At 35.8% G+C, this 57,671-nt stretch carries 52 protein-coding genes (2 of these 52 only partly in view); 30 read left to right on the plus strand and 22 right to left on the minus strand.

What is annotated here, in order from left to right:
* Nucleotides 1-73: the start of an alpha/beta fold hydrolase gene (locus IV494_RS11930; RefSeq protein WP_196080362.1), read on the minus strand. It extends 692 nt beyond the left edge of the window; 73 of the gene's 765 nt are visible here — the first part of the coding sequence; the start codon lies at nt 71-73; its stop codon lies off the left edge, out of view.
* 253 nt (nt 74-326) lie between these two features.
* Between IV494_RS11930 and mraZ the strand changes: the two genes are divergently transcribed.
* The 17 genes from mraZ (at nt 327) to IV494_RS12015 (ending at nt 19,871) form a co-directional block, all read left to right on the plus strand.
* Nucleotides 327-797: a division/cell wall cluster transcriptional repressor MraZ gene (gene mraZ, locus IV494_RS11935; RefSeq protein WP_196080363.1), complete on the plus strand. Its 471-nt coding sequence runs from the start codon at nt 327-329 to the stop codon at nt 795-797.
* Nucleotides 798-816: 19 nt separating this feature from the next.
* On the plus strand, nt 817-1,710 hold the full coding sequence (gene rsmH / locus IV494_RS11940) for a 16S rRNA (cytosine(1402)-N(4))-methyltransferase RsmH (RefSeq protein WP_196080364.1): 894 nt from the start codon (nt 817-819) through the stop codon (nt 1,708-1,710).
* Nucleotides 1,711-1,785: 75 nt separating this feature from the next.
* Nucleotides 1,786-2,151, plus strand: a complete 366-nt coding sequence (locus IV494_RS11945; protein ID WP_196080365.1) for an FtsL-like putative cell division protein — start codon at nt 1,786-1,788, stop codon at nt 2,149-2,151.
* Nucleotides 2,135-4,126, plus strand: coding sequence for a penicillin-binding transpeptidase domain-containing protein (locus tag IV494_RS11950; RefSeq protein ID WP_196080366.1), 1,992 nt, complete (start codon nt 2,135-2,137; stop codon nt 4,124-4,126). The genes IV494_RS11945 and IV494_RS11950 overlap by 17 nt, the downstream gene beginning before the upstream one ends.
* A 110-nt stretch (nt 4,127-4,236) precedes the next feature.
* Nucleotides 4,237-5,697 (plus strand): UDP-N-acetylmuramoyl-L-alanyl-D-glutamate--2,6-diaminopimelate ligase, encoded by a 1,461-nt coding sequence (locus IV494_RS11955; RefSeq protein WP_196080367.1) that lies wholly within the window; start codon nt 4,237-4,239, stop codon nt 5,695-5,697.
* Nucleotides 5,698-5,707: 10 nt separating this feature from the next.
* Nucleotides 5,708-6,949: a phospho-N-acetylmuramoyl-pentapeptide-transferase gene (gene mraY, locus IV494_RS11960; RefSeq protein ID WP_196080368.1), complete on the plus strand. Its 1,242-nt coding sequence runs from the start codon at nt 5,708-5,710 to the stop codon at nt 6,947-6,949.
* Nucleotides 6,950-6,956: 7 nt separating this feature from the next.
* Nucleotides 6,957-8,282 (plus strand): UDP-N-acetylmuramoyl-L-alanine--D-glutamate ligase, encoded by a 1,326-nt coding sequence (gene murD / locus IV494_RS11965; RefSeq protein ID WP_196080369.1) that lies wholly within the window; start codon nt 6,957-6,959, stop codon nt 8,280-8,282.
* Nucleotides 8,283-8,304: 22 nt separating this feature from the next.
* The gene (locus IV494_RS11970) at nt 8,305-9,534 is read left to right on the plus strand and encodes an FtsW/RodA/SpoVE family cell cycle protein (protein WP_196080370.1); all 1,230 of its coding nucleotides are present in this window, start codon (nt 8,305-8,307) and stop codon (nt 9,532-9,534) included.
* Between the two features lie 38 nt (nt 9,535-9,572).
* Nucleotides 9,573-10,679, plus strand: coding sequence for an undecaprenyldiphospho-muramoylpentapeptide beta-N-acetylglucosaminyltransferase (murG, locus tag IV494_RS11975; RefSeq protein ID WP_196080371.1), 1,107 nt, complete (start codon nt 9,573-9,575; stop codon nt 10,677-10,679).
* Nucleotides 10,680-10,852: 173 nt separating this feature from the next.
* On the plus strand, nt 10,853-12,208 hold the full coding sequence (gene murC, locus IV494_RS11980) for a UDP-N-acetylmuramate--L-alanine ligase (protein ID WP_196080372.1): 1,356 nt from the start codon (nt 10,853-10,855) through the stop codon (nt 12,206-12,208).
* A complete protein-coding gene (locus IV494_RS11985) occupies nt 12,205-12,729 on the plus strand; it encodes a hypothetical protein (protein ID WP_196080373.1) in 525 nt (174 codons plus the stop codon). Before murC ends, IV494_RS11985 begins: the two co-directional genes overlap by 4 nt.
* Nucleotides 12,730-13,785 (plus strand): cell division protein FtsQ, encoded by a 1,056-nt coding sequence (locus IV494_RS14780; protein ID WP_230380125.1) that lies wholly within the window; start codon nt 12,730-12,732, stop codon nt 13,783-13,785.
* 88 nt (nt 13,786-13,873) lie between these two features.
* On the plus strand, nt 13,874-15,241 hold the full coding sequence (ftsA, locus tag IV494_RS11995; protein ID WP_196080374.1) for a cell division protein FtsA: 1,368 nt from the start codon (nt 13,874-13,876) through the stop codon (nt 15,239-15,241).
* A 17-nt stretch (nt 15,242-15,258) separates the two neighbouring features.
* On the plus strand, nt 15,259-17,106 hold the full coding sequence (gene ftsZ, locus IV494_RS12000) for a cell division protein FtsZ (RefSeq protein WP_196080375.1): 1,848 nt from the start codon (nt 15,259-15,261) through the stop codon (nt 17,104-17,106).
* An 89-nt stretch (nt 17,107-17,195) separates the two neighbouring features.
* Nucleotides 17,196-17,642, plus strand: a complete 447-nt coding sequence (locus IV494_RS12005; RefSeq protein WP_196080376.1) for a GatB/YqeY domain-containing protein — start codon at nt 17,196-17,198, stop codon at nt 17,640-17,642.
* A 198-nt stretch (nt 17,643-17,840) separates the two neighbouring features.
* Nucleotides 17,841-18,251 (plus strand): BrxA/BrxB family bacilliredoxin, encoded by a 411-nt coding sequence (locus IV494_RS12010; RefSeq protein ID WP_196080377.1) that lies wholly within the window; start codon nt 17,841-17,843, stop codon nt 18,249-18,251.
* Nucleotides 18,252-18,356: 105 nt separating this feature from the next.
* A complete protein-coding gene (locus IV494_RS12015; protein ID WP_196080378.1) occupies nt 18,357-19,871 on the plus strand; it encodes a GH3 auxin-responsive promoter family protein in 1,515 nt (504 codons plus the stop codon).
* A 31-nt stretch (nt 19,872-19,902) separates the two neighbouring features.
* Here the strand turns inward: IV494_RS12015 and IV494_RS12020 are convergent, their stop codons facing one another.
* The 6 genes from IV494_RS12020 to IV494_RS12045 form a co-directional block, all read right to left on the minus strand.
* Nucleotides 19,903-20,247, minus strand: a complete 345-nt coding sequence (locus IV494_RS12020; RefSeq protein WP_196080379.1) for a hypothetical protein — start codon at nt 20,245-20,247, stop codon at nt 19,903-19,905.
* 35 nt (nt 20,248-20,282) lie between these two features.
* Entirely contained in the window at nt 20,283-20,666 is a 384-nt protein-coding gene (locus tag IV494_RS12025) for a hypothetical protein (RefSeq protein ID WP_196080380.1), read from the minus strand.
* Between the two features lie 2 nt (nt 20,667-20,668).
* Complete coding sequence (locus IV494_RS12030; protein WP_196080381.1) at nt 20,669-21,646, minus strand: endonuclease/exonuclease/phosphatase family protein; 978 nt, start codon at nt 21,644-21,646, stop codon at nt 20,669-20,671.
* Nucleotides 21,647-21,654: 8 nt separating this feature from the next.
* Complete coding sequence (locus tag IV494_RS12035) at nt 21,655-22,299, minus strand: rhomboid family intramembrane serine protease (RefSeq protein ID WP_196080382.1); 645 nt, start codon at nt 22,297-22,299, stop codon at nt 21,655-21,657.
* 5 nt (nt 22,300-22,304) lie between these two features.
* Complete coding sequence (mutL, locus tag IV494_RS12040; protein ID WP_196080383.1) at nt 22,305-24,065, minus strand: DNA mismatch repair endonuclease MutL; 1,761 nt, start codon at nt 24,063-24,065, stop codon at nt 22,305-22,307.
* Nucleotides 24,066-24,349: 284 nt separating this feature from the next.
* Complete coding sequence (locus IV494_RS12045; RefSeq protein ID WP_196080384.1) at nt 24,350-25,069, minus strand: class I SAM-dependent methyltransferase; 720 nt, start codon at nt 25,067-25,069, stop codon at nt 24,350-24,352.
* A gap of 144 nt (nt 25,070-25,213) precedes the next feature.
* Between IV494_RS12045 and IV494_RS12050 the strand changes: the two genes are divergently transcribed.
* Nucleotides 25,214-26,287 (plus strand): topoisomerase II, encoded by a 1,074-nt coding sequence (locus IV494_RS12050; RefSeq protein ID WP_196080385.1) that lies wholly within the window; start codon nt 25,214-25,216, stop codon nt 26,285-26,287.
* A gap of 394 nt (nt 26,288-26,681) precedes the next feature.
* Here IV494_RS12050 and IV494_RS12055 read toward each other — a convergent pair whose 3' ends face one another.
* Nucleotides 26,682-28,730: a prolyl oligopeptidase family serine peptidase gene (locus IV494_RS12055; RefSeq protein WP_394368407.1), complete on the minus strand. Its 2,049-nt coding sequence runs from the start codon at nt 28,728-28,730 to the stop codon at nt 26,682-26,684.
* A 252-nt stretch (nt 28,731-28,982) separates the two neighbouring features.
* On the opposite strand from IV494_RS12055, the gene IV494_RS12060 reads away from it, so the two are divergent.
* The 7 genes from IV494_RS12060 (at nt 28,983) to IV494_RS12090 (ending at nt 36,133) form a co-directional block, all read left to right on the plus strand.
* Nucleotides 28,983-29,177 carry a hypothetical protein gene (locus tag IV494_RS12060; protein ID WP_196080387.1) on the plus strand — a complete coding sequence of 65 codons (195 nt, stop codon included), beginning with the start codon at nt 28,983-28,985 and terminating at the stop codon, nt 29,175-29,177.
* Nucleotides 29,178-29,370: 193 nt separating this feature from the next.
* Entirely contained in the window at nt 29,371-30,774 is a 1,404-nt protein-coding gene (locus tag IV494_RS12065; RefSeq protein WP_196080388.1) for a nucleoside recognition domain-containing protein, read from the plus strand.
* Nucleotides 30,775-30,829: 55 nt separating this feature from the next.
* Nucleotides 30,830-31,216: a hypothetical protein gene (locus tag IV494_RS12070; protein ID WP_196080389.1), complete on the plus strand. Its 387-nt coding sequence runs from the start codon at nt 30,830-30,832 to the stop codon at nt 31,214-31,216.
* Between the two features lie 5 nt (nt 31,217-31,221).
* Complete coding sequence (locus tag IV494_RS12075; RefSeq protein ID WP_196080390.1) at nt 31,222-33,012, plus strand: MutS-related protein; 1,791 nt, start codon at nt 31,222-31,224, stop codon at nt 33,010-33,012.
* A gap of 66 nt (nt 33,013-33,078) precedes the next feature.
* Nucleotides 33,079-34,416 carry a TolC family protein gene (locus IV494_RS12080; RefSeq protein ID WP_196080391.1) on the plus strand — a complete coding sequence of 446 codons (1,338 nt, stop codon included), beginning with the start codon at nt 33,079-33,081 and terminating at the stop codon, nt 34,414-34,416.
* A gap of 41 nt (nt 34,417-34,457) precedes the next feature.
* On the plus strand, nt 34,458-35,048 hold the full coding sequence (locus IV494_RS12085; RefSeq protein WP_196080392.1) for a SprT-like domain-containing protein: 591 nt from the start codon (nt 34,458-34,460) through the stop codon (nt 35,046-35,048).
* A 2-nt stretch (nt 35,049-35,050) separates the two neighbouring features.
* The gene (locus IV494_RS12090) at nt 35,051-36,133 is read left to right on the plus strand and encodes a mannose-1-phosphate guanylyltransferase (protein ID WP_230380126.1); all 1,083 of its coding nucleotides are present in this window, start codon (nt 35,051-35,053) and stop codon (nt 36,131-36,133) included.
* 60 nt (nt 36,134-36,193) lie between these two features.
* Here IV494_RS12090 and IV494_RS12095 read toward each other — a convergent pair whose 3' ends face one another.
* From IV494_RS12095 to IV494_RS12105, 3 genes are read right to left on the minus strand one after another with little or no spacing between them, the layout of a single operon-like run.
* On the minus strand, nt 36,194-37,159 hold the full coding sequence (locus IV494_RS12095) for a glycosyltransferase family 9 protein (protein ID WP_196080393.1): 966 nt from the start codon (nt 37,157-37,159) through the stop codon (nt 36,194-36,196).
* The gene (locus IV494_RS12100; protein WP_196080394.1) at nt 37,156-37,575 is read right to left on the minus strand and encodes a SufE family protein; all 420 of its coding nucleotides are present in this window, start codon (nt 37,573-37,575) and stop codon (nt 37,156-37,158) included. Before IV494_RS12100 ends, IV494_RS12095 begins: the two co-directional genes overlap by 4 nt.
* 44 nt (nt 37,576-37,619) lie before the next feature.
* Nucleotides 37,620-38,708: a glycosyltransferase family 4 protein gene (locus IV494_RS12105; RefSeq protein WP_196080395.1), complete on the minus strand. Its 1,089-nt coding sequence runs from the start codon at nt 38,706-38,708 to the stop codon at nt 37,620-37,622.
* A 386-nt stretch (nt 38,709-39,094) separates the two neighbouring features.
* Between IV494_RS12105 and IV494_RS12110 the strand changes: the two genes are divergently transcribed.
* The gene (locus tag IV494_RS12110) at nt 39,095-41,614 is read left to right on the plus strand and encodes an ATP-dependent Clp protease ATP-binding subunit (protein ID WP_196080396.1); all 2,520 of its coding nucleotides are present in this window, start codon (nt 39,095-39,097) and stop codon (nt 41,612-41,614) included.
* Between the two features lie 148 nt (nt 41,615-41,762).
* On the opposite strand, the gene IV494_RS12115 is transcribed toward IV494_RS12110, so the two are convergent.
* The 7 genes from IV494_RS12115 to IV494_RS12145 form a co-directional block, all read right to left on the minus strand.
* Nucleotides 41,763-43,133, minus strand: coding sequence for a tetratricopeptide repeat protein (locus IV494_RS12115; RefSeq protein WP_196080397.1), 1,371 nt, complete (start codon nt 43,131-43,133; stop codon nt 41,763-41,765).
* A 91-nt stretch (nt 43,134-43,224) separates the two neighbouring features.
* A complete protein-coding gene (locus tag IV494_RS12120) occupies nt 43,225-43,572 on the minus strand; it encodes a hypothetical protein (RefSeq protein ID WP_196080398.1) in 348 nt (115 codons plus the stop codon).
* A 53-nt stretch (nt 43,573-43,625) separates the two neighbouring features.
* Nucleotides 43,626-45,008 (minus strand): phosphoglucosamine mutase, encoded by a 1,383-nt coding sequence (glmM, locus tag IV494_RS12125; RefSeq protein WP_196080399.1) that lies wholly within the window; start codon nt 45,006-45,008, stop codon nt 43,626-43,628.
* 183 nt (nt 45,009-45,191) lie between these two features.
* Nucleotides 45,192-45,344, minus strand: a complete 153-nt coding sequence (locus IV494_RS12130) for a hypothetical protein (protein WP_196080400.1) — start codon at nt 45,342-45,344, stop codon at nt 45,192-45,194.
* Entirely contained in the window at nt 45,344-47,380 is a 2,037-nt protein-coding gene (gene feoB, locus IV494_RS12135) for a ferrous iron transport protein B (protein WP_196080401.1), read from the minus strand. The genes IV494_RS12130 and feoB overlap by 1 nt, the downstream gene beginning before the upstream one ends.
* Before the next feature lie 53 nt (nt 47,381-47,433).
* Entirely contained in the window at nt 47,434-47,688 is a 255-nt protein-coding gene (locus IV494_RS12140) for a FeoA family protein (RefSeq protein WP_196080402.1), read from the minus strand.
* Between the two features lie 143 nt (nt 47,689-47,831).
* Entirely contained in the window at nt 47,832-48,728 is an 897-nt protein-coding gene (locus IV494_RS12145; RefSeq protein WP_196080403.1) for a GLPGLI family protein, read from the minus strand.
* Between the two features lie 131 nt (nt 48,729-48,859).
* Between IV494_RS12145 and IV494_RS12150 the strand changes: the two genes are divergently transcribed.
* Nucleotides 48,860-49,357, plus strand: a complete 498-nt coding sequence (locus IV494_RS12150; RefSeq protein ID WP_196080404.1) for a DinB family protein — start codon at nt 48,860-48,862, stop codon at nt 49,355-49,357.
* A gap of 48 nt (nt 49,358-49,405) precedes the next feature.
* Here the strand turns inward: IV494_RS12150 and IV494_RS12155 are convergent, their stop codons facing one another.
* Nucleotides 49,406-50,275, minus strand: a complete 870-nt coding sequence (locus tag IV494_RS12155; RefSeq protein WP_196080405.1) for a GLPGLI family protein — start codon at nt 50,273-50,275, stop codon at nt 49,406-49,408.
* Nucleotides 50,276-50,357: 82 nt separating this feature from the next.
* Nucleotides 50,358-53,063, minus strand: coding sequence for a Plug and carboxypeptidase regulatory-like domain-containing protein (locus IV494_RS12160; protein WP_196080406.1), 2,706 nt, complete (start codon nt 53,061-53,063; stop codon nt 50,358-50,360).
* Between the two features lie 167 nt (nt 53,064-53,230).
* Between IV494_RS12160 and IV494_RS12165 the strand changes: the two genes are divergently transcribed.
* Entirely contained in the window at nt 53,231-54,112 is an 882-nt protein-coding gene (locus tag IV494_RS12165) for a cupin-like domain-containing protein (protein ID WP_196080407.1), read from the plus strand.
* A 57-nt stretch (nt 54,113-54,169) separates the two neighbouring features.
* Here the strand turns inward: IV494_RS12165 and IV494_RS12170 are convergent, their stop codons facing one another.
* Both IV494_RS12170 and IV494_RS12175 read right to left on the minus strand, forming a co-directional pair.
* Nucleotides 54,170-54,565: a DoxX family protein gene (locus IV494_RS12170; RefSeq protein WP_196080408.1), complete on the minus strand. Its 396-nt coding sequence runs from the start codon at nt 54,563-54,565 to the stop codon at nt 54,170-54,172.
* Nucleotides 54,566-54,605: 40 nt separating this feature from the next.
* On the minus strand, nt 54,606-56,303 hold the full coding sequence (locus IV494_RS12175) for a M14 family zinc carboxypeptidase (protein WP_196080409.1): 1,698 nt from the start codon (nt 56,301-56,303) through the stop codon (nt 54,606-54,608).
* 145 nt (nt 56,304-56,448) lie between these two features.
* Between IV494_RS12175 and IV494_RS12180 the strand changes: the two genes are divergently transcribed.
* Both IV494_RS12180 and IV494_RS12185 read left to right on the plus strand, forming a co-directional pair.
* Nucleotides 56,449-56,985 carry a hypothetical protein gene (locus IV494_RS12180; RefSeq protein ID WP_196080410.1) on the plus strand — a complete coding sequence of 179 codons (537 nt, stop codon included), beginning with the start codon at nt 56,449-56,451 and terminating at the stop codon, nt 56,983-56,985.
* Between the two features lie 7 nt (nt 56,986-56,992).
* Nucleotides 56,993-57,671, plus strand: the 5' portion of a protein-coding gene (locus tag IV494_RS12185) for a hypothetical protein (RefSeq protein WP_196080411.1). 104 nt of this gene lie beyond the right edge of the window; only the first 679 of its 783 coding nucleotides appear in the window; its start codon is at nt 56,993-56,995; its stop codon lies beyond the right edge, outside the window.

Below are 57,671 nucleotides of genomic sequence, written 5' to 3' on the forward strand. Positions count from 1 at the left end.
ATAAAATCAACGGATGCCCTTCTCCAGCTTCAATGAAAGAGAATTTTTTTTCTTTTTTCGTAATAAATCTCATAAAAATGCTTTGTCAGCGCTGCAAAAATACAAATTTAACACCAACTTTAATTTAGGTCCTTAAATTTTTAATAAAAGTAATATTTTTCACAATACAGAAAATGTTTTTTTTCCAAAAATTTAAAAAAAGAATTCTCTACCATAACTCGTTTTTAATCAATTATTTAATACTTAAAATCAAAACTTATTAACATTAAGTCAAAAAGTGGGAAAAAGTGGGAGGTTTTAGAAATTTTTATATAAATTTGTCCCAAATGAAGAATTTCATCGGTACATACGAATGCAAAATGGACGACAAAGGTCGCATCAAACTACCTTCATCTCTGGTAAAACAGATGGAGAATTATGGTGGTGATTCCTATGTGGTAAAGCGTTCTGTGTTTCAATCCTGTCTGGAAGTTTATCCAATGAACGGGTGGGAAAAGCTGATGGAAAAAATAAATAAGCTCAATCGCTTTCAAAAGAAAAACGCCGATTTCATTCGCCAGTTTACGGCTGGTTTAAAAACAGTAGAGCCTGATAATGCAGGAAGACTTCAGATTTCTAAAGATCTAACGCTTTTTGCAGATCTAAAAAAAGAAATTGTGATCACAAGTGCAGGTGAACTTTTTGAAATTTGGGATAAAGATGCTTACGAAGAAGTTATCGCAACTTCCGCAGAAGATTTCGCACGACTTGCTGAAGAAGTAATGGGTGAAATTAGTTTTGAAGACGACGAAAATTAATAAGGATAACAATTAGAATATGTATCATAATCCCGTTTTGCTGAAAAAAAGTGTAGATGATTTGGTGACAGATCCCGACGGAATTTATGTGGACGTAACTTTCGGTGGCGGTGGTCATTCCCGCGAAATTTTAAAAAAACTTTCGCCTAAAGGTAAATTATACAGTTTTGACCAGGATTTAGATGCGCTGAAAAACACGATTGAAGACGAAAGATTCACGCTCATCAATCAGAATTTCAGGTTTTTAGAAAATATGTTGATGGCTTTCGGGATTTCAAAGGTTGATGGAATTTTGGCCGATCTTGGAGTTTCTTCTCATCAATTCGATGAAGCGGAGCGCGGATTTTCTACGAGAATGAACGCTCCTTTGGATATGAGGATGAATGTGATGCAGGTTTTGGACGCTAAAAAAATTATTAATGAATATGAAGAGGAACAGTTAGCATCAATCTTTTATTATTACGGTGAATTACGGGAATCAAGAAGATTAGCGAGAGAAATTGTAAAACATCGCCAAACAAAGAAGATCGAAACGACAGAAGATTTAAAAAAACTCTTCAGTTACATTCCTCAGTTCAAGCAAAATAAATTTTTTGCACAGGTTTTTCAGGCCGTAAGAATTGAAGTGAATCAGGAATTAGAAGTTTTAAAAGAAATGCTCGTTCAGTCCTATAAAATTTTAAAACCTCAGGGAAGATTAGTCGTAATTTCCTATCATTCATTAGAAGATCGGCTGGTGAAAAGATTTTTAAAAAATGGAATGTTCGAAGGCGAACCAGCAAGAGATATTTACGGAAACTTCTCGAAAACATTTGACCTTCTTCAGACCAAAGCAATCATTCCTGATGAGGCAGAAATAGCAGAAAACTCCCGGGCAAGAAGCGCAAAAATGCGTGTCGGAATAAAATTATAAGAAATGAGAAATGGGTAATAAGCAATCGTAAAAAATATTACTCATCGCTAATTACTTATTACTCATAAAAAATAGATGGCAAAAAGACCTACAAATCGCCCCCAGAAAAAACTCACTTTTATAGATATTGTAAAAGGGAATTTCCTGAATCGCGATGAAGTAAAAATTCATTACAAATATTTTATGTTGGTGTTTGTCTTAATGATGATCATGATCTACAGCAATCACTTAGTAAGTCAGAAGATAGAAATGGTCAATGATCTGAAAGAGCAAACCGAGGAATATAAGTCCCGAAATGCGTATGCTCAAAGCAGATTGATCAAAGTAAAATTAGAATCAGAATTAGGAAAAGAAATGGTGCAGGATTCACTTCTATCATTAGAAAATCATCCTCACAAATTATTGATAAAATTAGACAGTACAGATGGCGGTTCAAAATGAATTCGAAAATAAACGCAAACAAACACTACGATGGGGTTACTTCTTCGCAGGTTTCGCCTTTGTATTATTTATGGTCTTTCTTGCCAGAATTATTATTTTACAGAACACTAATGTTCAGGAGATTAAAGATGATTACATCAACAAAAATTATCGGGAAGCAACCTTAAAAGCTGCCCGTGGAAATTTATACGCCGCAGATGGTTCTATTTTAGCCACAACGGTGATGCGTTATGATGTTTATCTTGATTTTAAAACCATAAAAGATTCTGTTTACTCCAATAATATTGCAGCATTATCTGATTCATTGTCACAAATGTTTGGTAAACCGAAAAGCTATTTCAGAGATCGGCTGGATCAACAGAAAAAAGCAAAAAATCAATATTACGCGCTCGCAAAAGGGTTAGATTTCGATGGTTACGATCGTATCAGAAAGTTTCCAATTTTCATTAAAGGAAAAAACAAAGGCGGTTTTATCATCGACCGTAATTTCAAAAGAGAACTCGCTACAACTCAGATCGGCGCAGGAACAATCGGAATGGATAATGGTGCTGCACAATCAGGTTTAGAAGGAGCCTTTTCAAAATATTTGACCGGCAAAGATGGTACCCGTTTAGAGCAAAGAGTTAATTCCAGCCAATGGAAACCCATCGATTACTGGAAAGTAAACGAACCAGTTGATGGACAGGATGTTTACACGACAATTGATTTAAGAATTCAGGATATTGCAAGTTCAGCTTTAGAAAAACAACTCATCAAATTCGATGCTGATCACGGATGTGTTTTGGTCATGGAAGTTGCGACAGGAAAAGTAAAAGCCATGGTCAATCTTCGCAGAACTGAACCTGGAATTTATGTAGATGCTTATAACTACGCCATGAAAGATGCTTCTGAACCGGGATCTACTTTCAAAACAGTTTCTCTTTTAGCCGCAATGGATGATGGTTTTATCGATGAAAATACAACAGTAAATGTTGGAAACGGAGTTTGGGTTTATGCAAAACAAAAAATTTCAGATGGTCACGGTGGTGGAACTTATGATATTTCAGATGTTTTAGCGAAATCGAGCAATGTGGGTTCCGCAAAATTAATTACCAAATTTTATGCAGACAAACCTCAGGTATTTTTAGATCATCTGAGAAGATGGAAAATGTTTGACAAAATGGATATTGAACTTCCCGGCGTTACGAGACCTTATATTGTTACGCCTGAAAGTAAAAGATGGAATGCCGCAACTTTAGCTTCATTAGCTTATGGATATTCTTCCCGATTCAACCTTTTACAACTCACCACATTTTACAATGGAGTTGCGAACAAAGGTGTGATGCTTAAACCTCTTTTCATCGATAAGATCATGAAAGACGGTCAAGTTTTATTCACTGCTAAACCAGAAATAATGGTCAAAAAGATGGCTTCTGAAAAAGCGATCAAAATGATGACCAGTGCATTAACTAAAGCCGTAGAAAAAGGAACCGCGAAAAGTATTTTTACGCCCAATTTAAAAATGGCCGGAAAAACAGGTACGGCAAGATTTGAATACTGGAAACCTGGACCCGCGAAATATCAGGCGAGTTTCGCAGGATTTTATCCGGCAGATAATCCGAAATATACGTGTATCGTGATGGTAAATCAACCGGATAATTCGAAAGGTTTTTATGGCGCGACCGTTTCGGCTCCCGTATTTAAAGAGATTGCAGGAAAAACGTTCCTTAAAACTCCACAGAATATTGAACAGGAATTATTGGTTGACCGAAAAGTAGATCTAAGCAAAATGATCGAACCTACCGTAAAAATCGCGGTAACCGGAAATCAAATGCCGAACGTTACCGGACTTATTGGAAAAAATATTATCCCACAACTGGAAAATCAAGGTTACAGAGTTGATTACAAAGGTGTTGGTCGAATTAAAGAACAGTTTCCATTAGAAGGAACGATCATCAATAAAACCCAAAGAATATATCTGCAATTGCAGAATTAAAAAAAATGTAGAGACAAGTCACCATTTGTCACGTTTAAAAATTAAAAGAATCCGAAGGATTTAATATGAATAGCCGTCGGTGAAACCTACGGAATTTATAAAAACAAGAAATGAAATTAGAAGAATTATTAAAAAGAATCCCAGTTTTAGAAATGATCGGAAATCAAAATGCCGACGTTTCAGAAATTGTTTTCGACAGCCGAATAGTTGTTCCGGATTCTCTGTATGTTGCCATCAAAGGAACCGTTTCCGACGGTCATTCATTCATCGATCCTTCTATTGAGAAAGGCGCAAAAGTTATTATTTGTGAAGTTTTACCTGAAGACTTAAAGGATAATGTGACTTACATTAAAGTGAAAGATGCATCGAAAACTTTAGGTCAACTCGCATCTAATTTTTACGGCAATCCTTCAGAAAAATTAAATTTAATCGGCGTTACAGGAACGAACGGAAAAACTTCTGTCGCTACTCTTTTGTTTGATATTTTCAAAATTCTAGGATTTCAATCGCTTTTAATTTCGACCGTAGAATATAGAATTGGAGATGAAATAATTCCTTCAACTCATACAACTCCGGATGTTATTCGAATCAATCAAATGTTAGCGAAAGCAGTTGAATTAGGTTATGAATATACTTTCATGGAAGTTTCTTCCCACGGAATTCATCAAAACAGAACGGAAGGTTTACATTTCAAAATCGCCGGATTTACAAATATTACGCACGATCATTTAGATTACCATAAAACTTTTGAGGAATATTTAAAAACCAAAAAAAGATTTTTTGACGAGTTGAATTCAGAATCGATTGCCATCACCAATATTGATGACAAAAACGGAAACGTAATGCTTCAAAATACCAAAGCAAAGAAGAAAACCTACGCTTTGAAAACGATGGCAGATTTCCACGGTAAAATGTTAGAAACTGATTTCAACGGAATGCTTCTCAACTTTAACGGTAAAGAATTCTGGACGACTTTGTCAGGGAAATTCAATGTTTATAATTTACTTCTAGCATACGCAATTACTGTAGAAGCGGGATTTCATGAAGAAGATATATTAAAAGCAATGTCTCAATTGAAAACCGTAAAAGGTAGATTTGAAACCTTAAAATCTGAAGGCGGAATTTTCTTCGTCATCGATTATGCACACACTCCGGATGCTTTGGAAAATATTTTAGATTCCATCAACGAGATCCGTACAAAAAACGAAAGATTAATTACTGTATTTGGTTGTGGCGGCGACAGAGATCACGCGAAACGTCCTGAAATGGGAAAAATCGCGTCTCGAAAATCGACTTTAGCAATTATCACTTCCGATAATCCACGAACAGAAAATCCTGCGACGATCATTCAAGAAATCGAAGCGGGCGTTGAACCTCAATATTTCAGCAAATACACTTCAATTCCGGACAGAAGAGAAGCGATTAAAATGGCGATTAAATTTGCCGAACCGAAAGATATTATCCTCATTGCAGGAAAAGGCCACGAAAATTATCAGGAGATCGATGGCATAAAACACCATTTCGATGACAAAGAAACAGTTATCGAATTAGCAAAATTAATGAGCAAATAAACGATCAATTATGTTATACTACCTCTACGAATATTGTATCGCCCACGGAATTCATCTTCCGGGAATTGGTATGTTTAAATTCATCTCTTTCCGAGCAGGAATGGCGGTTTTATTGTCATTAATAATCGCTTTGATTTTCGGTAAGAAGATCATCAATTATTTGCGCCAGAAACAAATGGGCGAATTGGTTCGTGATTTGGGTTTAGATGGTCAGAAACAAAAAGAAGGAACGCCTACAATGGGAGGTTTGATCATTATTTTGGCAACCTTAATTCCAGTTTTACTCTTCACCAGAATATTTAATGTTTACATCGTTTTATTGATCACTTCTGTCGTCTGGATGGGAGCAATAGGATTTATCGACGATTATTTAAAGAAAGTAAAGAAAAACAAAGACGGTCTCAGCGGAAAATTCAAAGTCATCGGTCAGGTTGGTTTAGGTTTAATTGTGGGGATCACCATGTATTTTCACCCGGATATTACGGTAAAAAGAAAATATGCAGATGCGAAAGAAATCAATAGAAATAATGTTGAAACGAACTTTATGCCGACGGAAAAAGCAACTGTTTCCACCGTTCCTTTCGTTAAAAATAATGAGTTCGATTACAGCGGAATTTTATTTTGGATGACGCCTGAAAAAGCACACGAGTGGGCATGGATCGTTTTTATCCCTTTCGTCATTTTTATTGTGACCGCCGTATCCAATGGAGCCAATATTTCTGATGGAATCGATGGTCTCGCCGCAGGAACCAGTGTCGTCATATTGTTGACGCTCTCCTTTTTCGCCTACGTTTCGGGGAATATCATTTTTGCAGATTATCTCAATATTATGTTCCTGCCCAATATGGGGGAAACAACCATTTTTGCCCTCGCTTTAGTTGGTGCAGTCATCGGATTTTTCTGGTATAATACGTATCCGGCGCAAGTTTTCATGGGCGATACGGGAAGTTTAATGTTGGGCGGCGTCATCGCAGTTCTGGCGATTATTTTAAGAAAAGAATTAATGATTCCTGTTTTGTGTGGAATTTTCTTGATAGAAAACATTTCAGTCATGCTGCAGGTTGGAGTCTTTAAATACAGAAAGAGAAAATTTGGGTTAGAATATGCTCAAAATAACAGACTTTTTAAAATGTCTCCTCTTCATCATCATTACCAAAAAGAAGGTTATCATGAAAGTAAAATTGTGAACCGAATGGTGATCATGGGCGTGCTGTTTGCGATTATTTGTTTAATTACTTTAAAAGTCAGATAAAAATTATATGAAAATAGTTGTTTTAGGAGGCGGAGAAAGCGGATTTGGCGCAGCTTATTTGGCGAAGAAAAAAGGCATGGAGGTATTCTTGTCCGATAAAGGCTTGATCAAAGAGGACTTCAAAAAGCTTTTGATCGATGCTGATATTGAGTTTGAAGAAGGACAACATTCGGAAGAAAGAATTCTTGCCGCAGACTGGATCATCAAATCACCCGGAATTCCGAAAAAAGCGGATATTATTTTTAAAATTAATCAGAAAGGAATTCGATTATCTTCTGAGATTGAGTTCGCTTCACAGTTCACCGATGCTAAAATAATTGCGATCACCGGAAGCAATGGCAAAACGACCACAACTTCTCTCATTTATCATATTTTGAAAAATGATGATCTGAAAGTTGGTTTGGGTGGAAACATTGGAAAAAGTTTCGCGAAACAAGTCGCAGACGAAAATTTCGACTATTATGTTTTAGAAGTAAGTTCTTTTCAATTAGATGATATTCAAAACTTTAGACCTTATATTTCTCTGTTATTGAATTTGAGTCAGGATCATTTAGATCAGTACAATTACAACTACGAAGAATATGCTTTAGCGAAGTTCAGAATTACAGAAAATCAGGAGAATGACAACTTTTTCATCTATAATAAAGATGATGTGATGAGTCAAAACCTTTTAGAAAAATTAGAGATCAAGGCGAAAATGATCCCTTTTTCTACTAAAGATAAATTAAAAGAAGGCGGTTATCTCAATGATAATAAGATGATCGTGAAACTGGCAGATGAATTTTCAATGAAGATCGATGAACTTTCACTGGTTGGAAATCACAATATTGCGAACAGTTTAGCAGCTTCGATTGCGGGGAAAATACTTCAGATCAACAATGAAAGTATCCGAAATTCTTTGATGACATTCCAGGCAGTTGAACACCGTTTGGAACAGGTTGCAGAAATCGATGGCGTGAAATTCATCAATGATAGTAAAGCAACTAATGTGAACGCAACTTACTACGCTTTAGAAAGCATGAAACAACCCGCAATCTGGATTGTTGGTGGCGTTGACAAAGGAAATGACTATACCGAAATTGAAGAACTCGTAAAGAAAAAAGTAAAAGCAATTGTTTGCTTAGGATTGGACAATCAGAAAATCATCGATTTCTTTCAGGATAAAACGGAATTGATTTACAGCACATCAAGTATGGCAGAAGCCGTGAAAGTTTCAAAATCATTGACTGAAAAAGGAAATACAGTTTTACTTTCACCATGTTGCGCTAGTTTCGATTTGTTCAATAATTATGAAGACCGAGGAAATCAGTTTAAAAAAGAAGTTTTAAAATAAAATCGGAAACGATTCAAACAAAATGCAGGAAACAGAAAACAAATTCGAACTGTTAAAAGGCGACAAAGTACTTTGGAGCGTGATCTTGCTGATCTCGTTCTTCTCTGTCTTTCCGGTGTATTCCGCCAGTTCAAATTTGGAATTTATCGTGAACAACGGTACTACGACGACTCACTTGATGAAGCACATGTTTTTCGTGATCCTTGGTTTGGCGATCATGCGATCTGTAGGGTTTTTCAAGTACGAACATATCGGTAAACTGAGCAGTATTCTGCTCGGAATCATGGTTTTACTTTTAATTTTAACCATGTTTACAGGACAGCAGATCGACGGAGCTTCGGCTTCCCGTTGGTTAAAAATCCCCGGAACACCAATTTCCTTCCAGCCATCGTCGTTTGCCTACTTATTACTCGTAGTTTATCTCTGCAGATATTTAACAAAAAGAATTAAAAGAGACCGACTTGCCATCGAAAATGTGCTCTATATTTTCGGACCAGTTTTGTTGGTTTTTGCGCTTGTTGCAAAAGATAATGGTTCTACAGCTTTAATGATCTTATTGGTTTCTTTAGCCGTAATGGTGGTGGGACAACTTAATAAAAAATACATTTTAGGTTTCATGGGAGTCGCCGTTGTAGCAATCGGAATGTTCATGTTTTTAGCATTAAAGACCGATTTAATTGGCAGCAACCGTGTTCATACTTGGATGAGTCGTGTTGAAACGTTCAGCAATACAAAAAAAACAACTGATGTTGAAGATGAAACTTTAAAAGCAAAAAATTATCAGGTCATGCAGGCAAAAGCTGCGATCGTTCACGGTGGAATTACCGGAATGGGACCGGGGAAAAGTGCTTTAAAACAAATGCTTCCACAATCTGCCTCCGACTTTATTTTTGCCATAATCGTTGAAGAGTATGGATTTTTTGGAGCCGTATTTTTGATAGTTCTCTACCTCATCATGATTATCCGAATTGTAATGATAGCCAGTAAAATGCCTGCGTTTTTCGGGAGTTTACTCGTGCTCAGTTTGGGAATAATGATATTCATGCAGCTTTCCGTCAATATTGCCGTCGCCATTAATTTGATTCCGGTTACAGGACAGCCTTTGCCTTTAATAAGTTATGGTGGAACCTCGATGCTGGTCACCTATATTCAGCTCGGAATTATATTAAATGTGAGTTCCAGAATTCAGGTTTATGACGAAGAAGGAATGGGTAAAACGCAGAATATTGAAGAAATAAATGACATCGCATAAATCGCAGAGACGCGATTGATCGCGTGTCCAAAAAAAATATGAACAAAAATTTAAAAATAGTACTCAGCGGAGGCGGAACAGGTGGACACATCTTTCCAGCAATTGCTATTGCCGACGAGATCAAAAAAAGATTTCCGACGGCCGAATTTTTATTCATTGGTGCAAATGGAAAAATGGAGATGGAAAAAGTTCCACAAGCAGGTTACAAAATTATAGGATTAAACATCGCCGGATTTGACAGAGGAAATTTATTGAAAAATATAAACCTTCCTTTTAAGGTAATTTCAAGTTTGATGAAAGCGAAGAAAGCCATCAAAGAATTTAACCCGGATTTCGCAGTCGGAACTGGAGGATTTGCGAGCGGACCAGCTTTATATACCGCTTCAAGATTAGATGTTCCAATTTTTGTACAGGAGCAAAATTCTTTACCCGGAAAAACGAACATTTTTTTATCAAAGAAAGCAAAAGCAGTTTTCACAGCTTATCCAAATATGGAGAAATTTTTCCACGGAACGAAAACCTTTTTTCTGGGAAATCCGATTCGCAAAAATATTATTACAGATCTAATAGAAACTAAATCTGCGAAAGAAAAATTAGGTTTAAATGGAGATAAACTGACCATTCTTTCTGTCGGCGGTTCTTTAGGATCACGAACATTAAATAATGGTTGGAAAGAAAATTTAGAGGAAATCAATGCTAAAGATTATCAACTCATCTGGCAAACCGGGAAAACAGATTTTAAAGAATTGTCATCAAATATTGAAAATTCCGCTTCCATCCAAATTAGGGAATTTATTTCAGATATGGCTTTAGCTTATTCTGCGGCAGATGTGATTGTATCCAGAGCTGGAGCAATTGCGATTTCGGAACTAGCGATGGCAAAAAAGCCTGTGCTTTTGGTTCCTTTTCCTTTTGCTTCAGAAGATCATCAAACCAAAAATGCGATGACATTGGTAGAAAAGAATGCGGCAAAAATGGTAAAAGACACCGAAATGAAAGAAAAATTTCTGCCGACTTTATTAGAGATCTGCGAGAATGAAAATGTACGAAAAGAAATGTCTGCAAATCTGGAATTTTTTGCAAAACCAAAAGCCACCGAGGAAATTGTAAGTGAGATTTTAAAAATATTAAAAATCAGTTCTTAAAACTAAAACCAGCCAAAAAGTGACAAATCAGCAAAAAAGATAAAGAACCTTATAAACAATTAACAAAAAGCCACGAAGTGGCGCAATCAACAGCAAAGGGTGAAGCCCTTTGAATTTGAAAAAACAAAAACAATAATAGAAAGCCCTGCAAGGGCGCAATCAATAACACGAAAATGAAACCTTTAACAAGCTATCAAAACTTCTACTTCGTAGGAATCGGCGGCATCGGAATGAGTGCTTTGGCGCGCTATTTCCGGGCGTCGAACAACAATGTTTTGGGATACGATAAAACCGTAACCAAGCTTACCAATATCTTAGTTTCCGAAGGAATTGACATTGTTTTTGAAGATGTTATAACTGATAAAATTCAAAATTTAGTCAAAGAAAATACACTCGTCATTTATACGCCCGCAATTAAAAAACTAGACCTACTCAATTATTTTAATGAAAATGGTTTCACAGTTTTAAAAAGAGCGAAAGTTCTTGGAATGATCACCGAAAACACCAATTGTATTGCGATTGCAGGAACGCACGGTAAAACGACAACTTCCTCTTTGGTGGCGCATTTGTGTAAAGAAGCGAATCTTCCTTTTTCTTGTTTTTTGGGTGGAATTGCTGAGAATTTTAAATCAAATTTCCTGTTTAATGGAAATGAAATTTCTGTAGTTGAAGCAGATGAATACGATAGGAGTTTTCTGAACCTTTCTCCAAATTGGGCGGCAATAACTTCGATTGATGCAGATCATTTGGATATTTACGGCGATAAGGAAACGATTGAACAAGGATTCAGAGATTTTGCGGATCTGGTTCCGGAAAGTGATCAACTTTTTGTACGAAAAGGAATTCACATTGGAAGAGAAGCGAAAACTTACGCCGTTAATGAAGAAGCTGATTTTTATTCCGATAATATTCGGGAAATAGGCGACAAAATTTATTTTGATTTCCATACGCCGAATGAAGAAATTGATGATTTTGTTTGGGAAATTCCGGGCATTCATAATGTTGAGAATGCGACGGTCGCAATTGCAATCCTGAATAATTTAGGCGTTGATTTTGAAACTTTGAAAAATGGAATCGCCAATTTCAAAGGAATTAAAAGAAGATACACGAAACATAATTTCGACAGCGGAAAAATTTATATCGATGATTACGCGCACCATCCAACAGAATTGAATGCAGTCATCGGGTCGATAAAAACGTTTTATCCGCATCAAAAATTACTGGTGGTTTTCCAGCCACATTTATTTAGCAGAACACGAGATTTTGCAGATGGTTTTGCAGAAAGTTTGGATAAAGCAGATGAATTGCTATTACTTGATATTTATCCAGCTCGGGAATTACAGGAAAATTTTGAAGGAATAACTTCAAAATGGCTTTTAGAGAAAATTAAATTAGAGAAAAAAGAGGTTTCACCTTTAGACGAGGCCTTTAATAAAATAAAAGAAAAAGACTTTGATGTTCTATTGACTGTTGGTGCCGGAAATATCGATACTTTGTCTGATGGGATTGTAGAATGGTTGAAGCTATGAAACTAAAATTTTCATTTTTGCTACTGCTGTTAATTTTTGGAATTTCATTTTCTCAATCTAAAACAGATTTGGCAGCAGCAGACAAAATCAATAAATACGCTGACCGAATCGACAAGGATTCGAGCAGAGCGAAATATACTTTTGAAATTCCTGTTAAAGGAAAATTGATCAGGTATGAATATGAAAAAGAAGGGAATGAAATTATAAAAATGACCAGAAAATGGGACGAAAATAACGGAAAATACACAGATACGTATTCCGATTATTTCTTATTAAAAAATGAAGCGAAAGTTTTAGCATTGCAAAGCATCACTTATAAAAATAAATCAGACGCTACAGATATTGGCGGATGGAACTGCAAATTTTGGATCAAAAATGATCGCGTAATAAATATGACTTCTCTGGGTCACGGAAAAACAGAACGTGACGATTGGGATTATGAACTGGAGCTCAAAGAAAACTTCAGCTATATGTTAAAAACAGTAAAAAACTTTGATCAGAAATTAAGTCAAAAAAAGTAAATGAAAAACAAATTCAGAATATTAAAAATTTTAATTACAGTGATCATCTTTGGATTTCTGCTGAGTTTTTCGTTGAAAAGATTCAATAATAAACCCATGGAAAAAGTTTCGGTGAACATGACCAAAACTAAAAGTCCGGTTTATTTTATTGATGAGAAAGATGTAAAAGATTTGGTGAAAAGTTCAAATCCGACAAAGAGAGTTGGCGACATTAATATTCCAGCCTTAGAAAAAAAATTAAATCAACTTCCCGGAGTTGACAGCGCAAATGTTTATTTGAATTTAAATGGAAATTTGAATTTAGACATTAAACAGAGAGTTCCAGCTTTTAGATTGAACAAAGATGGTAACGATTTTTATGTAGACGAAAAAGGCACAGAGTTTCCAATTTCGAAAAATTATTCGTTCCCATGCATGCTTGTTACGGGAAATGTTAAAAGTTCGGAGTATCCAAAACTTGCTGAGTTGGTTAATAAAATTGATAAAGATGAATTCAGTAAAAAATATTTCATCGGTATTTCAAAAGAGAAAGACAATTATAATCTGTTAACAAGCGAAGGAAATTATAAAGTTGAAATTGGCGATTTAGATAACATTAATCTCAAAGTAAAAGGCTTTAAAACCTTTGTCGAAAAGTATTTAATTTTCCAACAACCGGAAAAGTACAGCAAGATCTCAGTAAAATACAACAATCAAATTGTGACTACACTGAATCCGAACTTTAAAGAAAATGACAGTATCATTAGTGTAGGATATAAAGAACTGGCGAAATTACCGGTTATCGCGCAGAAAAAAGCAGAAGCCTTAAATCACGCTTCTTCAAACACGACAAAGTTAGAAGTAGTAAAACCAGCGGTTAAAAAAACGGTATCGAAACCGGCAGAAAAACCAAAGACTACTCCGGCAAAAGCGGTTACGACAAAAGTAAAATCTAAGCCTGCTGTAAAAAAGGAAACGCAAACCGTAAAGAAAGAAACAGTGAAGCCAAAAACTTCAGACCACAATAAGACCAAACCTTCCCCTTCAAAACCAAAAGGAAAGGTTAAAGTTGAATAATATAAAAAGTCAATTAATGGCGCATTAGTAAAGCGGCGGACGAAATCCTAAGCATTAAGAATTAGTAAAAATCAAATCGAACATACAAATGGAAAAACACGAGTATTCAGTAGGCCTCGACATCGGTACCACAAAGATTGTGACGATCGTCGGGAGAAGAAATGCCCACGGAAAAATTGAGATTCTCGGCGTTGGAAAAGCAAAAAGTCTGGGCGTTCACAAAGGTATTGTTAACAATATCTCCCAAACCATTCAATCCATCAAAGCCGCAGTAGCAGAAGCGCAAAGTAGTTCCGGCGTTCCTATTCACAAAGTTACAGTAGGAATTGCTGGCAAACACATTCGATCTCTGCAACATTCAGATTATATTATGAGGGACAATCCCGACCAATATATTACTGAAGATGATATTGAAAGATTAAAAGATCAGGTGAAGAAACTCGTGATGCTTCCAGGTGAAGAAATTATTCATGTTCTTCCGCAGGAATATAAAGTTGATTCTGAAGGTGAAATTCAGGAGCCAATTGGTATGCACGGAAAACGTTTGGAAGCAAATTTCCACGTTGTAGTTGGACAAATGGGGAGCATTAGAAATATTGCAAGATGCGTTCGTGAAGCTGGTTTAGAGATGGAAGCTTTGACTTTAGAACCGCTTGCTTCTTCTGAATCGGTTTTGACTAAAGAAGAAAAAGAAGCTGGAGTTGCCATCGTAGATATTGGTGGTGGTACGACAGATATTGCTATTTTTAAAGATAATATTATTCGTCATACCTGCGTCATTCCTTATGGTGGCGGAATTATTACCGATGATATTAAAGAAGGTTGTTCCATCATTGAAAAACATGCAGAACAACTGAAAGTAAAGTTCGGTTCTGCAGTTCCGGAATTGGAGAAAGATTCAACTTTCGTTACCATTCCAGGTTTACACGGAAGACCGGATAAAGAAATTTCCTTAAAAACTTTAGCTCAAGTTGTAAATGCTCGCGTTGAAGAAATTCTGGAAATGGTGAATACTGAATTAAAAGCTTATGGCGCTTTTGAACAGAAGAAGAAACTAATTGCAGGAATTGTTTTGACAGGTGGTGGTTCAAACCTTCGTCATCTTCGTCAGTTGGCCAATTATACAACTGGTTTCGACAGCAGAATTGGGTTCGCGAATGAATATGTTGCGAATGATAAAAACCAGCAGTTAAAAGGTCCGGAATATGCTACTTCAATCGGATTATTGATGGAAAGTTTAAAAATTCGTGATAAGAAAAACGGCGTTGAACAACCAGAAGAAATCGTCGAAAAAGTAGAGGAAGTTGTACAAAATCAAAATGTTGCCGCCGAATCTCCTGAATTTAGAACTGAAGAAAAAGTGGTTTCTGAAGCTGCAAATCGCAGAAGAGACAAACTCACCATCGGTCAAAAAATTATGGAAAGCGTAAAAAAATTCTTCGAAGAAGTTGAATAATTAAAAAAACAAATACTATGGAAAATATTAATACCCCAGGATTTTCATTTGATTTACCAAAAGGAAATTCCTCAATTATAAAGGTTATCGGAGTTGGCGGTGGCGGAAACAATGCCTTGAAGCACATGTACGAACGTGGAATTCACGGCGTAGATTTCGTGATCTGTAACACCGATGCACAAACTCTTGACAATAACCCTGTCTCTAATAAAGTACAACTCGGAATGTCCATTACAGAAGGACTTGGCGCTGGAGCTGATCCTGAAGTTGGAGAAAAAGCTGCGATAGAAAGTATCGAAGAAATTAAAGCTGCTCTTGGACAAAATACCAAAATGGTTTTTATCACTGCAGGAATGGGTGGTGGAACCGGAACTGGGGCCGCTCCAATTATTGCAAAAGTGGCAAAAGATATGGGCATCTTAACGATCGGTATCGTAACAATTCCTTTCAGTTTTGAAGGGAAAAGAAGATTGGAACAGGCAGATATTGGTCTTGAAAAATTAAGAAATAATGTCGATTCTTTGATCGTCATTAATAATGATAAATTACGTCAGCAATTTGGAAATCTTGGATTCAAATCTGGTTTCTCTAAAGCGGATGAAGTTTTAACCAACGCTGCAAAAGGAATGGCAGAAGTTATTACGGGATATTTTGATGTTAACATCGACTTCCGTGATGCAAAATCTGTTTTAGCAAATTCTGGAACAGCATTGATGTCAAATGGAGTTGCTTCAGGCGAAAACAAAGCAGAAGATGCAGTAAAAAAAGCGCTTGATTCTCCTCTATTAAATGACAACAAAATTACAGGTGCGAAAAATGTTTTGCTCTTGATCAGAAGTGGTTCCGAAGAAGTTACCATGGATGAGATCGGAGTAATTATGGATCATATTCAAAAAGAAGCTGGTAACACTGCAGATATTATTTTTGGGGTTGGAACTGACGAAGAATTAGGAGATTCTGTAAGCGTTTTGGTGATTGCTACAGGTTTTTCTAATGAAGACAGAAAACACGCCGGATCTACGGAGAAAATCAAATTTGCTCTGGAAGATTCAATGGAACCAACGAGAAACTCTCCTTTCAAACAAAAGATGGAGAAAGAGGAAATTAAAAGAGAAAATTTCAATAGAAAAAGCCTTTTTATCTTAGATGATGAAGATGATTTCAATACTCCGGAATTCAAAACGACTTCCGTCGAAAGACCTTCTACATTACAGAAAGAGCAACCTGCAGAAGTCAAATACTTTGATCTGGAAGATGAAGAAAAACCGGATCAGACTTTTAATATCTCCTCTGAAGATAACGGAATGAATTTATTTTCTTTTGACAATGATTCTTCAGAATCGCTCGAAAGAGAGTCTTTTACCTTCGAGACTGAAGAAATAATTGAAAAGAAACCATCGCAAATCACAAATACTTTTTCGGAAGAAAGTGCCATGGAATTCAGTTTTTTCGTAAACGAACCGATTGAGGAGCCGAAAGTTGAAACGCCGCAACCAAAAGCAGAAATCAAACCTGAACCGGTTCAAAAGTTAGCACCCAAGGTGGAAGAGACCAAGATGGAAGTGGAAATTGAAACCAATGACGAATTGGCGAAATTCGAAACCGAAAATGATTTTACATTTATCACCAAAACAACTCCGAATGAGAAAGTTTTGGAGAGAAGAAATAAACTGAAAGAATTCAACTCCAGATATCAGGTGACTGATTCTGAAAATGATTTCGATACGATCCCGGCGTTCAAAAGAAAAAACATCATGTTGGAAGGACACAATGCATCTTCACAAACCATCAGTAATTTCCTTACAGAAACCGATGGAAAAATGCAGGTTCGCGAAAACAGATTTTTGAACAAAGATGTAGATTAAAATTAATCTGATAATTTGTTAAGTTGAAAATGTGCGAATAAAGTTGCATTATCAAATTAACGAATTTTCAAATTTTCAAATTAAAAATTATGAGCTTAGAAATAATCATCAGCGACGCCATTAAAGATGCAATGCGTGCAAAAGATAAAGTGGCATTAGACGCATTGCGTGCGGTGAAATCACAGATCTTATTATTAAAAACAGAAGCAAAAGGTGCCGATGTTTCTGCTGAGCAGGAAATTGCAATCTTGCAACGAATGATCAAGCAGCGTAAAGATTCTTTTGATCAGTTTACGGCGCAAAACAGAAGCGATTTAGCTGAAGTTGAAGATGCGCAGTCAAAAATCATTGAAAAGTATCTTCCGCAGCAATTGTCAGTGGAAGAATTAGAAGCGGAAATGAAGAAAATTATTTCCCAAACCGGTGCCGAAAGCGCCAAAGATATAGGAAAAGTAATGGGAATGGCGAGCAAAGCACTTGCCGGAAAAAGTGACGGAAAAAGCATTTCCGACATGGCAAAAAAATTACTTTCTTAGTCTGTTATTAAGGATATTCAACCTTTGCATATCGATTTGATTGAAACCCGAAACATTTATTGTCTTCGGGTTTTTTCTGCCAAAAAGACCATTATTGAAATTTGGAATGACTTTCATCATTTATTTAGATGAATTTAATAATTGAAAAAGCTTTAAATTTGCAAACGAATATCTTTACAAACCCTAAATTATATAAATATGTATCCAGAAGATTTAGTAATGCCGATGAAGGCAGAACTTACCGATAAAGGTTTCCAGGATTTAACAACACCTGAAGCTGTAGATAATGCTATTAACAAAGAAGGAACAACCCTTTTAATGATCAACTCTGTATGCGGTTGTGCAGCAGGAGCAGCAAGACCGGGCGCTGTTTTCTCTTTAACAGGAGACAAAAAACCAGCAAACTTAGTAACTGTTTTTGCAGGTTACGATAAAGATGCTGTAGATGAAGCGCGTAAATTTTTAGCGCCGTTTCCTCCAAGTTCACCTTGTATTGCTCTATTTAAAGACGGCGAATTGGTTCACATGTTAGAAAGACACCATATCGAAGGAAATCCAGCCGGAGCAATCGCTGCAAATCTGCAAGCAGCTTACGACGAATATTGCTAAAACTAAAGCTTTAGTTAAAATAGAAATTCCGTTCTGAAAAGAGCGGAATTTTTTTGTGTCTTAAACTTAACAACTCTTACCCCGAAAAATATTATATTTGTCTATATGGCAACGAAAGCGCTTTTCAATACGGTAGTTAATTATTTTATTCGACAACGGATTGATCAGATCCAGAATTTTATGAGTCGACCCCTTGAAACACAGAATGGCGTTTTGCTTTCTCAGCTTTTTCTCGCAGAAAATACCGATTACGGCAAAATTCACGGTTTTAATTCGATTTCCTCTTATGAAGATTTTAGCAGGAATATTCCCATTGTTACCTACGAGGATTTCGAACCTTATATTGAGCAGGCGAGGCAGGGAAAACCTGATGTGATCTGGCCTGGTTACATTCGGAAATTTGCAAAATCCTCCGGAACGACGAATGCTAAAAGTAAATTTATACCTATTTCAGAAGAGAGTTTAGCAGACTGTCATTTTAAGGCAGGAAAAGATCTGGTTTCTATTTACGCCAATAATCATCCGGATAATTCCCTCTTTCTTAATAAAAATTTGCGTTTGGGCGGAAGTTCAGAACTCTACAAAGACTACAATACTAAATTCGGAGATCTATCCGCAATTATGATTGAAAACCTTCCTTTTTGGGTAGAAATCACAACAACACCAAGCAAGAAAGTTTCCCTTATGTCGGAATGGGAAAGCAAACTTAAAGCGATCATTTCCGAAGTAAAAAATGAAGATGTAGGAAGTTTTACAGGCGTTCCGAGTTGGATGATGGTTTTACTGCAGAGAGTCTTAGCCGAAACAGGAAATAAAAACATTTCTGAACTGTGGCCAAATCTGGAAGTTTTTTTCCATGGCGGAATCAGCTTTAAACCCTACAAAGAGCAATACCGAAAAATAATAGGAAAAGACATAAATTACTACGAAATATACAATGCTTCAGAAGGTTTTTTTGGAATTCAGGATCAAGCCGGAAGCGACGAAATGCTCCTCATGCTCGACTACGGAATTTTCTATGAATTTATTCCTATGGAAACTTTTGATCCCAAAAATTTAGAAGCTATTCCATTAGAAAAAGTAGAGATCGGAAAGAATTATGCCATGGTCATTACGACGAACAGCGGACTTTGGCGCTATTTAATTGGTGACACGGTGCGATTTACTTCTTTGAAACCTTTCCGGATAAAAATTTCCGGCAGAACAAAACATTTTATTAATGCTTTCGGAGAAGAATTAATGATTGATAATGTAGAAACTGCACTTTCCAAAGCTTGTGAGATCACCGATTCCTGCGTTTCTGATTTCACAGGAGCACCGGTATTTATGAAAGATGGTGAAAGTGGCGCTCACGAATGGATCTTTGAATTTACAAAAGCTCCAAAAGATCTGGCCCATTTTACAGAAATTTTCGATGGGCATTTAAAATCTGTCAACTCCGATTACGAAGCGAAAAGATATAATAATATCACTTTGAAAAAACCGATCGTTCACGCGGCAAAACCTCATCTGTTTTACGAATGGATGTCACTCCGCGGAAAACTGGGTGGTCAGAATAAAGTGCCAAGATTAAGCAATGACCGGGAATATATCGATCCTTTGTTGATCATGAATCAATAAAAAATCCGCTGAATTTCAACGGATAAGTTTCTTATTTTTTTTGAAGATCTTCTTTCGCTTTTGCAGCGCCTTGCTCTACTTTCTCTGCGCCTTTTGCAGCCGCAGCTTTCACATCCTCACCGGCTTTTTTTAATTGTTCTCCCGCTTTATCTGCAGCATCATCAATTTTTTTTCCCGCAGCATCCAGATTCTCTTTTGTTTTATCAATGGTCGCATTAACTTTCGTAGAATCTAAACCTGTCGTTTTATTCGTTTCAACCGTTGTTGTGGTTACTGTCCCATCCGGATTTTCTGCAGTTTCTACTTTCGTTTCTGATTGTTTGCAACTAAAAAGAAATAGAGAGGTTACCGTCGCAGTTAAAAAATATTTTTTCATAGCTAATTGTTTTGTTACTTTCAAATATAGGGTTTTTAAGGCTTCGTCGCCTTATCAGGAGTTGAAATTTCAGGATTAGATTTTTCTTTCTCTTTTTTCAATTTTAAAGCTTCTGCTTTTTTCACATCCTCTTCAGCTTTCTTTGTTGCCTTACCTTGTTCGTCTTTTTCTTTTTGAATCAGTTTTTCAGCCTCCATTTTTTTGCGAACTTCCTTTAATGAATCCTGGTAAGCAAGAGAAGACATTTTAATTTTACGTGCAATATCAACAGAGACCGCACCATTTGAAAAAGAATCTACAGCAATCGTATCATACGGCGGAACGGTAGCGTTTTCCTGAACCACTGCTTCTTTTTTCACTTCTTTTTTACCGCACGAGATCATTAGTAAAAAAAAAGAAAATGCTATAAAATTTTTCATTTTTAATCGATTTTAAATTCAGCGATAACTGGAAAATGATCCGACAACTTCACACTGCGGTCAACCCTGTAACTCACAGGTTTAATTTCTTTTGACGTAAAAATATAATCAATTCTGATGGGGAATTTATAATCATGGAAACTGGTTGAGCTTCCTCTTCCGACCGCTACAAAAGCGTCGGTTAAGCCTTTTCCTAAAGTATAATACTCATAAGAATTGGGCACCGAATTAAAATCTCCCGCCAAAATCACTGGATAAGGCGAATCATCGATTGCTTTTCGAATATCTAAAACTTCATCCTGATGAATTTTAAAGGTGGGAATTAATCTTTTTAATATATAGAGTACTTTAACTTTATTGGTTTCTAAATCTTCGGTCGGTTTTACTTTTGCTTTGTCGAATGAAAAAGGATTTAAGTAAACATCTACGATCCGAATGATCTTTCCATTAAATTTAATATCTGCATAAAAAGCATTTCCGTTTCCAAAAGTGGCCAATTTTTCGTGTTTTAGAATTTCGGTTTTAGAATTTATTGCTACGATTTCGTAATCATTCACGTTATGCGGATATCCGGGAATTTCTATTTCTGTGCCTTTCTCTTGATTAATAATAATATCAGCGTGCGTGTTTTTTAAATATTCGTAAACCTCTTCCCTTCCCATCGAACCACTTTTCATATTCATGGTAACGATCTTCAAATTAGGTTTTTCAGAAGCTTTCTCCGTAAAATTCACCCATCTTCTCACGGGATTAATAAATAGTAATGAAACCAAAAGAAAGAAAATCGCTCTCTTTTTCCACAATACGATCCAGATAACGCACAACAGCACATTGAAAATCATCAAAACCGGGAAAGTGAGAGAAAGCAGATTAAACCAGGGAAAAGTTTTCGGTGAAACATAATCATTGAGCAAAGTTCCCAAAAGAAAAACAATGATCAAAAGATGCATCAAAACTAAAAAGAATCTAAGAATCCTCACAACACCTTTTAATTAATTCTAAACTGGTTGTTTTTCCAGTATCTCGCCAATACAAAACCTACGATCGCTCCACCGATATGTGCAAAATGCGCAATTCCACCCATCGAACCACTGAAACCTAGATAAAGCGAGATGATGATGATTCCCGGCAATAAATATTTCGCTTTGATGCCATAAGGAATAAACATGATCGACATTTTAGAATCCGGGAAAAGGGTGGAAAAAGCAGCAACCACGCCGAAAATCGCTCCTGAAGCTCCTAACATTGGCGAACGGAAAATTTCCTCAGGATTGGCTCCTAATTGAGCAATTTCAAAATAGTTCCAGACGCAATTTAAAGCATAAGCTCCAATTCCACTTGCGAAATAAAGAAGGATAAATTTTTTCTGACTTAAAACCTGCTCTAAAATTGGTCCAAAACTCATCAAAGTTAACATGTTAAATAAAATGTGAGTTAGTCCAATTCCCTGTCCTAAAGGTGCATGCATAAACATATGCGTAATGATTTGCCAAACTCTGAAATAAGGCGATCCAATATAGTAAACAGAAAATTCGGTGTACATGAACAGCGGATTCCAAAAGTTGGAAATCAGGTAAACCAGAACATTAATAATAATTATATTTTTGGTGATTGGGGTAAGTCTTGGAAACATATTTTTTAAAATTTATTTTTTAATTCATCGAGCGGAACTTCTATAAAACAACGCTTTCCGGAAGGTAAATAATCGGGGAAACCTAAAGCCGTAAAATCACGGATCACCTGTTCCGCATCTATTTTATAAAGGAAATCAAATCTGGATTTGCTTTGGATCTTATTCCATTGATTTTGGTAAAAATGAAGGAACTCTTCTTCTGTTCTGTATTCTAAAATTTCGAAAAGCTGCTCCATGAATTTCATGACCTGCGTTTCTTTTAATCCTTCCGGAACGGCATCGATCCGCAAAACATTATCATTGGCGATCACCATATCGAAACCCAGATCGGGTAAAAATTTCTTGATTGAACGAAATTTATTTTTCTCCGTTTCATTCATGTGATATTCCAGAGAAAAAAGCAGGGTTTGCTTTTCGTTGCCGCGTTTTTTCTTACCATTTCTTTCGCTCACCACCAATCGGTGCATTCTGCCCAAATCGAGCATGAGTGTTTTTCCGCTCTTATTAAAAAGCCAGTAACCATTTGGAAGACGCATCAGATCTTCATCGAAGTCTTCATCTTCAAAAAGATTAATTTTCGAAGGTTCAGCGGAATTGGTTTGCTGATACATTTCGCCCATTGCAACGCTTTCGGTGGCAGAAACCTTTTCTTCTAAAAAGGGATTATAATTTCTATCGACCGTTATTTCGGGGGATTTATAACTTCCATTGTTATTGGTTTGATGCGTAAAAGCATCAATTGAAGTATCTCTGTCGAAATCTAAACTCGGCGCAACATTGTAAATTCCGAGCGATCTTTTAATGGTTGAACGAATCAAAGCGAAAATCAGATTTTCATCCTCAAACTTCACTTCTATTTTTTGCGGATGAATATTGACATCAACCTTCTCCGGATCTAATTCTAAGAACAGAAAAAAGGTCGGAATATATCCTGGTAAAAGCAAACCATCAAAAGCTTCCTGAACAGCTTTGTTAAAATAAGCGCTCCGGAAATATCGCCCATTCACAAACAAAAACTGTTCGCCCCGAACTTTCTTTGCACCTTCCGGTTTTGCCGCAAATCCACCCAGTTTTACCCAACCCAAATTTTCATTGATGGGAACTAAAACCGGCTGTAATTTTCGCCCAAAAATCTCAATAATTCGTTGAAGAATACTCGATTTTCTGAGTCTGAAAATAATATCATCGTTATGGAAAAGTTCAAAATCGATGTTTTCATGCGCCAAAGCAACTCTTTGAAATTCATCAATAATATGACGAAATTCGACATTATTATTTTTAAGAAACTTTCTTCTTGCGGGAACATTGTAGAAAAGATTTTTCACTAAAAAGTTAGAACCTTCCGTTGTCTGGATCGGTTCCTGAAATTGAAATCCGCCACCTTCAATATAAATATTGGTTCCGGCTTTTGCATCTTTCGTTTTCGTCTTTAACTCTACCTGAGAAACCGCCGCAATGGAAGCTAAAGCTTCTCCACGAAAACCTTTTGTAGAAATCCTGAAAATATCTTCTGTCGTACTTATTTTGGACGTGGCGTGTCTTTCAAAAGCGAGGCGCGCATCGGTATCACTCATTCCACTGCCATTATCTACGACCTGAATCAAGTTTTTTCCGGCGTCGCGAATGATGAGTTCTATTTTGGTAGCACCGGCATCAACGGCGTTTTCCATCAATTCTTTTACAATCGAGGCAGGTCTTTGCACCACTTCACCCGCAGCGATTTGGTTAGCAACATGATCGGGTAAAAGTTTGATAATATCTGACATCTATTTATAATCGCCACAAAAATAGTGATTCAAAAGGGGTTTATTGAATAATTTCTCGAAATAGTTTTATCCGTGATTTCGTAACGGTATAAATTTTTAATTTAACCACAAAAGCTATAAAAGAAATGCTTTGGAAAATTCAGTTATTCAGCAGCTTAAAAAAGGTGCGCGACCTTTGTTCATATCACTTTTTTGAACTATATAACAGCATCATTTTCCCTTTCGCACAAATAAAACTTTTGTGACTTTTGCGGTTAAAAATTGAATTAATGTAGTTGCGCCCGTTACTTGTATTTGATTTCGTCGATTTTATCCGATACTTTCTTGGATATTTTTTCTGAAATATTTCTGTGGTCAGAAAGATGTTTGAGGACAAAATTTCTCTTTTTTCTGATCACCATAAAATGATAATCTTCTTCTTCCCAAATTCCGTATTTCTCAAAATAAGTCAGTTCCAAACTGTGCTTTTCGAGATGCTGCATCAAAGGAAACAGATGAACTTCCTGATCGATGACCTGCAAACTTTCGGGATGATGAATTCTGGCGTAACCAATATATTGTGGATTAGGAATATTGATGGCAATCTGGGTTTTGTCGGTACAGATTTTGGCTAAATTTCCGAACAGTTCTTCGTGCTGATCTAGCGGAATATGCTCGATAACATCCATCAAAGTGATGAAATCAAAATCTGAATTTTTTGGCTGGTATTTTACGACATCGGCAACATCTAAAAGGATATTCTTCTTCCCTTTCAATTCTTCCTTTGCGACGGCGACACTTTTTTCACTTAAATCAACAGCTTCTAAAATCCCGGTTGATATTTTTTTGCCTAATAATTTGGTGAAAATTCCGACGCCACAACCTAACTCCAAAACTTTGGAATCTTCTTTTAATCCTAAATTAAGAAGTCTTTTATACAAAGAAATGAGTCTTTCGTTCGCCCCGATTTTTAATTGTCGCTGTACGAATTCGTCATAAAAGTCCGAGATTTCCTTTTGTTTCATGCGGTAAAAATAAGAAATTTTTGTTTTTGTTTTTTAGGAGGAAACCTTCTAATGATTTGTAGGGAATAATTAGTATTTTAGCAAAGAAATAAAGTACAATACTTATTAAACCTATGAGTAAGTTTACAGTAATAAAGAACACAAATGATTTCATTTAAACAAGAATCTCTTACATTGGAAGAGTTAGAAGTAAACCTTAGTGCAGAGCTAATCGCACATCAAGAAAAGGTGTTACAAAAATATTCAGTCGAGAAGGAAAAAGAATGTAGTCTTCCATCATTACACGGGACAATAGGCGGAAAAAACAATCAATATGCTGATATAGTAAATACCCAATTCAGTGATCCTCGAGAATTTATTGCGCACTGGGTGAGAGGTTTTATAAAATATGTAGGTAAATCTAAATCTTCACCATTAAGAACTCTTCTGAAAGATGATGAGTTTAGAGAATATACATTTACTTTTTTAGAACGAAATTTTTATAGAAATTTAATTGAAAGAACAAGATTTAAACCTAATCAAAGTTTATGGTCTATTTGGTTCGGGTCTGGCAATTTAATTTGGGGGTTAATTATTGCACCTGCTAATAGAGGAAAACAATGGACAAATGATGTAAGTGAAATTAGAAGGGCAAAATATCAATATTGGACAATTGGGCATATTATGGAGACGGGATTAATTGATCCAGAAAGCGAGTATCCTATAAAATTTTCGAAAATAGAGGATTTAATGACCTTTTATAGAAGTGTACTTAAAAGAGTTTCAAATTCTACTTATGAAAATAGATTTTGTGATTTATACATGGAATATTTACTGTATTCAGATGCACCAATGGAAGAACCATTCTTGATTCCCGAATTTAGATATTTAGGTCTAGAAAAAAATCATGAACATCGTTTAGACTTTACTATATTAAATCCGCACACGAGAGAATTAATTGGTATAGAATTAAGTCCAAACTCGACACATATGGCTGTTTCTGGTATTAAAGATAAAACTCAGAAAAAAGTTAATGAAGAGTTATCTGCAAAGTGGGATAAGGAAATGAAGAAGAGAAATGATTATTTTTCATCATTTGATATCTTTATATTAACCTTTACTGATGAGAATTTAAAAGATATTGACGCATGTTTTATAGAAATAAAGAAATATTTATCTGCTCGACTAGATAATCCCATTATACTTGAAGAAGAATTAGAGAGATTAAAAAACATCTAAATATTAATGCATTCAAAAGCGGTTTCGCAAAATTGTAAAATATGTGCAAAATCTTTCCGCTGCGCAAATTCCCCTGAATTTGAGCCATCAAATCAATCATTATACCCATAATTATACGTGCCGCACCCATGATTTGCGGGTCCGAACGTATAATTATACGTAACAGCACGTATAATTGGTGGTTCGCAACGTATATTTATACGTTGGTGGAGGTGTAATTATACGTCTGCAACGTATCCCGATAGGTTCGCAACGTATAAATATGAGTAAACAACCGCAAATGAGTATATTTTTAATAGAGGAAATAAATTTTAACAGGGATTTTAGTCTTTCTTTAAAACAAAAAAAACTTTCTGAGAAAATTCAGAAAGTTTTTTAGCTATTGAGAAGTAAATTATTTTTTCAAAGTTTTAAAGCCCATTTCAAAAAGCGCAAAACTCAAAATATCTGCGTTTTCACCAATCACCTGATCCGTACTTCTACCCGCTCCATGACCTGCATTGGTTTCGATTCTTACCAAAACCGGATTGCTGCAAGATTGTTTTTCCTGTAATTCTGCACCAAATTTGAAAGAGTGCGCCGGAACTACTCTATCATCGTGATCACTTGTAATAATCATGGTTGAAGGATAACAAACACCTTTTTTAACGTTGTGAACGGGCGAATATGATTTCAGATAATCGAACATTTCTTTGCTGTCTTCTGCAGTTCCGTAATCATAACTCCAACCCGCACCAGCAGTGAATTTGTTGTAACGTAACATATCTAGAACGCCAACTCCGGGGAAAGCAACTTTTGCTAGATCTGGACGCATTGTCATGGTCGCTCCAACTAAAAGTCCGCCATTTGAACGGCCAGAAAGCGCCATATAATCTTTGGAAGTATATCCTTTATTCTGCAAATATTCTCCGGCTGCGATGAAATCTTCGAAGACATTTTTCTTTTGCATTTTGGTTCCGGCATCATGCCATTTCTTTCCGTATTCACCTCCACCACGAATATTTGGAACAGCGTAAATTCCACCATTTTCCATCCAGATTGCATTCACGACAGAAAAAGCCGGTTGCAAACTGATGTTGAAGCCACCGTAAGAATAAAGAATTGTCGGGTTTTTACCATCGAGTTTCAAACCCTTTTTATAATTGATCATCATCGGAATTTTCGTTCCGTCTTTTGACGTGTAGAAAACCTGCTCTGAAACATAATTTTCGGGATTGAATTTTACTTTTGGTTTTTGATAAACTTCAGACTTTCCAGAGTCTGCATTAAATTTATAAATGGTTCCGGGCGTGATGTAATTGGTAAACGAGAAATAAAGATCTTTTTCTTTTTCCTTTCCACTAAAACCACCTGCAGTTCCAATTCCAGGTAAATCGATGGTGCGGATTAATTTACCGTTATAATCAAATTGCTTCACAGAAGTTACGGCATCTTTCATATATTTTGCGAAAATAAAACCGCCACCTGTAGAAACATCAAGTACATTTTCGGTTTCAGGAATAACATCGATCCAAACATCAGGTTTATTGATATTAAATTTGATCAAACGCATATTCGGTGCGTTCTTGTCGGTCATTGCATAAATAAAATCTGCTTTAGAATCCACAACACTGGTGTTGAAATCATAACCTTTTTGAATAGGAATAAAATCTGTTTTGTTTTTTAAATCTTTAATATAAAGTTCATTGCCATTCGTCGCTTCCGACGCACTCAAAATTTCGTAACGCTGATCTTCAGAAACACCAATTCCCATGTATCTTCTTTTGAAATTTTCCCCACCGATAATCATTTTATCAGCACTTTGTTTCGTTCCTAACTGGTGAAAATAAACTTTGTGTGTATCTGTTTTTGCGGAGAGTTCAGACCCTTTTGGTTTGTCGTAACTTGAATAGAAAAAACCTTGATCTCCTAACCAGGATGCTCCGGAAAACTTAACATCGATGATGGTTTCATCAATCACTTTCTTCGTAATGGCATCGATAATGATGATTTTATTCCAGTCACTTCCACCTTCCGAAATGGAATAAGCGACTAAATTTCCTTTTTTATTGAAAGAAACTCCGGCTAAAGAAGTTGTGCCCTTTTCAGAGAATTTATTGGGATCAAGAAAAACTTCTGTTTTACCTGCTTTATCTGTTCTGTATAAAACCGACTGCGCCTGAAGTCCGTCATTTTTATAGAAATAAGTAAAATCTACCTCTTTAAACGGTGCGCTTATTTTTTCGTAATTCCAGATCTCTTTTAACTGAGAGCGAATTTCTTCCCGGAAAGGAATTTTAGAAAGATAATCGTTGGTAAAAGCAACTTCCCGCTGCACCCAATCTTTGGTATCTTCCGCGCGGTCATCTTCTAACCATCGGTAAGTGTCGTTCACTTTTGTTCCAAAATAGTCATCGAAATGGCCGATTTTTTTTGTTTCAGGATATTTCAAATTCGTAGTCATTTTCTGTGCGGTACAAGTTGCAAACAATAATCCGGTTGCACCCACTGCAAAGGTTTTAAAATTCATATCGTAAGGGTTTGTTCAAAAATACCATTATTTAGTGAAAGCAGAAAATATCTTAAAAACGCATAATGCAATATTCAACTTTAATAAAAATTAATAATTACAACCTCAACTTTAACAAACTTTAAAATAGATTTATTGGTCAAGGGAATACAATTTGCTAAGTTTACCAATCACAATCTTATTACTATGAGAAAAGAAACAGGAATATTGTTAGCAGGAAGTTTAGGCATAATCATTGGTCTTGGAATTTTCGGTGTACGAAAATTTTTACTCAATAAAAGTAGAGAGTACAACGATTATTACTCCGATTTCCACCGCCACTTCGAAAAAAAGCAGAAAGAGGAAAACCACGATGGTGTTGAATTTTTGGCGATGCGTTAATAATTTTAATATGTAAATCATAATCCTGCCTTCAAGAAAGAGCAGGATTTTTTGTGAGATAACTTGAAGAAGACCAGAAATTCTACATTGACAGTTTCTGTTTTTCGATTTAATGAATATCAAATTCAATAAAAGTTCTGATGTAAAGGCTAATAAATAAACTTTTTAGTTATTTTTAACAAAATTTTCAAAAATGGTTCTCAGCAGAATTTGGAGCGGCTTTATTATCGTAGCGATCTTGGTGGCAAGTATTAAATATTTGGTATCTGATAATTACAAAGCGATCTACAACGATATGGTCGTAGGGAAAAGTGGAGATACCGTTCAAATCGCTTCTAAAAGTACGTCTCAAATCTCGCCTGCTATTCTTGGAAATCTGTCGGATAAAAAAGAATTTACTGAAAACAGAATTCATTACAAAAGCGATTCTGCACAATCGAAAGTTGCTTTGTATCGCGTTCAACAAACGGATGGTGTTATTGGAACATCAGAAACTGCAGTCAAGATCTGTTTGGGCTTGATCGGAATTATGACGCTATTTATGGGTTTCATGAGCATCGCAGAAAAAGCGGGCGGAATCAATTTGCTGTCAAGAATGATTCAGCCTTTTTTCTCTAAACTCTTTCCGGAAATTCCCAAAAACCATCCTTCTTTCGGACATATGTTATTGAATTTTTCTGCAAATTTATTGGGTTTAGATAACGCTGCAACTCCGTTTGGATTAAAAGCGATGGAAAGTTTACAAACCTTGAATCCCGATAAAGAACGTGCTAGTAATTCTCAAATTATGTTTTTGTGTCTGCATGCGGGAGGTTTAACGTTGATCCCGGTTTCTATTATTGCGATTCGTGCTTCTATGGGTTCTCATACGCCGACCGATATTTTTCTGCCGTGTATGATCGCGACTTTTGCGGCGACATTATCTGCGATGATCGTAGTTTCGCTTTATCAAAAAATAAATTTATTGCAACCAGTTGTGATCGCTTACGTTGGTGGAATTTCTGCCATTATCGGTTTATTGGTTGTTTATTTAGTGAGTTTAAGCAAAGAAGGACTTGATAATTTTAGCATGTTATTGAGCAACGGAATTATTCTCCTTATTTTCTTCGCAATCGTTTTGGGCGGACTTTACAAAAAAATAAATGTCTTCGATGCTTTTATCGATGGTGCAAAAGAAGGTTTCTGGACGTGTGTTAAAATTATTCCTTATTTGGTTGGAATGTTGATCGCAATTTCATTGTTGAGAACTTCCGGCGTTTTCGATGTCTTAATTGATGGAATGAAATGGGTTGCACAAGTTGTAGGTTTTGACACCCGATTTGTGGATGGTTTGCCGACGGCTTTAATCAAACCACTTTCAGGTTCTGGCGCAAGAGGAATGATGGTCGATACGATGCAGACTTTTGGCGCAGATAGTTTCCAGGGAAGATTGGCAGCAGTTTTACAGGGAAGTTCAGATACAACGTTCTACGTAATTGCGATTTATTTCGGCGCAGTTGGAATTAAAAATACCAGATATACAGTAACCGCAATGCTTTTGGCCGACTTGGTTGGAATTATTACTTCAGTTATTTTGGCGTATATTTTCTTTGCCTAGTTTTTTTAAACAAGACACAAAACTCATTTATTTTATTAATATTAAAACTTAAAATATGATACACGATAAAGATTACATCATTAGAATAGTAAAACAATTTTCAGAATTTCTTTCTAAAATGATTTTGGGAGGAAGCAATGGCGATCTTGCCGAACTTCAAAGGGTTTTTGATACCAATATGAATGATACTTTTAAAATGGATTTTGAAACATTGGCTTCGAAACCTACCGAAGAAATTGTTCAGTTGATTAATGATAAAGACAAAAATCATCACATTCCGTATTTTGAATTATTAGGACATCTTTTTTACTTTAAAAACATAGAAAATCCGAATCCTGATTTTGCGCAAAAAGCCAAAGTTTTCTACGAACAATATTTGCAAACGAGCGGTGTTTTTTCAATGCCGATTGTGAGTAGGATTGGGGAATTGAATAAGGTTTAAATTAAATGGACGAATTAAATCTAATACTATCTCAAAAAAAGGAAACTCTTCAAAAATTACAAAAAAAACTAACCATTTTAGGTTGGATCCGTGTTGTTGTATTCCTTTCTATTGCTTACTTTTTATTGAAATATTTCATCTTTGAAAGTGGTTTGAAAAGTCATTTATATCTAGCCCTTTTCTTCACTTTTATCTTTTTCATTTTGGGATATTTCCTTTTAAATGTAAAACAGGAATTGCAGTTTTATAAAAATTATCTTCACATTGGCGAGGAGATCATCAACAAAACTGAATTCGAAACCGGTTTAAATTTTGAGGAAGATGTTGATCAACATCCTTTCGCAAAAGATCTTGATATTCTGGGTAAAAACTCACTCTTCAGTTTTCTCAATTACGCGGAAACCGCTTTAGGAAAAGACAAACTGAAAGATTTTCTTTTAGATTTAAGTGTTAATAAAGAGGAAATAATTCAACGTCAAAAATCGATAGCAGAATTGTCTCAAAAGACGGAATGGAATATTCATTTTCTGACTTTGGCGAAATCGATGGAAATTAAAGGAGAAATTAAACATCCAACAAAATCCAATTCACTTTTCAATGATGCAGTTTTAGCGAAAATCGCCACAACTGGAGTTCCGATCTTGACTTTAATTATTGTAATCTTAGCAATATTTACCTCAATATCCGAAGCTTTGATCGGTGTAATGTTCCTTGGCATTATAATTATTTCCAGAATTGTCCTCTATGTTTATCGCAAAAAAATGCAGGCTTTATGCGAAATGATCTCCTTTGATTCGAATCAGTATGAGCAGTTTTTGAATGTGTTCTCTCATATAGAAAAAGAAGAATTTAAAGAAGAATTGAACCAGTCTCTTCAAAATAAACTCAGATCCGGAAAGACCAAATCTTCCCGAAAGGAAATAGAAAAGCTGGCTCGCTTACTCAGAAATTATGAAAGTGGACAAAGTAATATTGGCGTCATTCTGAATAATTTTTTTCTGTGGAATCTTAATTTCACTATTAAAATTGAAAACCAGTTCAATAACATTGATGAAGATCTGCCGAAATGGTTTCAAGCTTTCTCGGAATTTGAAGCTTTAATTTCATTGGGAATTTTTAAATTTAAAAATGCAGATTACATTTTGCCCGAAATCAATAACGATGGTATTAAACTGAACGCAGAAGAATTGATCCATCCGTTATTATTTCAAACGGAAGTAGTTTCTAATGATTTTACCATCGCACAAAATACAGAAATCTCAATTATTACGGGCGCAAATATGACAGGGAAAAGTACATTTCTGCGTACGGTCGGAATAAATCTAGTTTTGGCAATGGCTGGATGTCCGGTTGCAGCGAAAAAATTCAGTTTTATTCCGATGAAACTTTTCACCTCAATGCGAACGAGCGATTCTCTCAGTGACGGTACTTCTTATTTTAATGCTGAAATCCTTCGACTTCGAAAATTGGTTGAAAATTTAGAAAAAGGCGAACCCCAATTTATTATTTTAGATGAGATCTTAAAAGGGACCAATTCTCAGGATAAACTTACAGGTTCTGAATTATTCCTGGAAAAATTAATGAAGAGCAAAGCATTATTCTCTTGTCTCATTGCAACCCACGATCTGGATCTGACCAAAATAGAAGATAAATTTCCTTTAAAAATTAAAAATTACTGCTTCGAACTTCAAAATATCGATGGCGAACTAGAAACCGATTATAAACTTCAGAATGGCGTTACAAAAAGTATGAATGCCATTTATTTGATGAGAAAGTTTGGCATCATTGATTCTTAAATAGTAAATTAAAGCGCAATCTGTAACATTTCAATATATTTATCGTCTTATTCTTTAAAATAAATCATGAAGAAATCTGCCCTTTTTTTGCTGAGCCTCTTTTCAGTTTTTGCTTTTTCTCAGAAGAAATGGACTCTTCAGGAATGTGTAAGTTATGCTGTCGAAAATAATTTGCAGGTGATCCAAGGGAATTTTAATAATAAAATTCAGGATAATATTCTACAAATTGCAAAAAGACAATATCTACCAGGAGTTTCTGCAACCGCAAATATAGGGGCTAATTTTGGACAGGGTCGAGACACTTTCGGAACGACCAACAGGAATGACAATTTTAGCAATGGTGCAAATGTAGGTGCTGATATTTTACTCTTCAACTATGGCCGTTTGGAAAAAAATATTCGCAAATCCCAATACGATGTTGAAGCGGGAAGTTTTGATTTACAAAAAGTTAAAGATGATATTTCCTTACAAATTGCACAGCAATATTTATCAATTTTACTGAACAGAGAGATTACCAAAATTTCTGAAAGTGCTTTGCAAAATGCAGAAAACCTCTATAAAAGGGCAAAAATCACAACTGAAGTTGGTACAACCGCACAAACTATTTTGGCGGAAGCTGAATCTGCTTTTGCACGGGAAAAACAAAACGTAAAAACAGCAGAGATCAATACGAACCGAAGTCTATTCTCTCTGGCCATGTTACTGCAGCTTAAGGAATACAAAAACTTCGATATTCAAAATGTTGCCCTCGAAAATATGTTAGATGCTCCCCTTTATTCTGCTGATCAGATTATTGATAAAGCCTACGAAAATCAACCTCAACTGAAAGCTGCGGAAAGTAGAATAAAATCGAACGAGGCACAAACTGAAATTACGCGAACTGCTTTCTGGCCTACGATTTCTGCAAATGCGGGAGTAGGAACTTCTTATTTTTACCGACTTCAACCCATCAATATTGGCGGAACGGTAATACAACAAAGAAATTTTTTCAATCAGTTTGGAGATAATTTTGGGCAGCAAGTTGGAGTCACCGCAAATATTCCGATTTTTAATAAAGGGATCACGAGATTACAGGTTCAACAGTCAAAAATAAATGAAGATCTGGCAAAAAACGCCTTGCTACAATCTAAACAAGATGTTCTGCAGAATGTTCAGAAAGCACAGTTTGATGCAGAAAGTAACTATCAAGCATATGTTGCCGCAACGGAAGCAGAGAAAAGTTCAAAATTAGCAAATGATTTTGCTGAGAAAAGCTTTGCTGCAGGAAGAGCAACGATTTATGATTTAAACGCTGCAAGAAACAATTTAGCGAATGCACAAGGTTCGGTTGCACAGGCAAAATACAACTATCTCTTTAGTATGAAACTGTTGAATTTCTATGCAGGAATTCCGCTGTCTTTATAAAAAATTCTTTTCAATAACGATTTTAAAGAATAGGTGAACAAATGTCGATTTCGCTTTTAGAAAAATATTTACCGGAAAATACGCTTCCTTATCTTAAAACCTGGTTTGGTGAACATTCCATTCACATTAAAATTACGAAAGGCAGAAATTCTAAATTGGGAGATTACCGGAAAATGCCGGATAAATCACATCAGATCACCATTAATTCTACACTGCAACCACCACTTTTCTTTTTTGTTTTAACGCATGAACTGGCGCATCTGTTGGCTTTCGAAAATTTTGGTGGCCGAATTTCTCCGCATGGAGCTGAATGGAAAAATACCTTTAAAATAATGCTTTTGGAAAGTATCGCCATTTACCCGGAAGATCTGAAACCGGTTATTCTAAAGTTTTCAAGATCACCTAAAGCTAATTTTATGGCGAGTCCAGATCTGGTTAGATATTTCCACATAGAGAATTATGAAGATGAAAGTTCTTATATTGAAGATTTGAATCCCGGCGACCGATTTACCTACAAAAAGCAAACTTATGTCATTGAGGAAAAGCGAAAAAAAAACTATCTTTGTTTAAATCTAGACACGTCAAAAAAATATATTTTTAAACCTTTGGCAAGAGTCGAAAAATTAAGTTAATAATGTCAAAATCAAACAATTACTGCGTTATCATGGCAGGAGGGATCGGAAGTAGATTCTGGCCGATGAGCACTCAGAAATATCCCAAACAATTTCAAGATATTCTAGGAACCGGCAGAACCATGATTCAGCAAACCTACGACCGAATTCGAAAAGTTGTACCTGCAGAAAATATCTATGTCATCACCAACAAAGAATATATTTCTCTTACCGCAGAGCAGTTACCCGACATAAATGCGGAAAACATCGTGGGTGAACCGATGATGAAAAATACTGCAGCCTGCAATATTTACATGGCAAAAAAAATCGCGGAGAAAAACAGCAACGCAAATATCATTGTTCTTCCCGCAGATCATTTGATCTTAAAGGAAAATATATTTCTAAAAAAAGCAGAACTCGCCTTTAATTTAGCGGAGAAAAACGATTATCTTATTACCTTAGGAATTAAACCAACGCGTCCTGATACAGGTTATGGTTACATTCAGTTTGTAGAAAAAAAGAATTCTGAATATTTCAAAGTAAAAACTTTTACAGAGAAACCAGACTTAGAGATTGCAAAAACTTTTTTAGAAAGTGGTGATTTCCTCTGGAATGCGGGAATATTTATTTGGAATGTTAAATCTATTCTTTCTGCTTTCGAGGAGTTTTTACCAGAAATGTCCCAAAATTTCGAAGGCTGCGAATACAATTCAAAAAATGAGGAACACTGTATTGATCTTATTTATCCAAAAGTAAATAAAATCTCTATTGATAACGGAATTTTAGAAAAAGCGAAAAATGTTTACGTAATTCCGGCAGATTTAGGATGGAGCGATCTAGGAACCTGGAATTCTATTTATGAAAATTCAGATAAAGATAAAAATGACAACGCTGGAAAATCGAAACACACCGTAACCTACAACGCAAAAGGAAATTTGATTAAACTTAAAAATCAAAATAAGGCAGTGGTAATCGATGGTTTGGAAAACTATATTATTGTAGATACCGACAAAGCACTTTTAATCTGTCCACGGGAAAATGATCAACTCCTCAAAGAATATGTGCATGATTTGAAAGCACTGAAAAATGGAGATAAATTTATGTAACTTTCATAAAAGAAAACAAAAACAAATCCTTTCATGTAAAAATGAAGGGATTTTTTTATTTTAAATAATATCGATAATTCGCTGAATATCAATTTCTTCCAGGCACGCCCAATCGCCACGATAACATTCTTTGTCACCAAAAACAGAGCAAGGTCTGCAGGTTAGATCTTTAACCTGAACGATATCTTTCTCACTTTGACCATATCCTAAAAATCCCGCAAAATGATGCGTTGATCCCCAAACAGAAACGCATCGGGTTCCGACCCAACTCGCGAGATGCATATTGGCAGAATCCATAGAGATCATGGTTTCGAGTTCTGAAATTTTTTGCAGTTCCTCTTTCAAAGTCAATTTACCCGCAAAATTTTCAGAGTTTGGGATTTGAGTTACCCAATTTTCTAAAGTTTCAACCTCAGATTTTCCACCGCCAAAGAAATAAATTTTATGGGTTTTTGAAAGAAGTTTTGCTACTTCAAACGATTTTTCCAGTGTCAACATTTTTCCGCGGTGTTGTGCGAACGGAGCGAAACCAACCCCTGATTTTAAAGTACTTTTCGGTCGATATTGATGCGAAAGAGTAACCGGAAATCCCAATTCCCGAAAAACATCTGCGTATCTTTCTGTGGTGTGTCGAAGTGGTTTTTTCTCCAAATTCCAGATGTCGGTAAGGTGTTCTTTCCCTTCTTTTCCTTTATCCAGAACAGAAATTTTATAGCCTCTCTTTCTAAAAATGGTATCTAATATTTTGGTTCGAATTACATTATGAAGGTCCGCAATGTAATCAGGATGAAATTCTTTGATAAGTTCATTGGTCAATTTTCGCATGCCCATAAAACCTTTATAATCATCGATATCAATTCCTTTGAAGATAAGATTGGGAATTCCTTCGAATAGATCCCGGAAATTATTTCGCGAAACCAAAACGATTTCGAGTTCAGGATTTTGTTCCAGAACTTCCCGGAAAACCGGTGCAGTCATGGCAACATCACCAAATGCAGAAAAACGATATGCTAGAATACGACTCATTTTTTTAGCTGAAATGCTACAGCGTAAAACTTGATCTGTTTGGTCATCGCCATTAATCCATTTGCTCTGGATGGCGACAAAAATTCCTGTAAACCGATCTGAGAAATAAATTCGAAATCTGAATCGAGAATTTCCTGCGTTGAATGACCACTATAAATCGAAACCAAAAGCGACACAATTCCTTTCGGCAGAATACCATCGGAATCTGCTTTGAAAGACAATTTACCATCGTTAAATTCAGCATCGATCCAAACTTTTGACTGGCAACCCTTGATCAAATTAGCTTCTATTTTTTTTTCGTCGGAAAGACCTTTTAATTCTTTTCCGAGGTCGATAATATATTCGTATTTCTGTTCCCAATCTTCAAGAAAGGCAAACTCCTCCACGATTTCCTGCTGTTTTTCTTTGATGGTCATTGTAAAAAATCTTTGTGCAAAGGTAAGAAATTCGAGGTTATCATTCAGAATTGAATCTTCTGAAAGAGTGAAAGTATTTTCGGCTCTTCCTTTTCCCAGCAAAGTTCTGTTGCGGCTTTATTTAAAGAATCTTCGTAAAAATGTTTGCCATTTTGCAATACTAAATTTACTTTATCTGCCAATTCAGAATAATCGTGGATTTTCTCTCCGGCTCCAAAATTATCAACAACTTTTCGCATTTCGGGAAAGTCTGAAACAACGACAGGAACGCGACATTGAATATAATCTGAAATTTTATTAGGCATTGAAAAATAATAACTGAGTCCATTATTTTCTTCAATACTTAAACCCAAATCGGCTTTCTGCGTAATGGTTCTCAATTCATCGGGAACTAATTTTCCTAAAAATTTAACTTTATCTTCTAAACCTAAAGTTTTAGTTAGTTCTGCATATTCTTGTTTTCTCGGTCCGTCGCCAGCGATCCAGAATTCTGCATTTTCAATATCTTTCATGGCTGGAATCATTTTATCTAAACCTCTGGACGGATTGATCACTCCTTGATATAAAATAATTTTCTTTGAGTTCGATTCCTCGTATTTTTGTGGATTTTCGGTTTTCCGGGGGAAATTCTGTACTGCGAACGGTCTTTCAATATCGTACGTTTTATGAAACCAATCGGCGTAACTTTCGCTTGCCGTCATCATATATTTCAGTTTAGGAACCATACTTCGTTCCAGACTTCGCCAAATTTTTTGGGTGAACCTTCCATTTATTGCGGGCATTTCAGTAAAAATTTCGTGACTGTCAAAAACAAGTGGAATATTCAATTTTTTGGAAATTAAATAATTGGGCAGAAGGGTATCAAGATCATTTGAAAGGAGGATTGTCTTTTTATCTGCTTTTTTTAGCAATTCATTGTACAGCCTTCTTTGATATTCTACATAAGCAAAGCGAAGAATTTTAGATTTTAAAATAATTCGGGAAAAAGGATAATTTCTTTCCAATTCTGGCAGACCGCCCCAATTATTTCCGATGAGTTCTATTTGGTAGCCGTTTTCCGACAGTGTTTGGCAAACCTTTTCTACCCGTTGATCTGTTACTAAATTATTGAAAACACTCACTAAAACTTTCATCTGCGAAATTTAATTCTTTTTCATCAAATGATACAATTGAATAAAACATAAAATGCCATTTGGAATAATAACCGGCCAAAGATAATTATTGAAAATGCCATAGAGTACAAACAAAAAACATCCTATGAGGTTAAGAATTCTAATTTTTTTTAGATCTTTCAAAGCAAAACCAAGCACAATAAAAAAAGATGCACCGTAGCCGAAAAAATCTGTAATTAAAGGATTCATAGGAGTTTATTAGGAAAACAAACGTAGTCATTTTGAGTGAGATACTCAAATTTTTATCTGCCATAAAGTCATTAATTGTTTTTGGTAAAGTATTTGTAACTTTGATAATATCATTAAAAAATTTTAGTGATCATAAACAATAGATTGAGACAAAATATATGGATCATAAATTTTCAAACGGTTTGGACCAAGTTTTCAAACACAGCAAAAACGAGGCAAGACGCTTGCAGAGTGAATTTCTGAATACTGAGCATTTTCTTTTGGGCATCATAAAATCAGAAAGTTCTGCAAAGGAGATCTTGAATAATCTGGGAGCAGATTTAACGCAAATAAAAAGAAAGATCGAAACCTTAGCGGTGACGAGTCTAAATCCTTTTGCAGTAGAAAGCGAAAAGATTTCATTTACAAAAATGGCCGATCAAGCTATAAAGCGTTCTGAACTGGAATGCAGACAATATCAAAGTGCTGAAATTAATACCGTGCATCTTTTACTGGGAATCTTATATAAATCTGAAGATCCCACGACGAATATTTTAAGCTCATATGATATCGATTACGAAAGCGTAACAAAATCGTATCAAACAATGTTAAAAAATTCAGGACAAGATCCGAAAATGAGTGCTTACGATGACGATGAAGAAAGAGAAGAATTTGGACAAATGCGAAAGCCAACCGGTAATCTCGGAACTGGGAAAAGTAAAACGCCAACTTTGGATAATTTCGGAAGAGATCTGACCTCACTCGCAAGAGACGGAAAACTCGATCCTGTAATCGGTCGTGAAAAAGAAATTGAAAGGGTTTCTCAGATTTTATCAAGACGAAAAAAGAACAATCCTTTACTTATCGGTGAACCTGGAGTTGGTAAATCAGCGATTGCGGAAGGTTTAGCCTTAAGAATTCAGCAGAAGAAAGTTTCACGAGTTCTTTTCGGAAAACGAGTGATCACTTTAGATTTGGCAAGTTTGGTTGCGGGTACAAAATACCGTGGACAATTTGAAGAGCGAATGAAAGCAATCATGACCGAGCTTGAAAAAAGCCGCGACGTGATTTTGTTTATCGATGAATTGCACACGATTGTAGGAGCTGGAAGTTCGACTGGAAGTTTAGATGCTTCCAATATGTTTAAACCTGCTTTAGCAAGAGGTGAAATTCAATGTATCGGTGCTACAACTTTAGATGAATACAGACAGTATATTGAGAAAGATGGCGCTTTAGAGCGACGTTTCCAAAAGGTGATGGTTGAACCAACTTCTGTGGAAGAAACGGTGCAGATCTTAAATCAAATTAAAGATAAATACGAAGATCATCACAATGTAATTTATACCGATGAAGCCATTTTGGCTTGTGTGAATTTGACTGCGAGATATATCACCGATCGATTTTTACCAGACAAAGCAATTGATGCGATGGATGAAGCAGGTTCGAGAGTGTATATTAAAAACATGAAAGTTCCCAGTGAAATCATCGAGTACGAGAAAAACATCGAAGAAATTAAGGATGCGAAACAAAAAGCGGTAAAAGCGCAGGATTATCTTGAAGCCAGAAAACTGAAAGATGAAGAGGAAAGATTACAGATCGAACTCAATTTGGCTCAGGAAATCTGGGATAAAAATGTAAAAGAAAAGAAAGAAGAAGTTTCTGAAGAGAGTGTGGCAGAAGTCGTTTCTATGATGAGTGGAATTCCAGTGACCAAAGTGGGCAAAAATGAGCTGGATAAACTGGCGCAAATGGACGCAACACTGAACGGTAAAGTGATCGGACAACAGGAAGCGGTGAAAAAGGTAGTAAAAGCCATTCAAAGAAACCGTGCTGGTTTGAAAGATCCGAACCGACCAATTGGTACCTTTATTTTCTTAGGAACAACCGGTGTCGGGAAAACGGAGCTGGCTAAAGTGATGGCGAGGGAATTATTTGATTCCGATGAAGCACTCATTAGAATTGATATGAGTGAGTACATGGAAAAATTTGCGATTTCGCGGTTAGTTGGTGCTCCTCCAGGATATGTTGGATATGAAGAAGGTGGTCAACTGACCGAAGCTGTTCGCAGAAAACCTTATGCAGTGGTACTTTTAGATGAAATTGAAAAAGCACATCCCGATGTTTTCAATATTTTATTGCAGATTTTAGATGAAGGTTTTATTACCGATTCTTTAGGAAGAAAAGTTGATTTTAGAAATACGATCATTATTCTAACTTCTAATATTGGCACGAGAGATCTAAAAGATTTCGGAGATGGAGTTGGTTTCGGAACAACAGCGAAGAAAACAAATACCGATGCAAGAGCGAGAAGTACGATTGAAAATGCTTTGAAAAAAGCTTTCGCACCAGAATTCCTCAACAGGATTGATGATATCGTTATCTTTAATAATTTAGAGAAAGATTCTATTGCGAAAATTATCGATTTGGAATTAGCGAAATTATACAGCCGATTAGAAAAACTCAACTACAAAGTTGAAATGACCGATGAAGCGAAAGATTTTATCGCTGATAAAGGTTGGGACAAAGATTTCGGAGCAAGACCATTGAAACGGGCGATCCAGAAATATATTGAGGATTTACTGGCAGAAATGTTGGTTAATAAACAATTGGTAGAAGGCGAAACCGTAGTTTTAAAATTAAACGAAGAGAAAGATGGTTTAGAAGGTTCGACTTCAAAAGAGAAAACGAAAGCAAAATAAAATTGCGACCTTATAAAAAAGAAAACCTTGTCAATAAAATGGCAGGGTTTTTTGTTTTTAAAAAATGAAGATCCGCTCTTCCTTGAAGAAATTTCCACAAAAAAAACGCACTTAAAAAAATGCGCTGCATATTTTATTGAAAAGAATTTTACTTCTTTTTCGTTTTTACTTTTTCTGCTTCTTCTCTGATGAATGGATATTTTTGTTTCATCCCTTCCAATAAATCCTGATCGAGCTCTAAAGCTACAGAAAGTGCCTTTCTTCCGTCCTTTTGATTATTAAGGTGGAAATAACAATTGCTTAACTGATAAAACAATTCTGCGCGATTATGCATTTTGGTCGCCTTCTTTAAAATGGCAACCGCATCTTCGTAATCACCGATCAACATTAAGACTTCCGAATAAGCATACCAATTGTAGAATCTTGTCGGTTCAAAATCGATCAGCGTTTTCATGCAGGCTAAACTTTCTTCAAATTTACCTGAATCGATATAGAGAAAAGCCAGTCTTTTTTGGTAATCCAGATTATTGTCATTCAACGAAACCGCTTCTTTTGCAAAATAAAGGGCCTCTTTCATCCCGCCCATTTCCTCGTAAATGTAGGATTGCTCCATCATCGAAAGATAAAATTGAGGATCATCCCGCAGCGATTTTTGAAAGGCATTAAGTGCCAAAACTGGTTGTTTATTTTCCTTGTAACACAAACCTATCTTGTAAAAAGTAAAAGATTTCGTGTATTCCAAAGCCAACATCTCTTCGTAAACCTCAACGGCCTTCAACCACTCTCCCATCGCTTCAAAACACGCAGCTTTATTGGCATAAACGCCAACAGACTGTGAATTTATCGCTAAAAGGTAATCGAACCCTTTGATGGCTTCCTCGTAATTTTTTCGATTAAAATAGAATTGACCATATTCAAACCAGCCCGTTTCGGAGAAAGCATATTTGTCCAGATAGTTATTTAGAAACTCAATTGCATCTTCACCCCGATTCAGCTGATTGTAACAAAACATGGTGTTTTCCAAAGAATACTCATCATTCTGATCAAAAGTTAAGGCAAGCTTATAATGTTTCAAAGCTTTAAATGGATCTTCTAAATTCACATATTCATCTGCCATGAAATTGTGTAGAAAATTTTCCTCTTCCTCTAATAATAAAGCGGTTTCGCAATACTCAATTGCTCTTCTTGGGTTACCAAGATTGGAATAATATTTTGCGCAGCATACCAGGAAATCAGTACTTTCCATCGATGATTCTTTCAAATCATCCATCAATTCTTTTGCAAGTGTGTAATTTTCGAGTTCCAAAAGAACCTCGAATTTCTTTATTTTAATTTCTAAAGACTTTGGGTGAAGTTTCAGCGCATACTTTACCGCCGTCTCTGCAAAAGAGATGTCTCCCATTTCCAGATAATAAATAATGATGTCTTCGTATTCTTCGGTATCGAAGTAACGTTCTTCATTATTTTCTATCATTTCTTCGAACTTTGTTACAAGTTCATTTTCAAAAAATTCTTCCAATATATGTTCTCACTGTTATTTACAAAGTATGAAATTATCTTGCATACGTTCGTAAAAAACTATTTTAATTAAACTTTACTAAAATAAACATTTACTTTTCTAAATCAAAATAAACTTTATCAATTTTATAATCCCAGTCTTGCGCTTGCCAATGAACTGAATTAATGGGTTCTGATGACACTAATTTATCATTGAAGAAATAGAGCCAATAATCATTTATCGCGTTGTCGTTCCGGTAGACTTCAGAGATCTGAAACACTTCCATTTTACCTGATTTATATTGTTTGGCGCCAATCGTCTTGGTTTGAAATGATTTTGTTTTCATTTGAACTTCAGACTTCGTCATTCCTAAATTAAGGTTCGACATGTCGATTCCTCTGATCGCATTGCATGAAGAAAGTACCAGGATCGTCAACAGGAAAAAATAATTTTTTATCATATTTAAAAATTTTAAATTATTGCTTTCCAGTTTTAAATTTGTGCTGGACTTTATTAAATCAGACTCTTTATTTTCTCAATCATTTGATCACCTAAATAATCAGCTTCTTCCTGTGAAAAAGCTTCTGTATATATTCTGATAATCGGTTCGGTATTCGATTTTCTTAAATGTACCCAGTTATTCTCAAAATCAATTTTCACGCCATCTACGGTTGAAACTTCCTCATTTTGATACTCTTTTTGCATTTTAGTTAAAAGAGAATCAACATCGATATCTGGAGTAAGTTCAATTTTCTTTTTACCCATAAAATAACTTGGATAAGTCGCTCTCAATTCAGAAACCGTTTTATTTTCTTTTGCCAGATGTGTCAAAAACAAGGCCACACCAACCAAAGAATCTCTCCCGTAATGAAGATCGGGATAAATAATTCCACCGTTTCCTTCACCACCGATAACGGCATTTTTTTCTTTCATTAAAGTTACTACATTCACTTCTCCAACTGCACTTGCAAAATATTCAGAACCGTGATTTTTCGCAACATCTCTTAGCGCACGACTTGAAGAAAGATTAGAAACAGCAACTCCTTTTTTATTTTTCAATAAATAATCTGCAACTGCGACCAAAGTGTATTCTTCCCCAAAAAGTTCTCCGTTTTCATCGACCAAAGCCAAACGGTCGACATCTGGATCTACCACAATTCCGACATCTGCTTTCTCGGTTTTCACGAGTTCGCAAATATCTCCAAGATGTTCCTTCAATGGTTCTGGATTGTGTGGAAAATGCCCATTAGGCTCACAATATAATTTCACGACCTCACAACCTAATTCTTCTAATAACTGAGGAATTGCAATTCCACCTGTAGAATTGACTGCATCAACAACGACTTTAAATTTCTTTGCTTTGATCGCTTCTGCATCGACCATTGGCAAATCCAAAATCTGCTGAATATGGATATCGAAAGCATCGTCCCGCGTTTCATATTTCCCCAGATCATCAACTTGAGCGTAATCGAAATCTTCACTTTCTGCTAAAGCCAAAACTTCAGCACCGTTTTCACCCGTGATAAATTCTCCCTTTTCATTCAATAATTTCAAGGCATTCCACTGTTTTGGATTGTGAGAAGCTGTTAAAATAATTCCACCATCTGCATTGAGTTCCGGAACCATTATTTCAACGGTCGGTGTGGTAGAAAGTCCCAAATCAACAACATGAATCCCTAATCCCTGCAAAGTTGCGGTGACCAAAGAATTTACCATTAATCCGGAAATTCTGGCGTCGCGACCAACAACAAGCGTTAGATCTTTTTTATTTTTATTATTCTGAAGCCAGGTTCCAAAAGCGGACGTGAATTTTACAACATCAAGTGGTGTTAGATTCTCATCAACTTTACCACCGATGGTTCCGCGAATTCCTGAAATGGATTTTATTAAAGGCATAAACTGATATTTTTTAAATGATTTTCAAGAACAAATTCATCCCCGAAAGATTTGGTTTTTCAATCTGCAAAAATACGAATAAATAAAAGAGAAGAATTAAAAATGGAACTTTAAAAAGAACAAGTTAATAACAATTCACACTACTGACTAGTACTGTTTTAACTTATTTTTTGCGGATTTTATTTATCCACAACAATCTCTGTCACAGCCAGGTTTTCCTTTCTTTTTGAATTTTTTGGAAGAGAAATTTTTAGCGACAATTTTAAATAAAGAATAGCCTGCAAACAGAACGATCACAGCGATAATGAGATATTGCAAAATAAGAGAATTATCCATTATTTCAAAATTTGATATACAATTAAAGACGCAATATAAGCCAATCCCGACATGCCAAAAAGCTGCGCCATCGTCCATTTCCAGGATTTGGTTTCTTTATATACAACGGCTAAAGTGGAGACACATTGCATTGCAAAAGCATAAAAGAATAAGATTGAAATTCCCGTCGCAAAGCTATAAACCTTTTCTCCATTGGGTTTAACATCGTTTCGCATCTTATCGATAATTTTTCCTTCCGGAGCTTTATCATCTAAGCTGTATAATGTTGACATGGTTCCCACGAAGACTTCTCTGGCGACAAAACTAGTTAAAATCCCGACACCCATTTTCCAATCGTAACCTAACGGAGCGATTGCAGGTTCGATGGATCTTCCCATTTTTGCGAGATAGGAGTGGTCTAATTTCACATCTGTCGCCACAAATTCGTCTTTATTTTGTTTCGGCCCAATATAACTGAAGAACCAGATGACAATACTGAAAAAGAAAATAATTTTTCCTGCGCCAGTCACAAATTCCCAAACTTTACCCAGCATAATTTTGAAATCGTATCCAAAAAGTGGCATTTTATAAGAGGGCAAATCCATCACCAGGAAAGAAGTTCCTTTGCTTTTGATCACTTTTTTGAGGATCAGTGATGCCATCAAAGCGGTGAAAAATCCCAGAAAATACATTGCCATTAAAGCCAGTGCTTTATAACTGATGCCAACGAAATATTTATCAGGAATAACCAAACCAATGATAATACTGTACACCGGAAGTCGCGCAGAACAGGTCATAAACGGAGTTACGAGAATTGTAATTAGTCTCTCTTTTACGTTCTCTATATTTCTGGTGGACATAATCGCTGGAATCGCACAGGCTGTTCCCGAAACTAAAGGAACAATACTTTTACCGTTGAGTCCGAAAGGTTTTAAGAAACGGTCCATTAAAAAAATCACTCGCGACATGTATCCGGAATCTTCCAGTAAATAAAGAAAGTAAAGCAAAATTCCAATTTGAGGCGCGAAAACCATAATTCCACCCAAGCCTGGAATAATTCCATTTGATATTAAAGAATTTATAGGACCTTCCGGAAGATAACTATGTGCTGAAGTTGATAACCACAAGAAAAAATCGGAGATCCAATTCATTGGATATTCTGCCAGAAAGAAAACACTCTGGAAAATAAACAGTAAAATAGCTCCGAAAATAATGTAGCCCCAAAACTGATGTACGAGAACTTTGTCTAATTTCTCCGTCACCAATTCTTTAAACTGTGGTTTTTTCGATAAAACGTTAGAAATAATTTTATCGATATTTTGATAGCGCCGAATAGTTTCCTGTGTTTGTAATCTTTTGGGAACAAGACATTTAACCTGATCAGCGTTCATCTGCTCTTTTACGGTTTCCAATTTCCCGATATACGTTTCGGAGGAAAGTAAAGTCCAGACTTTATACTGATTTTTTTCTTTGGTTTCTGCTAAAATTTTAAAAACCAATCCTTTTTGTTCTAAAGGAATTTCAAAAGAAACCGTCTCGGATTTTGTAAAAGTATTTTTAAAGATCTCATCCCGAAGTTCCTCGATTCCCTGATTTTGTTTGGCATTCGATTTCAAAACCGTGACGTTCAATTCTTTTGAAAGCTCCTCCAAATTAATGTTGATCCCGCGTCTTTCAGCCTGATCAATTTGGTTGACTACCAGTAAAATCGGAATTCCCAGATCTTGAATCTGTTGAAAAAGAAGCAATCCTCTTTTGATACTCAATGCTTCTAAAATATAAACAACTCCGGAATAATTTTTTTGTTCGTCGATCAAAAATTTAGAAAAAATAGCTTCATCCTCGGAAGTTGGATAAACACTGTAAGAACCCGGCAAATCGACCACTTCAACAGATTCGCCTTTGTAATCGTAGGTCCCAGAATAACTCGCGACAGTAACTCCGGCGTAATTTCCGGTTTTTTGTTTCTTGTTACACAACAAATTAAAAACCGTAGATTTTCCCACATTGGGATTTCCGACAAGAAGAATTTGTTTATTGATAGAAGTTTCTTGCATTTTGTCCTCTCCCTAAATCCCTCTCCAAAAGAGAGCAACTTGTTTGGGATTATTTAAATTAATTTTTCCACAATGATGAAGCGAGCTTCTTCTTCCCGAAGTGCAATTCTACTTTTTTCATCGCCAAATTCGATATAAAGAGGTCCTTTGAAGGGAGCCTGATAAAGAATTCTAAATGCTGTTTCTGGTAAAAGTCCCATTTCGATAATTTTGTTAGGCATTCTGAGGTCATCGTTTTCATAACCAACAATTTTCCCCGGTTTGTCTTTCGGGAAACAGCATAATTTATTAGATATATCGCTCTTCAATTCTTTAAATTTGTGATGCAAATATAAGTTATTTAAATCTAATCTAAATAAGGAATGCCATGCAAAGTGATTTAATTCATAAAAAACCCTGAAACAAATGCTGAATCAGGGTTTTAAACAATATAAAATAGGGTATTGAAAGTCTATTTCCCGGCTTTAGGAGCAACCGGTGTTAATTCGATCGGATTATTATTCGACCCGTAAAAATCTTTGAGCATTTTTTCCTGTTGTTTAACCATATCCTCGATCGTAGTTTCACTTCCGGGCATTTTTTGGGTCATCATTTCCGGTTTCAACATCGGTCTTACTGAAGCAAATGGATCTTTTTTATATTCAGTAAAGGTTTTATTGAATTTCTCCCGACTTACTTCCTGAACTTTTCCGCCATTTCCACCTGGGGAAACTGTTTCGATATAAGTTGTTTCGCTGTAATTAGGAACTTTTTTATTTCCTTTTAATTCCCAGGAGTAATTTTTACCTTCGTCCTCAATTTTCACGATCAAACCGGGAAGTCCGTGAAATTTGTATGGCCCATCCTGAAAAGGAATGTCTGAAGTAAACCACGCATTCCATTTTCTACCACCAAATTCGGTAGTCGCTTTCTGGGTATTGTAGGTTCCGATTTTTGCTTTTTCGTTCGTAATTTTCCAGTCAAATTTTGTGTCATCGTTGTAGCCAATATTCAAGGGAGTGAATCCGCTGGAAATTCTTTCTACATACTGAACTTTCATGTCTGGATAAGATTTATATATTTTCTCAGAAAATTTCGGCATTGTGATGCTTTTCGAAAGATCTTTGAAAACCCCGGCTTTCTGCATTTGCTCGACCTGAATTTTTAAGATAGAATCCTGTGCAACTAAGGTATAATCGCGGTAAAGAGATTTGTCTTTGGTGATGTCTAAAATCATCATGACTTTCTCCACTTTTACCGAATCTTTTTTCGGTTTAAAGGTTAATTCATAAAAGAATCTGTTGGCGGTCTCCTGTGCGTTTAAAGCAAAAAAAGCCGTGAATAAAAAGAGGGTGAAAATCTTTTTCATTTTAAATATTTATACATTAGTTATCGAATCAAAATATTTGTTACAGATTTTAAGAATATTTTAAATTAATTTAATATTTCTTTACGTTACAAATCAAATTATGGTCGCTACCTTTATAAAAACAAAAAATTATGGAAAGTTTAGCCAACCTAAAAAAAGAATTTAAGGACGAATACGAAACAACCAGGAAGTTTTTCGAAGTTTATCCTGAAGGAAAAAATGAATATGCACCGCACGAAAAAAGCATGAAAATGATGCCTCTTGCAACGCATGTCGCAGAAATTTTTGCGTGGCCGGAAATTATTATGAAGACCGAAAAATTAGATTTCGCAGCAGGTGATTACAAACCCACCATTCTAAATTCTAAAGCAGAATTACAGCAAAAATTTGAAGAAGATTACCAAAAAGCAAAGAATACTTTTGAAAATACGAATGAGGAAGATTTAAGCGGAAGATGGTCCATGAATATGGGAGAGACGGTACTTATGGATTTTAATAAGTATGAAGCACTTCGACATGCGCTGAATCAAATTACCCATCACAGAGCGCAATTGGGAATTTACTACCGTCTAAATGACATTCCGCTTCCTGGAAGTTACGGACCGAGTGCGGATGACCAGAGTTTTTAGTTTTTGAAAATTAAAAATCCCACCTTAGCAATAAGGTGGGATCGTATTTTAAGGAATTAATTCAATTTTATTATTGTTCTTTTTCATTTCGTCTCTTGCATCCTTTTCCATATACCGCAAAACTTCTTTAGGATCTGAAATCTCTGTGCCATTCACATTAATTTTCACTTTAGAATTCGGTTGCGCAAGAATTTCCCGCATTCCCTGAACAGGATCATTTTCATACTGTTTAAGCTGTTTCAAATATTGCTTTCTACTAACATCTAGCGGTTTTTTTCGCGTAAAAGGAATGTCTTTTCCTTTTGTGTCAAAATCTTCAATTTGGGTTGTTGCAATCTTTTTAATTCCCTTTAATTCCATCTTGTGACTTCCCGTTTCATCAGAAACATCCACAATTAAGCCTGGAAGTCCGGAAAATTTATACGGTCCATCCTGAACGGGAACGTCGGTTGTAAACCAAGCGATCCATTTTCTGCCGGCAAAATCTGTGGTTGCTTTCTGTACTTTGAAAGAACTGATTTGCTTTTTATCTGGAGAAATTTTCCATTCGGGTTTTCGATCTTCCAAAACTTTGTAAGCATCATTTCCTAATGAAGAGATTAAATAGATCTTGTAATCTGGATACGTTTTTTCAACCTCATCTTTTACTTCGCCACCTTGGGAATTCCTCGAAACAGAAATACTTCTTGCTCCGGATGCCATCTGTTTTTTAATGCTTTCGGCGACAATCGAATCGCTTTCAAAACTGTTTTTGCTGTAATATTTCGACCCATTTTTATTAATGTCCAGATACATCCATTCCGTTTTTAAACTGTCGCTTTTCGAAGAATCCGGTCGGAATTTATATTCATAAATAACTCTTGTATTCTGTGCAGAAACCATTAATCCAAAAAATAAAAGAAAAGCAATTTTTTTCATAGCGATTTATTTTATTTATAATAATGGGTTTTTAAGGAACGTTGAAAAAGATTTGAACTTTGTCAAAGTACAAGATGCGTTTTTATTTGAAATTAAATTTAACCGTGAACATGACTTGGCTCGGACGCAGTTGCATTCTCGTAAAATCTGTCGAAGTGGCGCTGGTTGCAAATCTTTCAAATACTTTTCGGTTTGCAATATTCAGCCATTTTAGTTCAAAATCGATTTTCTTTTTTGACCAGGTATATTGGTAAGACAAATCGTAGAAAGCGTTGCGGTAACTTGTTAAATTACTTCCGGAGTTAATTTGATCCCAGTTGAAACCGATCGTATGATTCGCCAAAGGATAAAAATAAGTACTTAAATTATGATTGAAGCCTGAGTTTTTAGAATCATTCAGTTTACTCGTCTGGTGACTCCAGTTAAAGGATAAATTATAATCAATGCTCATCCAGGAGAAAAAAGTATTGTTAAACTTAAATCCGGCGGTTTGAGAATTTACTTTGTTCAAAAAGAAATACTGTACATTATTCTGATCGGTCGTCAAAGCATCTGCTTTTGAAATCGTATTATTAAAACTCAGTGAAGCATTTGTTTTAAAGGATGGAAAATATTTACCGATTTCTGCGCCCATTGAGTTGGAGTTGCTTTGGTTATCTTTCTCAATAAAATTTGTCAGAATAAAACCTGCTCCGTTATTGATGGAATTTCCGATAATATTTCTATTCGTTTTACTGTAGCGGTAAGTCACATTGAAAAATAAATTATTCAGCGGATTCCTGTATTCTAATTTTGAGCCCACTGATTTAGACAGCGTTTCCGGGATTGGATTATTCGCCGACATTGCAGAAGGAGAAGTTGGGGAGGAAAATATATAACCAGCATAAGTGTCTTTTGTATCCCCAAAATTATAATTCAGATTTGCGCTTGCACTCGCTTTCCAGAAAGAAGCAAAAGAATACTGCGTATAAAGTGTAGGTTCGAAGGTAAGTTTATTAATTTTTTTAGAAACATTTCTTTCCGGATCTTCTGCTTTAATGTTATTGAAATTAATTGGCAACTGAGAATACAATATCCACGCATCACCTTTGTAATTGATCCCCAATGAAGCGTAAGGAACGGCATTCGTAAATTTCAAATCATTTTCATAATCCTTTCCGTAAGGAGAAATAACATTATTTGTAATAGTTGAAAACTGACTGTTTAACTGATCGGTTGAGAAATTAAATCCAACTTCCGGCGTGAAAGTCCATTTTTTTGCAGAAAATCCTACGCTTGCAGAATGGTTGATTTCTAAAGATTTAATTCTGAGATTCTGAGTCACCGCATCGGTATTTTCAAAAAGGAAATGTCCTGCATTCGTCAAATCATTAAATTTCAAATAAGAAGAAGGCGAAATCTGCAAGGTTTGTCTATCATTTTGATAACTCACATAAGACATTAAATTCACCAGTTTTTCTTTCCAGGGAATAATGGTACTCAGGGAATTCTGAAACGATGAAGTCGGAGATTCTATCGCTTCTGCTCCGTTTCTGTTTCCGTAAATATCATTTCTGATGACATCTGCGCGATCAGCATTCCAGAATTGAGAGAAAGTTGTTACGTTTTTGAAAAATCCTTTCTTCGCATTTTTGGTAAAAATGACTTCACCTTTTGCTTTATCAGTGTAGAATTTATTGGCGATATTGGTTAAATATTGGGCACCGTTATTGAGGAAACTCGTCGTTTGGGAGAAAGATTCCCGCGAAACCGCATTGTTGGTGTAACTCGCATTGGCTTTCAGTTCCCAATCTTTGCTTTTAAAAGGATTGGTCAAAAGATTGGCAGAAAAATAATGCACATTGTTCATCAAATATCTTTTTTCCGGAAGATTTGGTGTGGTCGCATTTTCAACATTCAGCCAGTCGTTTTGGGAAACATTTCCCCGTCGTCCTTCAAAACGATTTCCGAAAGAGAGAATATTTCCCTCTTTTTCTACGGTGTCGCCGTTGTTATTGGTCTTATAATTGATAACCCATTGATTTTTCTGTCCGAAAAACATCGGAGTCAGTTTGACATTCCAAAGCCAGGGATTTCCAAAACCAGTTCCCACTTCGCCACGACCGGTCATGGTGACGCTGTTTTTTAATTTTACATTAATGGCGGCGTTTTCAGAAGGAACTTTATCCTGAAGAATCTTCACCGGTTGATGATTTTCCATCACTTCTACTTTTTGTACGGCATCTTTCGGCAAGGAATTATTGATGGTTCCATAACCACCTTCCATCAAATCTTTTCCGTTGACATAAAATTTATTGATAGGTTCTCCTTGATAAAGGATACTTCCGTCGGCATTCACATCAATCCCGGGAATTTTCTTTAAAACATCAGCTAAAGTACGGTCAGCTTTACTCTCAAAGGCTTTTAAATCATAAGAAATCGTATCGCCTTTTTTGGTGATCATTTTGGTTTTCAGTTTGACTTCTTTAATTTCAGTCGCATCAGATTCCATATTAAAATTCAAAGTTTGGGTCTGATTTTTAATGGATTGGAAAAGTAGTTTTTGATTAAAGGCTTTTATCTTTAGATCAACGTTTGAATCAGCTGACGTGAAAGTAACTTTATATTCTCCTTTCGAATTAGAAATAGAAAATGCCATGATCGCATCTTTTCCCTGTTCTTCAATCGTTACACTTGCGCTGGGAATCCCATGACCATCTGCATCGGTAATTTTTCCAGTGACTACAGTTTGGGCATGAGTAATAAAAGCAAATAAAAAGGTAATGACCAGCGTGGAAAAATGTTTCATGAAATGTTTTTAAAATTAGTACTCATTTTAGAATTATTGTTACAGGTTTTACTTAAGATCACCTAAAAGCGCATTGCTTAAGCACGAAGGTTAATTGATAAAAACTATTATTTTTTAGCCCTTTAAAAATAGTTTTACTTAATTTTGCCACTTAACATTTACGTAATATGGGACTTCACTTATCACCAATCGAGGTTGTAGAAGACATTTCGAAAGAAGATTTTCGGGAAAAATATTTGCTTCCGCGCAAACCTGTGATCCTTCGAAACATGGCAAAAAAATGGCCGGCTTACCAGAAATGGACCATGGATTATATGAAGGAAGTCGTGGGAGACGTAGAAGTTCCGCTTTATGATTCTTCGAAAGCTGATCCTTCGGCACCGATCAATTCGTCGGCTGCAAAAATGAAATTCAGTGATTATATCGATTTGATTAAAAGTACGCCAACCGATTTGCGTATCTTTCTTTTCGATCCCATTAAATCTGCTCCCAAACTTTTAGAAGATTATATTTCTCCGAAAGAATTAATGGGTGGGTTTTTAGATAAATATCCTGCAATGTTTTTCGGTGGAAAAGGTTCGCAAACATTCATTCACTTTGATATCGATATGCCACACATTTTCCACACTCATTTTAATGGGCAGAAACATGTGCTGTTATTTGATTATAAATGGAAAGAGCGGCTTTATAAACTTCCTTTTGCGACCTATGCTTTGGAAGATTATGACATTTCGAATCCTGATCTTGAAAAATTCCCTGCTTTAGATGGTGTTGAAGGAATTGAATGTATTCTGGAACACGGTGACACTTTATTTATGCCGACCGGTTGGTGGCATTATATGAGATATTTAGACGGTAGTTTTTCAATATCACAAAGAGCTTGGGATGAATCTTTGGCTGTAAAAGCGCATTCTCTATGGAATCTCGTCGTTCAAAGAAATTTCGATAATTTCATGAAAGGGAAATTCAAAAATAAATACATGGACTGGAAAGAAAGGAAAGCGGTCGAACGCGCCAATTATGCTTTGAAAAAAGGCTTACCAAAATAAAAAAAACGCTTTCAATTTGTTGAAGGCGTTTTCTATAATTTTTATGAAGATCTTTAATTATTTAGATCTCTTCAAAAGTTTCCATCCATCTGTAGAATAAAGAGTTAGGAAAATTAGCACAGGCTGAAAAAATAATCTTCCCAGTCTTTTAGCATCGGTATTTAAGCCGAAACCATCAAGATGTTCTGTGTATTGATGAATATTTCCAGGGAAAATCAAAACGTAGAAGATCGCCAGGATCAACCCGACGTACTCTTTTTTCCTTGCTAAAAAAACCATCGCTAATCCAAAACAGATTTCGACAACTCCCGAAGCCAGCACGACAAAATCTTTCGAAAACGGAACCCAATCCGGAACTTGTGCCTGAAAGGTTTCCCGAACAAAAGAAAGATGACCGATTCCCGCACCAATCATTGCTAAACCCAAGCCGATTCTTATCAAATTTTTTATCATTTTAATTAAATTATTATGTTTTTAATCTTTAAATCTCTATTTATAAAATTCTGAAGATCGGATAAGATCCAACGCTACCTTCGTAATATTCTGAATGTTTATAAACCCAGTCTAATTGGGCTTTCCCATCTTTCGCAAAATCGGGATTTAAAACTTTTTCCATTTCAAAAGCGGTTCTTAAAACCTGATTTTTTTTCAACAAATTCGCAGCGGTATCTTCGAAAACGTAATCGGAATAATATTCTTTTTGTCCCAAAATTCCGTCAAAGAAATTCCAGCTAAAGAAGGAGTCAACCGCTTCTGGCTCTAGAGTTTCGAGTAAATATTTTACACCGTATTGTTTCGTTGGAACCAAAAGATCTCCTGCGCTGAATTTGATATTTTTCGATTCTGAAACTGTTTTTGTGTCGTAATGCAGATAATGACCTTCGTATGGATTTTTAACCGTTTTGTAATCTGAAATTTTATACTGCTGAACCAAAATCGTGGAATCCTGGCGAATAATTTTTCCTGCAATATTGTTTCGTTTCAAATACTCCAGAACTTTATGTTCTGATTTTGGAATAATGTAATAAGAGGGAATTACAATTTCTTTGGTGGGAATGTAAGTGTTGTAATATTTTACTTTTCGGGTAAATGGTTTCGTTTTGTCATAGAAAAGTCTTGGTGTTCCGGAAACTTCGCTTGTTTTTTTACCTGCTTCATATCCTTTAAAATCAATCATTTTAAATTGAGTACTATCAACTTTCCACTGAACCGGATATTTCATTTTTGGTTGATAATCCGCCAGTGTTGCTGCCATTTTATCTTTGATCTCTGTGGCATTTTTTGCAGTATAATTAATAGAGATCAACATGTTTTCATAAGTCGCACGAACGCGGTCTTTGTAAGGTTTCAGCATGTGTGTTTCGGCCACCGTTCCCATCGTATTAAAAAGCGCGGTGTAACCGGTTGCATACCGCGGAGAATCCATAAAAGCTGGAAAACCTTCGTCGGGGGAATCACCGTGAATATTTACATAGGGTGTGGTTAAAATTCCTTTCTTTTCTAAATTCTGTACAATCTCAGGTTGCATTTTTTCATTGAAATATTGTCCAAAATTTTTTCCCAATCGTTCTTTGTTTGTAGAAATGTAGGTGAATAAATATTGATAATCAGCCCCGTTACTTACATGGTTATCAATAAAATAGATGGGTTTGAACTGCTGAAAGATCTTTTGAAAAGCAACCGAATTTTCCGTATCATTTTTTATAAAGTCGCGGTTCAGATCATAATTGCGAATATTACCGCGAAAACCATATTCTTCCGGACCATTCTGATTCGCGCGGCTGTATTTTCCTCTTCGCATCATCCCTGAAATATTGTATGCCTGAATTGCCACTATTCTCAAATTATTGACCACCACTTTCCCGGTCGCCAAATCCCGCATCAACATCATGGTTGCATCAATTCCATCTGGTTCGCCGGGATGAATTCCGTTATTAATGAGGATCGTTGGATTACTTTTATTGACCGTGGCATTGTAAATAACCACTTTTATAGGTTCACCATTATCATCGAAACCAAAAGTCACATTGGTAATACTGGAATAATCTTTGGCGAGATCGTCGTAAAATTTCACCATTTCTGCGTAAGTGGTGGTTTGGTTTCCGTTGCCTTTTTCGAAAGGGGTTTGCAATTTGGTTTGGGAGAAAATAAATACTGAGGAAAAAAGGAAGAGGCTGGTTATGAATTTCATTTCTTAAATTTATTCGAAAGTACAAAAAACATTAACTTTAAAAAAATTAAGTAAATTAAGTTTCGCACTTTCTATAAGGAAAGTCAGTTAAATAATTTTTGAAGTATTTATCTTTTCTCATTTTAAAATTTAATAACATCTCATTATGTTTGGTTTATTCAGTAAAAAAAAGAAGCAATTGATTGTTCATGATAAAATTTGGGCAACAGAAAAAGCCAAATTCGAGGCTTGCCTGGAATTGGGGAAATCTGATCCAAATATCTTATTCGTGGCTTGGTTTGAGGAAACCAGAAATAGTCTTCAACTGTATTTCGAAGAAAATAATCTCGAAAAAGAGGTTTATTTAGCAGCTCGCTTAGGCTTGATGCAAGAGGATAAAAACTTCATTTTTGTGGAACATCATCCTTTGCAAGCAGAAGAAGAACGACTGGCGACGCGTTTTGGAAAAAAAGAAATTACCGTTTTATCTTCATTGGCAGAACCTATTTTCGAGTTATTTGGCAGCGCACGAATTATAGATCTGTTGAAAAGCATGGGAATGAAAGAAGATGAGATGATTGAGCACGAGATGGTGAGCAAGTCTATTGGTAAAGCGCAGGGAAAAATTGCAGCGAAATCGACAATCAATATCTCCGCAAAATCGCAGGGAGAATGGTTGATGAATGCGGGAGTTAATATATAAGTTGATAATGAAATATTGGTTTATACTCATTTTAGGTTTCATTTTAATTGGCTGCAAAAAGAAATCTTTTGCGGACAATATTGTTTTAACGAACAATAATAAAATTGACATGAAATTCCAGAAATTTAATGAGGGAATTGGCGAATACGGCTCGTCAATAATTTACATAGGGAAACTTAAAGATTCCATTCCGATTAAGTATTATGTGTCGATGTTTTCACCTCCACCGCCTCCTCGTCCCTTTGGTTATGTGAAAACAGAAAAAGATATTAATGATTCTATTATCTTTAATAGAATGCGTGACAAGTATTTTCATAGTGAATTTGATAGAATGCAATTTTCAAATAAACCGGTCAAGTTTGATTCTCTTAGTCACGATCTATTAGAAATTGTAGTTAAACCAAACGATACTATTCCTCATTTCGTAATTGATTCTGCGAGGAATATTAAAGCATATAAATCATTTCCGGTTTTTGTAAAGAATATTTCTGGAAGAAAAATCATCCTTCCAGAGAATGAGTCGCTAGGAACTTTCGTGCTTAACAAAAAGAATAAGTGGCAATTAATCTGGAATGATAATGCTTTTGTTTGTGGTGATAATATGTTAAACCGAAGATACTGGACTTTGAATCCCGAAGAAATAATTATCTTTTCAGTGAACTATCTTAAAGGTGAAATGAAAACCA

Source organism: Kaistella gelatinilytica, assembly GCF_015679325.1.
Classification (GTDB): Bacteria; Bacteroidota; Bacteroidia; order Flavobacteriales; family Weeksellaceae; genus Kaistella; species Kaistella gelatinilytica.

Bases quoted from the DNA above. Each gene is read 5' to 3' on its own strand.
- IV494_RS12070 (WP_196080389.1), top strand. From the start codon at position 30,830: ATGATACACGATAAAGATTACATCATTAGAATAGTAAAACAATTTTCA.
- IV494_RS12160 (WP_196080406.1), bottom strand. From the start codon at position 53,063: ATGAAACATTTTTCCACGCTGGTCATTACCTTTTTATTTGCTTTTATT.
- IV494_RS12045 (WP_196080384.1), bottom strand. From the start codon at position 25,069: ATGAAACAAAAGGAAATCTCGGACTTTTATGACGAATTCGTACAGCGA.
- mraY (WP_196080368.1), top strand. From the start codon at position 5,708: ATGTTATACTACCTCTACGAATATTGTATCGCCCACGGAATTCATCTT.
- IV494_RS12155 (WP_196080405.1), bottom strand. From the start codon at position 50,275: ATGAAAAAAATTGCTTTTCTTTTATTTTTTGGATTAATGGTTTCTGCA.
- IV494_RS12180 (WP_196080410.1), top strand. From the start codon at position 56,449: ATGTTTGGTTTATTCAGTAAAAAAAAGAAGCAATTGATTGTTCATGAT.
- IV494_RS12020 (WP_196080379.1), bottom strand. From the start codon at position 20,247: ATGAAAAAATATTTTTTAACTGCGACGGTAACCTCTCTATTTCTTTTT.
- IV494_RS12065 (WP_196080388.1), top strand. From the start codon at position 29,371: ATGGTTCTCAGCAGAATTTGGAGCGGCTTTATTATCGTAGCGATCTTG.
- IV494_RS11945 (WP_196080365.1), top strand. From the start codon at position 1,786: ATGGCAAAAAGACCTACAAATCGCCCCCAGAAAAAACTCACTTTTATA.
- IV494_RS12100 (WP_196080394.1), bottom strand. From the start codon at position 37,575: ATGACCATCAAAGAAAAACAGCAGGAAATCGTGGAGGAGTTTGCCTTT.
- IV494_RS12090 (WP_230380126.1), top strand. From the start codon at position 35,051: ATGTCAAAATCAAACAATTACTGCGTTATCATGGCAGGAGGGATCGGA.
- IV494_RS12060 (WP_196080387.1), top strand. From the start codon at position 28,983: ATGAGAAAAGAAACAGGAATATTGTTAGCAGGAAGTTTAGGCATAATC.
- IV494_RS12015 (WP_196080378.1), top strand. From the start codon at position 18,357: ATGGCAACGAAAGCGCTTTTCAATACGGTAGTTAATTATTTTATTCGA.
- IV494_RS12050 (WP_196080385.1), top strand. From the start codon at position 25,214: ATGATTTCATTTAAACAAGAATCTCTTACATTGGAAGAGTTAGAAGTA.
- IV494_RS12025 (WP_196080380.1), bottom strand. From the start codon at position 20,666: ATGAAAAATTTTATAGCATTTTCTTTTTTTTTACTAATGATCTCGTGC.
- murG (WP_196080371.1), top strand. From the start codon at position 9,573: ATGAACAAAAATTTAAAAATAGTACTCAGCGGAGGCGGAACAGGTGGA.
- IV494_RS12150 (WP_196080404.1), top strand. From the start codon at position 48,860: ATGGAAAGTTTAGCCAACCTAAAAAAAGAATTTAAGGACGAATACGAA.
- IV494_RS11985 (WP_196080373.1), top strand. From the start codon at position 12,205: ATGAAACTAAAATTTTCATTTTTGCTACTGCTGTTAATTTTTGGAATT.
- mutL (WP_196080383.1), bottom strand. From the start codon at position 24,065: ATGTCAGATATTATCAAACTTTTACCCGATCATGTTGCTAACCAAATC.
- IV494_RS12080 (WP_196080391.1), top strand. From the start codon at position 33,079: ATGAAGAAATCTGCCCTTTTTTTGCTGAGCCTCTTTTCAGTTTTTGCT.
- mraZ (WP_196080363.1), top strand. From the start codon at position 327: ATGAAGAATTTCATCGGTACATACGAATGCAAAATGGACGACAAAGGT.
- ftsZ (WP_196080375.1), top strand. From the start codon at position 15,259: ATGGAAAATATTAATACCCCAGGATTTTCATTTGATTTACCAAAAGGA.
- rsmH (WP_196080364.1), top strand. From the start codon at position 817: ATGTATCATAATCCCGTTTTGCTGAAAAAAAGTGTAGATGATTTGGTG.
- IV494_RS12075 (WP_196080390.1), top strand. From the start codon at position 31,222: ATGGACGAATTAAATCTAATACTATCTCAAAAAAAGGAAACTCTTCAA.
- IV494_RS12170 (WP_196080408.1), bottom strand. From the start codon at position 54,565: ATGATAAAAAATTTGATAAGAATCGGCTTGGGTTTAGCAATGATTGGT.
- IV494_RS12010 (WP_196080377.1), top strand. From the start codon at position 17,841: ATGTATCCAGAAGATTTAGTAATGCCGATGAAGGCAGAACTTACCGAT.
- IV494_RS12035 (WP_196080382.1), bottom strand. From the start codon at position 22,299: ATGTTTCCAAGACTTACCCCAATCACCAAAAATATAATTATTATTAAT.
- ftsA (WP_196080374.1), top strand. From the start codon at position 13,874: ATGGAAAAACACGAGTATTCAGTAGGCCTCGACATCGGTACCACAAAG.
- feoB (WP_196080401.1), bottom strand. From the start codon at position 47,380: ATGCAAGAAACTTCTATCAATAAACAAATTCTTCTTGTCGGAAATCCC.
- IV494_RS12005 (WP_196080376.1), top strand. From the start codon at position 17,196: ATGAGCTTAGAAATAATCATCAGCGACGCCATTAAAGATGCAATGCGT.
- IV494_RS12120 (WP_196080398.1), bottom strand. From the start codon at position 43,572: ATGATAAAAAATTATTTTTTCCTGTTGACGATCCTGGTACTTTCTTCA.
- murC (WP_196080372.1), top strand. From the start codon at position 10,853: ATGAAACCTTTAACAAGCTATCAAAACTTCTACTTCGTAGGAATCGGC.
- IV494_RS12175 (WP_196080409.1), bottom strand. From the start codon at position 56,303: ATGAAATTCATAACCAGCCTCTTCCTTTTTTCCTCAGTATTTATTTTC.
- IV494_RS12110 (WP_196080396.1), top strand. From the start codon at position 39,095: ATGGATCATAAATTTTCAAACGGTTTGGACCAAGTTTTCAAACACAGC.
- IV494_RS12095 (WP_196080393.1), bottom strand. From the start codon at position 37,159: ATGAGTCGTATTCTAGCATATCGTTTTTCTGCATTTGGTGATGTTGCC.
- IV494_RS12145 (WP_196080403.1), bottom strand. From the start codon at position 48,728: ATGAAAAAGATTTTCACCCTCTTTTTATTCACGGCTTTTTTTGCTTTA.
- IV494_RS12105 (WP_196080395.1), bottom strand. From the start codon at position 38,708: ATGAAAGTTTTAGTGAGTGTTTTCAATAATTTAGTAACAGATCAACGG.
- murD (WP_196080369.1), top strand. From the start codon at position 6,957: ATGAAAATAGTTGTTTTAGGAGGCGGAGAAAGCGGATTTGGCGCAGCT.
- IV494_RS12085 (WP_196080392.1), top strand. From the start codon at position 34,458: ATGTCGATTTCGCTTTTAGAAAAATATTTACCGGAAAATACGCTTCCT.
- glmM (WP_196080399.1), bottom strand. From the start codon at position 45,008: ATGCCTTTAATAAAATCCATTTCAGGAATTCGCGGAACCATCGGTGGT.
- IV494_RS12055 (WP_394368407.1), bottom strand. From the start codon at position 28,730: ATGACTACGAATTTGAAATATCCTGAAACAAAAAAAATCGGCCATTTC.
- IV494_RS14780 (WP_230380125.1), top strand. From the start codon at position 12,730: ATGAAAAACAAATTCAGAATATTAAAAATTTTAATTACAGTGATCATC.
- IV494_RS11955 (WP_196080367.1), top strand. From the start codon at position 4,237: ATGAAATTAGAAGAATTATTAAAAAGAATCCCAGTTTTAGAAATGATC.
- IV494_RS11970 (WP_196080370.1), top strand. From the start codon at position 8,305: ATGCAGGAAACAGAAAACAAATTCGAACTGTTAAAAGGCGACAAAGTA.
- IV494_RS12165 (WP_196080407.1), top strand. From the start codon at position 53,231: ATGGGACTTCACTTATCACCAATCGAGGTTGTAGAAGACATTTCGAAA.
- IV494_RS11950 (WP_196080366.1), top strand. From the start codon at position 2,135: ATGGCGGTTCAAAATGAATTCGAAAATAAACGCAAACAAACACTACGA.
- IV494_RS12130 (WP_196080400.1), bottom strand. From the start codon at position 45,344: ATGGATAATTCTCTTATTTTGCAATATCTCATTATCGCTGTGATCGTT.